This is a genomic window from Corynebacterium sp. HMSC08D02, from assembly GCF_001807505.1.
Classification (GTDB): Bacteria; Actinomycetota; Actinomycetes; order Mycobacteriales; family Mycobacteriaceae; genus Corynebacterium; species Corynebacterium pseudogenitalium.
Map to the genome: position 1 here is coordinate 117,627 of NZ_KV789238.1, position 47,483 is coordinate 165,109.

Sequence of the window (47,483 nt, forward strand, 5' to 3'; positions counted from 1 at the left end):
CCCCCCCCCCCCCCGCTTTGTCCAAGTCATTTTGTATGGAACCTCAAGGTTTCTCAGACAACAATTCACCCCATTAGCGCAGCGTAAATCGGCATCGCTCGCTGACCTTTACCTATGAAAACAACTGTCCATTACCACTAGACATTCTGACCGCCAGGTTTCTCCAAACTCTTAGAGAGTTCTTACACGCCGTGGTCACCTGTTGAGGCTTTTCGACGCCCACCTACGCAAAACCCGCATCCTAGATCGGGACAGTTCCTTCCATGGCTGCAGCCATAACTATTCCGGTCGACATGCTCCGGTCGACCAACCCTGGTCAGCGCGAAATCGGTAAAATGGCGTGAAAATGGCTAAATCGCCATGACCTGCGTTGGTCGACGGGAAGAGGTCGACGGGAACGAAAACGACACCTAGCCGACGCAAAGCCAGACGCAAATCTGTTCACAAATTCCCGACTCTGCTCGAAGCGACACATCCCACCCCGAACACAAAAATCCCGGGCCACCCCACCGCAAAAGCGGGGCGCCCGGGAAACAGCCAGCAACCGGCAACAAGCCGGAGCAAGCGTTTTACATCATGCCTGCCATGGCGTCTGGGTCCATGCCTGCACCGGCGGCACCGGCTGGCTCAGGCTTGTCGGCAACGACGGCCTCGGTGGTCAGGAACAGAGCCGCGATGGAGGCTGCGTTCTGCAGTGCCGAGCGCGTGACCTTTGCCGGGTCGTTGATGCCTGCTTCCATCATGTCCACGTACTCGCCGTTGGAGGCGTTCAGGCCCTGGCCGTCAGGCAGGTTGGCCACCTTGTCGGCGACAACGCCTGGCTCCAGGCCAGCGTTCAGAGCGATCTGCTTCAGCGGTGCGGAGAGCGCCTCACGGACGATCTTCACGCCGGTGGCTTCATCGCCTTCGAACCCGAGGTCGTCGACAAGCTCGCGGGCGGCCTGCAGGAGGGCGACGCCACCGCCGGCGACGATGCCTTCCTCGACGGCTGCCTTCGCGTTGCGGACGGCGTCCTCGATGCGCAGCTTCTGTTCCTTGAGCTCAACCTCGGTGGCTGCACCAACCTTGATCACTGCGACGCCGCCGGCCAGCTTGGCCAGGCGCTCCTGCAGCTTCTCGCGGTCGTAGTCGGAGTCGGAGTGCTCGATTTCGGCGCGGATCTGCTTGACGCGGCCGTCGATCTGCGCCTGGTCGCCGGCGCCCTGGACGATGGTGGTTTCGTCCTTGGTCACGACAACCTTGCGTGCCTGGCCCAGCAGTTCAGGGGTGGCGGTCTCCAGGGAGAGGCCGACCTCTTCGGAGATGACCTGGCCGCCGGTGAGGATGGCGAGGTCCTGCAGCATGGCCTTGCGGCGGTCGCCGAAGCCCGGTGCCTTGACGGCGACGGACTTGAAGGTGCCGCGGATCTTGTTCACAACGAGGGTGGAGAGGGCTTCACCCTCGACGTCCTCGGCGATAATCAGCAGCGGCTTGCCGGACTGCATGACCTGCTCCAGCAGCGGAACGAGGTCCTTGACGTTGGAGATCTTGGAGGAGACCAGCAGGATGTATGGGTCTTCCAGGACGGCTTCGCCGCGCTCCATGTCGGTGGCGAAGTATGCGGAGATGAAGCCCTTGTCGAAGCGCATGCCTTCGGTGACTTCGAGGTCGACGCCGAAGGTGTTGGACTCCTCGACCGTGATCACGGACTCCTTGTTCACAGCACCGTTGCCCACGGCGTACATCGCCTCAGCGATCTTCTTGCCGATTTCCGGGTCGGAAGCCGAAATGCCAGCCGTGGAGGCGATCTGCTCCTGGGTCTCTACTTCCTTCGCGTTATCCAGCAGGTACTTGGAGACCTTCTCGGTCGCTGCCTGGATGCCGCGCTTGATGCCCATCGGGTTGGAGCCAGCTGCGACGTTGCGCAGGCCCTCGCGGACAAGCGCCTGTGCCAGGACGGTTGCGGTGGTGGTGCCGTCGCCGGCGACGTCGTCAGTCTTCTTGGCTACTTCCTTGACCAGCTCGGCGCCGATCTTTTCGTATGGGTCCTCGAGGTCAATCTCGCGGGCGATGGTGACACCGTCGTTGGTAATGGTTGGTGCGCCCCAGGACTTCTCCAGGACGACGTTGCGTCCCTTTGGCCCAAGGGTGACCTTGACGGCGTCGGCTAGTGTGTTCAGGCCGTTTTCTAGGCTGCGGCGTGCTTCCTCGTCGAATGCGATCATCTTAGCCATGTAAGTTTTCTCCTTGTATTCGTCGTAAAGTGCAGGCGCCCGCGACGGCACGGTTGGCGCGTGGCCAACCTCACCCGCGTTAGCACTCAATTGCCTCGAGTGCTAAGACACAGTTTTAGCACTCTCGCCCGCCGAGTGCAAGGAACCATCTTCGGCAACCGAGGTGACCTTGGAGCGCGTCTTCGAGTACACGAACCACACCAGCACAACGAACAGGGCCGTACTGAACCACGGCGTCCAGGACTGCTCCGTGAACACCTCCAGCGGGCTCTCCCCCGCCGCGCCAGCGATCAGCGCCGCGTTGAGCACGCCGAACAGGGACTCGCCCACGATCATGCCCGTGGCCACCAGGGTGCCCATCCGGCGCGCGAAGTCCGGGTGGCGCTGCACCTGCGCCCAACGGTTATAGATGTATCCGATCAGCCCGCCGATCGGCACGATGACCGTCACCGCCACCGGCAGGTACATGCCCATGCCCACAGCCAGCGGCGGCAAGCTGTACTTGCCCGTGGTGCGGGTGAGGGTCTCGTCGATAATGATGAGCGCAACGCCGATGCCCGCGCCCAGCAGAATCAAGCCCCAATCCAGCGAACTGTTGAAAATGCCGTTCGCCACCGAGGACATCAGCGCCGCCTGCGGTGCCGCGAGCGCGTCCGGGCCTGCGCCCTCCATGCCCTGGAAGCCGAAGCCTGTGAGCATCACCTGCAGGATCGGCGGGATGACCACCGAGCCGAACAGCACACCAATAATCAGCGCCACCTGCTGCTTCCACGGCGTCGCCCCCACGAGCTGGCCCGTCTTGAGGTCCTGCAGGTTATCGTTCGAAATCGTGGCGATGCCGAACACAATCGCCGCTGTAAACAGCGTGTACGCCACCAGCGAGCTCGCATTCGCGTCCGTGCCCGCCATGAACGCGCCAATCAGCAGCGCACACGAGAGGACCGCAATGATGCCGATCGAGGAAATCGGGGAGTTCGACGCCCCAATCAACCCCGCCATGTAGCCACACACCGACGCCACAATCAGGCCAATAACCAGGATAAACAGCACCGAGATCATGGTGAGCGACAGCGCGTGCTCGTGGATGTCGGTGCCGCGCACGAAGTTCCACAGCAGCATGCCAATCGGCAGCATCGACGCCACAATCACGCCCGCCACGATCGGGAACGGGATGTCACGCTCCGTCACATCGACGACCACGCCGTCATGCCTCTTTTTCGACGACGCCAACGACGACGCAATACCCGTCGCAATCGGCTTCGCGATCTTGATCAGCGTCCACAGCGCCGCCACCGCCATCGTGCCCACGCCGATAAAGCGGATCTCGTCCGCGAACGTCGTGGAGACCACCTCGGCCAGCTCCAGGCCTGCTCCCATGTTGTCCGCCGACTTCATAGGCAGCAGGATCGCAAAGGAAATGACGACGCCAACCAGCATCGCAATACCCACCGGCAGGCCCACCAAGTGGCCCACGCCCAGCAGCGCCAAGGACAGCGAACCGCCCATCATCGTGCCGCCGCCACCAACGCGGAAGAACCCGGCAACCTCGCTAGCCACCGCCTTCATCGCCGCCAACAGCGAGTAGAACGCGGACGTCAACGCGCCCAGAATGATCACGCGCAGGCCCTCGGCGTTCTCCGCATGATCACGCTCCGAACCACCATTGTCCCCGTCGCCAACGCGCAGCACCTCCGCCGCCGCGACACCCTCCGGGTACGGCAGGTCAGAGCCGGTCACCAGCGCGCGACGCAACGGAATCGAATACATCACGCCCAAAATGCCGCCAAGGGCGCAGACCAGGGCGGTCGTCCAAAAAGGGAAACCCTGCCAGTAGCCGACCATCACCAGGCCGGGCAGGACGAAAATGATCGCCGACAGCGTACCCGCAGCCGAGGCAATCGTCTGCACAATGTTGTTCTCACGCACATTGTGCCCGGCGAACTTCCGCAGCACCGCCATAGAAATCACCGCCGCCGGAATGGACGTGGCAAAAGTCAACCCGACTTTCAACCCCAAATACACATTCGCAGCAGTAAACACCAAGGTGATCAAGCCACCAATGATGATCCCGCGCAGCGTCAACTCACGCATCGTCGAGGCCATTGCAAGACCTTTCAATATATAGGCATAAAAACGAACGGAAAGGATTGTACTCCTCCGGTTGGTGGTACTTTCGACCACATGACACAAACAGCTTTTACCCCAAACCGCGACCGCATTTTCGACGACCTCTCCGCCCTCGTAGGCTTCAACTCCCCACACTCCACGCCTGAGCTTGCCGACCAGCACGAAGCTGCCTGCGCCTGGACCGTTTCCGCGCTCGAGGCCCTCGGACTGGACGTGACCCGCCACGCGACCGTCGATAATGCTGACACCATCATCGCCACCAAAGCCCCAGTCGGCGACGCCCCCACCGTCCTCCTCTACTCCCACTACGACGTCGTGCCTGCCAACAACCCCGACGCCTGGACCAGCGACCCCTTCACCCTCACCGAACGCGACGGCCGCTGGTACGGCCGCGGCGCCGCCGACTGCAAAGGCAACCTCGCCATGCACCTCGAAGCGCTGCGCCTCATCCAGGCCAACGGCGGCACCGACCTCGGCATCAAGGTCGTCGTCGAGGGCTCTGAGGAGCTCGGCGGCGACGACGGCCTCGGCAAACTTATCGACGCCCACCCCGACCTCTTCCGCGCCGACGCCATCATGATCGCCGACTCGGGCAACGCCGCCGTCGGCGTCTCAACGCTCACCACCTCCCTGCGCGGCGGCGCCCAAATCAACGTGACCGTCGAAACCCTGGAAGGCGCCGTCCACTCCGGCTCCTTCGGCGGCGCAGCCCCCGACGCCGCCCACGCCCTCATCCGCATCACCGACTCCCTCTTCGACGACACCGGCCGCACCACCATCGACGGCGTCGACTGCACCGCCACCTGGGACGGCCAACCCTACCCAGCCGACACCTTCGCCACCGACGCCGGCGTCCTCGACGGCGTCACCCTCAACGGCACCCCCGACGACAACCCCGCCGACATGGTCTGGGCCCGCCCCGCCATCACCATGATCGGGTTTACCTCCACCCCCGTCGCCGACGCCGTCAACGCCGTCAACCACCGCGCTGAAGCCCAATACAACCTCCGCGTCCCCGCAGGCACCGACGCCGCCGCCATCGCCAACGCCGTCAAGGAACACATCCACGCCCACACCCCCAACGGCGCCCACGTCACCGTGGAAATCTCCGGCGTCAACGAACCATTCGCCACCGACCCCAACCACCCGGCCATCGCCCTGTTCGGCGACTGCCTCCAAACCGCCTACGACGGCGCCGACCTCGCCCTCATCGGCTCCGGCGGCTCCATCCCGCTGACCATCACGCTGCAGAACCACTTCCCCGACGCCGCCATCGCCCTCTACGGCGTCGAGGAACCGCAGTGCGGCATCCACGGCGTCGACGAATCCGTCGACCCCACCGAAATCGAACGCATCGCCGTCGCCGAAGCGCTTTTCCTGCAGCAGTACGGGAAGTAGCCGGGTTTCGGCTGGGTTTCGGCTTGTTTTTGCTGGCTGGGGCGCTGCCGAAACCCAAATGGGAGTAAAAGGAATGTAGTAATCCCCGTTTCGCACGTTTTTTCGAGGATTACTACAATCCACCTACTACACTTTGCAGATTTGGGGGTTCTTCGTATGTATATTCCCTGGCTGATCCTCCCCCGTTTTCCGCCTCCAAGGTTAAAAGCGTGCGATTAGAAGCGTGCGATGCAGGTCCGCATTCTCGCTGGCCTGGCGTGATTTTTGGCGACCAGCGTCGCACTCCTTTAACGCCTCGACACGAACAGGAATCACGTGAAAGCCACGGCGCGCGAACCCGCCACCCCGGAAAAGTTCCCCGGCCCAGCGTGAACCCGGGACCTTTCTTTGTGGACAGCCGTCGCTACCTGCAGAAACGCAACCGTTGGTCGACCGGAACCAGTCCGAAACGCAAAATGGTTCCCGGACGCGGGAACTTTTTCAAAGAGGGCACAGGCGCGGGGCGCGGGCACAGGAGGGGCCAGCCAGCGGCGGGGCGGCCAGGGCGAAAGCCGTTCGCAAAATGTCGGAGCTGTGAGTACAGTGAGATTTTGTTGGTCGCGCCACTGATCATGACGCGCCTTGTTTCTAGTTTCGACGGTGCATGGTGGGCAGCTGCGTTGCTGTGGCGCGCCGAAGCTGAAGAAGCTAAGGAAGCTGAACAAGGAGGCCCGGGTTGTGTTGACGCTACTTGTCGCGCTGTTCGTCGCGACGTCGGCGGCGCCGTTGTTGATCCGTACGATCGGTAGATCGGCGTTTGCGCTGGTGGCGTTGGTGCCGCTGGGCGGGTTCGCGTGGATGGTGTACCTGTTCGCAAAGGGTGTCTTTGTGGATGGTGGGGAGATCGTTTCGCGGATTCCGTGGATGCCGTCGGCGGAGTTGAACCTGGATTTCAGGTTGGACGCCCTGGCGGGCTTGTTCAGTTTGATTATTTTGGGCGTCGGCTCCTTGGTGTTGTTGTACTGCTGGGGCTATTTCGATTCGAATCCGCGCAGGTTGGCCAAGTTTGGCGGGGAGCTGACCATGTTCGCCTCCGTGATGTACGGGTTGGTGATTTCGGACAGTTTCTTGCTGATGTACGTGTTTTGGGAGTTGACGTCGATACTCTCGTACATGCTGGTCAGCTATTACGGTGAGCGGGCGTCGTCGCGAAGGGCGGCGATTCAGGCGCTGATGATTACGACGTTCGGCGGGCTGGCGATGCTCGTCGGTATTAATTTGCTGGGCTACAAGACGGGGATTTGGCGCCTCAGCGAGGTGTCGCAGTTTGCGAATATTGAGAATACGCCTGCGATTTCGACGGCGATTGTGCTGATTATGTTGGGGGCGATGACGAAGTCGGCGCAGGCCCCGTGGCATATTTGGTTGCCGGGGGCGATGGCGGCGCCGACGCCGGTGTCGGCGTATTTGCACTCGGCAGCGATGGTGAAGGCTGGCATTTACCTGGTGGCGCGCCTGGCGCCGGATATGGCGGTGGTAAGCACGTGGCACCTGGTGGTGCTGTCGACGGGCGTGTTCACCATGATTCTGGGTGGTTGGTTGGCGCTGAAGCAGCGTGACCTGAAGCTGATCCTGGCGTACGGCACGGTGTCTCAGCTGGGCTTTATCACGACGGTGATCGGCATTGGGTCGCGTGAGGCGACGATGGCTGGCCTGGCAATTACGTTCGGGCACTCGATGTTCAAGGCGACGCTGTTCATGATCGTGGGCGCGATTGACCACTCGACGGGCACCCGCGACATCCACGAGCTGTCGGGGTTGGCGAAGCGGGAGCCGTTTGTGGCGTTTTTGGCGGCGGTGTCGGCGGCGTCGATGGCGGGCATTCCGCCGTTCTTCGGCTTTGTGGCGAAGGAGTCGGCGCTGGAGGCGGTCCTGAACGAGGAGATGCTGCACGGCATGCCGGGTTACATGACGCTGGTGGCGATCGTCGCGGGGTCCATCCTGACGATGGCCTACTCGCTGTACTTCTGGTGGTCCGCCTTTGCGACGAAGCCAGCACACAACAACGGCGAGTCGAAGGCGGTGCGCGAGATGCACCCGATCGGCCCGACCTTGTGGATTTCGCCGGCGGTGCTGACCACGTTGACGGTGGTGTGCGGTATCTTCCCGGTGCTGCTGTCGACGGCGTTCAACGAGTACCTGGATGTGCGCTTCCCCGGCGGCGAGCAGGAGGAGTTGGCGCTGTGGCACGGGATTACGATCCCGCTGGTGCTGACGGCCGTGATTGTGCTGGGTGGCGTCGTCATGTTCTGGCAGCGTGCGTTGCTGAAACCGCTGCAGACGGGCAAGCCTGCGCTCGGCAATGGTGACGCGTTGTGGGACGCGCTGCTCGCGCAGCTGCGGACTGCGTCGCTGCGGTTGACGGCGTCGACGCAGCGCGGTTCCCTGGTGATCAACCTGGGCGTGATTTTCGCGGTGTTGGCCGTGGTGCCGCTGGCGGCGCTGGTGCTGGGCCACTCGAACGATATTCGGATGATGTTGTGGGATTCGCCGTGGCAGGGCCTGGTGGTGTTCATCATGGTCTGCATGGCTGTCTTTGCGACGGTCCAACGCAACCGCCTATCCGCCGTGGTGATGGTGGGGCTGACCGGCTACGGCATGGCGACGATCTTCGCCCTGCACGGCGCGCCGGATCTGGCGCTGACGCAGGCGCTCGTGGAGACCATCGTGATGGTGGTGTTCATGCTGATCCTTCGCAAGATGCCGACGGAGGTCGAGCCCCGCAGCGACGACAACCGGGCCCGTGCCTGGCTGTCGATCCTGACTGGCGTGTCGGTTGTGGTGATCGCCATGTTTGCGATGAGCGCGCGCACCGCCGACCCGATCTCGGTGTTCATGCCGGAGCTGGCGCACGACATCGGCCACGGCCGCAACACGGTGAACGTGCTGCTCGTGGACCTGCGCGCCGCCGATACATTCGGCGAGATCACTGTGCTGGTGATCGTGGCGACGGGCGTGGCCAGCCTGATCTTCGGCACTGGCAAGTTTGGGCGCTCCTCGAGGCGCCCGACGCTGTCCACCACCAAGCCGCGCTGGTTGGCCAGCGGCGTGGATTCGGAGACGGCGCAGAACCGTTCGCTGATGGTGGACGTCGCTACAAGGATCTTGTTCCCGTCGATGATTCTGCTGTCCCTGTACTTCTTCTTCGGCGGCCACAATGCGCCCGGCGGCGGCTTCGCCGGCGGCCTGGTGGCGGCGCTGGCGTTCACGCTGCGCTACCTCGCGGGCGGGCGCCAGGAAATCGAGGAGGCCCTGCCTGTGGACCCGGCGAAGCTGCTGGGCACCGGCATGCTGTTCTCCTTCGCCGCGGCGGTGACCCCGATGTTCTTCGGCAACCCGCCGCTCACGTCCGGCTACACCACGGTCACGCTGCCGCTTATCGGCTCGTTTGACGTCACCTCGGCGCTCGTGTTCGACGCCGGTGTGTACCTCATCGTGGTCGGACTGACCCTGCACATCCTGACCTCCATGGGCGGCTACCTCGACCAAGAGGAAGACAACCGCAAGCAGTACGCTCGCCAGCGCGCTCGTGAGCTGCAGGAGAAGAATAAACGACGCCGCGAAGCCCAGGCGGCGAAACGGTTGGCGCGAAAGAGGCGTCGAGAAGCGGTCACTGGTGACGGTGACGCGACGGCAGGGCGGGGCCGGGCGTCGACAATTGGGGCGCCGGTGCACACCACCGCGCGTGGCCGCGAAAGGAGCGAGTAATGGAAGCGAACCTGTTCCTGCTCATCGGGTCGGGTGTGCTCGTGGCCACCGGCGTGTACCTGATGCTCGATAGGGCACTGACCCGCATGATCATGGGCGTGCTGCTGCTCGGCAACGGCGCGAACCTGCTGCTGCTGCAATCCGGCGGGCAGGCCGGCTCCCCGCCGATCATTGGGCGCATGTCCACCCTGTTCGGCGAGCGCACCGCCGACCCGCTCGCGCAGGCGATGATCCTCACCGCGATTGTCATTTCGATGGCGATGGTCGCGTTCATGCTGGCCCTGGCCTACCGCCAGTACCGCTACCGCACCGACGACATCATCGAGCGCGACGAGGAAGACCGCGCGATCGCCGCCCGTCCGAAGACCCCGGCGGCGGCCCCCGACCACGACGCCTCCGACGACCCAGAGACCGGACGCATGAGCTCCGAGGGCGACGCCTTCGGCCCACGCTCCTTTGAAGACCCCGTCAAGGAGGCCGACGATGACGAATAACCTGTTCGAGTTCGCCCACTGGGCGCTGCCCGCCATGCCGATCCTCACTGTCATGCCGCTGCTGTTGCCAGCGCTGGCAGCGGCGCTGATCCTGGTCACCGGGCGCGCCGTCACCCTGCAGCGCACCATCGCGCTGACGACTCTGTTCGCGCTGGCCGTCATCTCGGGTGCGATGATCATCATCGCAGACGTCCACGGCATCCAGACTGTCCAGATGGGCGGCTGGGAAGCACCCATCGGCATCACGTTGGTGGCGGACCGGCTGTCCACCATCATGGTGTTCGTCTCCTCCATCGTGTTGTTCGCCGTCATGTGGTACGGCATCTCCCAAGGGCTTCGCGACGGCGACGAGGACGACCCAGTCGCCGTCTTCCTCCCCGTCTACATGCTGCTGTGCATGGGCGTGAACCTGTCCTTCCTCGCCGGCGACCTGTTCAACCTGTACGTCGGCTTCGAGGTCTTCCTCGTGGCCTCGTACGTGCTGCTCACTCTCGGCGCCTCGCCGGGGCGCGTGCGCGCCGGCATCGGCTACGTGATGGTCTCCATGGCGTCCTCGATGGTGTTCCTGTTCGCGCTCGCGCTGATCTACTCCTCCACCGGCACGGTGAGCATGGCGCAGGTCGGCCAGCGCATGGCCGAGGTCCCGGACGGCACGCGCGCCGCGATCTTCGCCACGCTGCTCGTCGCATTCGGCATCAAAGCGGCCGTCTTCCCGCTCGACGCCTGGCTCCCCGACTCCTACCCCACCGCCGCCTCCCTGGTCACCGCGGTGTTCGCCGGGTTGCTCACCAAGGTGGGCGTCTACGCCATCATTCGCGTCCGCACCACCATATTTATCGACGGCTCCCTCGACACCCTCCTGATGTGGGTCGCACTACTGACCATGGTCATCGGAGTGATGGGAGCACTCGCGCAGAACGACATCAAGCGTCTCCTCTCCTTCACTCTGGTCAGCCACATCGGCTACATGATCTTCGGCATCGCACTCGGCACCGTCGCCGGCCTGTCCGGCGCGATCTTCTACGCCGTCCACCACATCCTGGTGCAGACCTCGCTCTTCCTGGTCGTCGGCCTCATCGAGCGCCAGGCCGGGTCTGCGCAGCTGCGCCGCCTCGGCTCCCTGCTCTACACCGCGCCACTCATCGCGCTGCTCTACTTCATCCCGGCGCTCAACCTGGGCGGCATCCCGCCGTTCTCCGGGTTCCTCGGCAAGATCATGCTCATCCAGGCCGGTGCCGCCGAAGGCTCCTGGCTCGCCTGGGTGCTCATCGCAGGGGCCGTCGTCACCTCCTTATTGACGCTCTACGCCATGATCCTCGTCTGGTCCAAGGGCTTCCTCCGCGACCGCGCCGACGCCCCCGAATCCGTCGCCATGGCGCGGCCCTCATCGCTTACCGAGCGCCACGACACCATCGCCGTCGACGACCGCGCCGACGTCGGCCGCATCCCCGTCGGTATGCTGCTGTCCACCGCGCTCCTCGTAGCGACCTCCGTGGCCATCACGTTCCTCGCCGGCCCGATCTCCGCCATTACCGACCGCGCCGCCGAATCCGCCAGCGACCAACGCATCTACCAACACGCCGTCCTCTCCGGCGACCCCACCAACCCGACCCGGGACCTCGACGCCTTCCGCCAACCCACCGACTCCGGCGGCGGCAAAGACGCGCTCGCCCGCAAGTCAGCGCGCTCCGCTGACGGAGAGGACGTCGTCACGACAGAACGAGTCCCCCTCCCCGCCAGCGCAACCGCCGAACCGACAGGAGCAGACCGATGAACCACCTCCTTCCCGGCATCCGAAACCGCTTCCGCGGCGCCTTCGTCCTCTGGCTCGCATTCATGTGGGTCCTCATGCAAGGCGACCTGACCTGGGGCAACGTCGCCGCCGGGCTGGCGCTCGGCGTCCTGATCGTGCTCGTGCTGCCGCTGCCGAATATCCCCCGCAGCGGCAACAAAATCCACTGGGGCAAACTGCTGCTGTTCGTGCTGCAGTGGTTCGCCGACCTCATCGTCGCCTCCGCGAAAGTCTCTTGGCTCGCGCTGCGGCCCGCCGCCCCACCCAAGAATGCCATCCTCCGCGTGCCCATGCGCGTCTCCGACGACCTGGTCCTCTACCTCGCCACCTGCGCCTACAACCTGCAACCCGGCGGCAGCGTCACCGACATCGACATCGCCAACCGCGAATGGACCATCCACGTCCTCCACGCCGACAACCAAACCGACATCGACCGCGAAATCGCCAACGTAGCCAAACTCGAGCGCCAAATGATCGACATCTTCGAAAGCAGGCGATAGCCCATGAACCCCCAGGTATACAACGCATTCCTCATCGTCGCCGGCATCTTCCTCGCCATCGGCTTCCTCGTGCTGGCCTGGCGAGTCATCGTCGGCCCCGACTCCATGGACCGCGTCCTCGGCAACGACGCCATCACCGCATCACTCCAATGCATGCTGGCCCTCTACATCTGCTGGACGCTCGACACCACCGTCGTCAACGTCATGATGGTGATCGCGCTCCTCGGCTTCATCGCCTCCCTGTCCGTCGCCCGCTTCCGCAAACGCGACAACTCTTAGGAAGGACCCACCAATGACACTCGCATTCTTCCTCGACACCGCCTCCCTCGTCTTCATCCTCCCCGGCGCATTCATGGTGTTCTCCGCCGCCATCGGCACCGCCCGCTTCCAATCCACCATGGCGCGCATCCATGCCATCACGAAGCCCCAAACCACGGGGCTAGTCCTCATGATCATCGGCACGATTATTCGACTCTCGAATGGGCAGGCCGGAGGGGCCGCCGGCACCGGCGAGGCTGTCGGCGCCCACGAACTTCACGACATCGGCGTCATCCTCATCCTGCTCATCTTCGCCCTGATGACCAACCCCGTCACCGCGCAGCGCCTCGGCCGCGTCGCCCGCCGCGAAGGCCTCTACGGCAACCCCGACACCCTAAGCCGCAACGACCGCCCCGCCGCCTACCACCCCAAGCGCGTCGACCCCACCAAGAAGTAGGGCCTGCGCACCACATTCCTGGATTTCAGGAGGCCGCCTGGGCGTTTCCGCAGGTCGCACATTCGCCGCAATGGAATTTGGTGCGCTGTCTGGCCTGCCAGTGCCAAAGGACGCAACGCGCTTTTCACGACCTGGGCTTTTGCCTCCTCCCGCAACAAGAAGTGCGTCCTTTGGCACTGCTACATGAGGACAAGCACCAAATTCCTGTATTCAGGTTGGGCGCGCACACAAAAGCCCAGTTCGCGCGCACCCCACGTGGGAATTTGGTGCGCAGCAGCTAGGTAGGGCCTACCCCCAGGTCATCTCCTGCATCTCCGCGCAGGTCGCGGCGACAACGTCATGCCAAGAGCCGGTCATCTCGTAGATGCGGCGTTGCCGCTGGTAGCCGGCGCCGCGCTGCATGATCTCCAGCACCAGGTTCAGCTCGCGCGTGCACCCAAGCTGCGCAGCCACAGGCTGCAGGGTGTCCACCAAGGTAACGAGTTCGTCGCGAAGCCAGCGTTCGTCGGTGTCGCGGCTGGTGATTACTAGGGCGTCGAGGCCGTAGCGGGCCCCGCGCCACTTGTTTTCGGCGACATGCCAGGGCTGGAGCGTGGGGAGGGCTTCGCCGGCGTCGAGAAGCTGGTCGTAGTAGACGACCAAGCAGTGCGTGAGCGCGACGACTGCGGCGAGTTCGCGCAGGTTGGAGGTGGCGTCGCTGATGCGGACTTCGATGGTGCCCCACTTGGCCGCGGGGCGGACGTCGAAGTGCATGGAGCCGGTGTGGTTGATCACGCCGGAGGTGCGCTGGTCGTCCATGAATTGGACCCATTCGGCCCAGCTTTGGAACTGGTACGGCATCCCGGCGGTGGGAAGCTGCTGGTAGAGCATGGTGCGGTTGGAGGCGTACCCGGTGTCCAGCCCGTCCCAGCCGGGGCTGGATGCGGAGATGGCGAGCAGGTGCGGGTAGTGCGTCATCACCGCGTTGATGATTGGCCAGACGCGGTCTTCGTGACTGATGCCGACGTGGCAGTGAATACCCCACAGCAGCATTTGCTGACCCCAGTACTGAGTACGGTTGATCATTTCCTTGTAGGAAATTTTGGGGCTGAGGGCTTGCTCGCGGAAGTCGGAAAATGGGTGGCCGCCGCTGGCCCACAGGTCGAGGTCGCGGGCGTCAGCTTCGGCGCGCACGACGGCCAAGCTCTCCGCCAGCTTATCGACGGCCTCTTTCGTATTCTTACATACCGGCGTCACCAGCTCGACCGTGTTTTGGAGGAACTCCCGCTCGAGGTGCACGTTGGGGTTCGTGGCGGAGATGGCGTCGATAATTTCGGGGGCGCGGGGTACCAGGTCCCGCGTCTCCTTATCAACGACACAGATCTCCCACTCCACTCCCAGTGTCGGCTCGGGGGAACGGGCGAACTCGCGGTATGGATCCATAGCAAGCCAGTCTAAACGCTGCGCTGGGCCCGCGCGGGGGTTTTATTCTCCCGCAAGGACGACAGTGATCGCCTCCGGCTTCTCGACGGCCTCTCGCGGCAAACTCGTATTCGCCGGCACATCCGTCGTCGCCCGAGGCGTACCCCCGATCCGCTGCGCGAGCTCCGCCGCAACCGCGTCCGCGCCCGGCGTGTTCGGGTTAAAGAACACGAAGGTCTGCGGGAACGCGCCGTAGGTCTGCTCCGGCATGTTCATCGCGGCGGCGTCATTGGAGCGGTTCGCCACGTTGTACTGGGCAGCAAGGTCACCGGCGGTGCGGTTCGCCAGATCCGGGATGCCAGAGTTGTTGTAGACGTACACCTGCGCCTGCTCGCGAGCCAGACCGGCGGGGGCTGGCGCCGGCTGTTCCTGCTCGGCTGGCTTTTCGGTGGGCTTGGCTTCTTCGGCCGGTTTTTCCTGCTCGGTGGCCTTCTCGCTTGGTTGCGCCTGCTCCGACGGGTTCGCCGGCGCCGAGATCGCGGTCGTTGCCTGGGTGGCTTGGGTGGCTTGGGCGGTCGTGGCTTCGGTGGTGCCCGGCGCGGCCGCATCCTGACCGTCGCCCTTGTTCATGGCGTAAATGCCCCACAGCAGCAGAAGTGCCGCGACGGCCAGCAGGATCATCGCGACGCCCCGCTTCGGGAACGCCGCCGCCGGCGCCGCTGCCTCCTCGTAGCCGTGATCGTAGTCGTCCTCGTCGGCGCGGCGGTGGGCGCCCTGGTACTCATTCTCAGGATTCACATTAGTCACATGCGCCACTCTAAACGTTTTTGCACACGTTTACACCTTCCCACGCGCACCACATTCCCGGTTTCGCCAACCGTCAGTACATTCCGGTCGAGATGTTAAAGGAGTGCGATGCTGGTCGCCGAGAATCGACCGGGCTGGATGAAAATGCGCGACCTGCATCGCACGCTTCTAAGCGCACGCTACGAGCAGATTTGAGGCGCGTGCCTGGCCAGGAGCCGGGTCATACCGGCCGCTACCACGCCGCCTACTGAAAAGTTCCCGCGATCGGCGTGATCGCCGGAACTTTTTTCATAGACAGCAGTCGCGACCTGGAGAAACGAAAGCGTTGGTCGACCGGAGCCGGTCCCAAACGCAAAATGGTTCCCGGGCGCGGGAACTTTTTCAAAGCACGAGGGGCCAGAGCGAGCGGAAAACGCTCACCGGTCGCGGAGGCGCTGCAGGCGGCGCACGAGTTGGGGGAATTCGGAGAGGGCGGAGGGGTCGTCGAGAAGGAGGTTGAGTTTTTGATAGTAGCGAACCGGTGTAAGCCCGAGCTGCGTGGTGATGGCTTCTTCTTTGGCGCCGATGGCGCGCGGGGCGTGGGCCTCGAAGGTGAGGATGGCGCGGTCCGAATCTGAAAGCTGCTCAGGCATGCCTATTATGGTAGCCATGACCATTCGACCGATCGTTATTTATGGCGACCCTGTCCTGCACAACCCGACGAAGCCGGTGGAGCAACCAGTCGAGGAGCTGCAGGAACTCATTGCGGACATGCACGAAACGATGGACGCCGCCAACGGCGTGGGCCTGGCCGCGAACCAGATTGGTGTGCCGCTGCGCCTGTTCGTGTACCACTGCCCTGACGGCGACACGATGCGCCGCGGCACCGTGATCAACCCGGTGCTGGAGACGAGCGAGATCCCGAAAACCATGCCTCGCGACGACGGCGAGGACGACGAAGGCTGCCTGTCCGTCCCGGGCGAAGGCTTCCCTACCGGCCGCGCGGACTGGGCCAAGGTCACGGGCCTGGATGAGAACGGCAACGAGATTGAGGTCGAGGGCACTGGGTTCTTCGCGCGGTGTCTGCAGCATGAGGTCGGCCATCTGGACGGCTTTGTGTACACGGACGTGCTGACCGGCCGCTACAAGCGGGAGGCGAAGCGCGCGATTAAGGCGAACGGGTGGACGGAGCCGGGCAACACGTGGCTGCCGGGCACTGACAAAGACCCGTTCGGGCACTAATTGTTCCGCCAGGAAGCGCCCACTGTCGGGGGCCGGGTGACGGTCCGCTACCGCACGGAGGCCGGGGTCAATGAGGCGCTCGGGGAGGTCGTTGGGGTGGACCCGCTGCGGGTGCGCCGCCGCGATGGGCGCGAGGTGACCATCACGGAGCCGGTGGCGGTGCGTTCGTTGGCGCCGAGGACGGTTCGGAATTCGGAGATTCGTCGAAAAGAGGTGGAGCTCACGGAGGCGAACCCGGCGCCGGTGCAGGAGTGGGTCGAGGGGTGGCTGGCCCGCGCGGGCGCCGCGAACCCGCAGGATAATACGGCGGTGCCGTTGGGCCCGTCGGCGGCACTCGCACCGCTGCCACTCACCGAGCTCAAGGAGTTTTACGACGCCCATTCCCTCCCCGTGCGTCTGTTGGTGCCGGAGCGCATCGGCAAGGCGGCGGAGAAGCACGCGGCGCGGCACCCGGAGCTGTGGGAGGTCGGCCCGGAGGAGATCGTGGACGATGACCACCATCGGCGGCGTGTCCTGCGTCTGCGCTAGGGTATTGGCATGCGCATCGCCACTTGGAACGTGAACTCTGTACGTACGCGGGCGGAGAGGATCGCCGCTTTCCTCGACCGCAACGACGTCGACGTGTTGGCCATGCAGGAAACGAAGACGAAGGACGCCACGTTCCCCTACTCCACGTTCGAAGCGGCGGGCTACGAGGTCGCGCACGTGGGCTACAACCAGTGGAATGGCGTGGCCATCGCGTCGCGGGTGGGGCTGGAGAACGTGCGGACGCACTTTGAGCGCCAGCCGGCGTTCGCGAAGAAGGACGATCCGGTTGTGGAGGCCCGGGCGGTTGGGGCGAGCTGTGGGGGCGTCGATATCTGGAGCTTGTACGTGCCGAACGGGCGCGAGATCGGCGACCCACACTACGACTACAAACTCGAGTTCCTCTACTCCCTGCGCGAGACCGTGGACCCGCAGGCGTTGCAGCTGTTCACCGGCGATTTCAACATTGCGCCGCGCGACGAGAACGTGTGGGACATCGCCTGGTTCGAGGGCAAGACGCACGTTACGGAGCCGGAGCGCGCCGCGTTCCAGATGCTGCTGGAGTCCGGCTTGGAGGAGATCCGCCACGCGGACCCGTACTCGTTCTGGGACTACAAGTCCATGCGCTTCCCCAAGAACGAAGGCATGCTCATCGACTTCCACTTAGCGACGCCCTCTCTCGCCCGCCGCCTGCAACAGGCTTGGGTGGACGTGGCGGAGCGCGACGGCAAGGGCGCATCGGATCACGCGCCCGTCATCGCTGATTACGACACCGCCGACATCGCACTCGACCAGGTGCGGTAGCCATGCTGTCCCTGTTCAGTGGCCTCTCCCTGTGGCAGCTCATCGCCATGGGCATCGACTACGCCATCAAGTTCGTCATGATTGGCGTGGTGCCGTCGAACCGCAAGCCGTCAAGCGCGAACGCCTGGCTGCTGCTCATTCTGCTGCTCCCGTTCGTGGGCCTGCCGCTGTACCTGCTGATGGGGTCCAAGTACGTCTCGCAGCGGCGCCACCGCATCCAGAAGGAAGCGAACGCCGTCCTCAACGACGTCTACTCCGACATCCCCGACATCCCCGCCGGGGAGCAGGCGAACCCGGAAGTGACCTCGATGATTACGCTGAACCGCACACTCACCGGGTTCCCGGCAGTGCACGGCAGCGCGGTCGCCATGTGGGCGGACTACGAGAAAACGCTGGTGCGGATTGCGGAGCTCGTCGATAAGGCGGAGTCCTACGTTGACATCGAGATTTACGCCGTGGCCTGGGACAACACCACCGCCGTCGTCTTCGAAGCCCTCGAGCGAGCCGTGGACCGCGGCGTCCACGTCCGCCTCCTGTTCGACCACATCGGCTCCATGAAATACCCCGGGTTCCGCGCGCTGAAACGCCGCCTGACGAAGGCCGGCATCCACTGGCACCTCATGCTCCCGCTGAGCCTGCTCAAGGGCCGCTTCCGCCGCCCCGACCTGCGCAACCACCGCAAACTCATCATTATCGACGGCCACACCGCCATGATGGGCTCCATGAACCTCATCGACCGCTCCTACCTCACCCGCCAACACCGCGCCGCCGGACGCCAATGGGTCGACGCCTTCGTGGAACTCCAAGGGCCCATCGTCACCTCCATCGAGGCGCTGTTCGCCGTGGACTGGTACTCCGAATCCGGCGAACCCATCGAGCTCACCGCCCCCTTGGACCTCGGCGCCCCCGCAGACGCGAACCTGGTCCAGCTCATCCCCTCGGGACCCGGCTACCAGGCCGAACCAAACCTGCGGATGTTTAACACCCTCATCCACCACGCCAAAGAACACCTCGTGCTCTGCTCCCCCTATTTCGTGCCCGAGGACTCACTGCTGGAGGCCATCACCACCGCCTGCTACCGCGGCGTGCGCGTGGACCTGCTCGTTGGCCAGAAGGCGGACCAGTTCATGGTGCAGCACGCCCAGTCCTCCTACTACCAACAGCTTCTCGAGGCCGGGGTGCGCATCTGGGAGTTCCCCGCCCCCTACGTCCTGCACACCAAGTTCCTGCTCGTCGACCCCGCCTCGAAGGAGCCCGGCGCCGCCGTCGGCGTGCTTGGCTCCTCCAACATGGACATTCGTAGTTTCTCACTCAACTACGAAAGCTCACTCTTAATTTGCGACGGCCCCCTCCTCCGCAACCTCAACCACCTCGCAGACACGTACCTGTCCGTGACGCAGGAGCTCACGCTGGAGCGCTGGAACACGCGGCCGTGGTACCGCCGCTACATCGACAACGTGATGAAGCTGACCTCGGCGCTGCAGTAGCCGCACACTGGCAGTGCCAAAGGACGCAACCACATCCGAAAAACCCGGCAAAAGCCCAGGTCACGGAAAACTGGTTGCGTCCTTTGGCACTGAGGCCTCTGTGCACGCACCAAATTCCCTCACAACCGACCAGCGACCTGGGAAAACGCCGGGACCCTAGCCAAAACCAAGGAATTTGGTGCGTCGGGCGAATAAGCGACCTACTTGTTCGCCATCACGGCGGCGGCCGCGCCGCCCAGGCCCAGGATGCCGAGCAGCACGCCGACAACGATCAGGATCGTGTTGCGGGTCTTCTCGTCGACGCCGCCCTTGTCGTCGGTGGCTTTGGCGTCCTGCGTGGTTGGGTCAGCTGGCGCCGCGGTGCTCGGGGCCGCTGAAGGCGACGGCTTTGCCGACGTGGTTGGTGGCGTCGATGGTCGCTTAGGTTGCTTCAGTTCCTTGGTGTCCGCGAGGTTGCGGCGGTTGGTGTCCTGGAAGTCGCCGAGTTTACCTTGGGAGAGCAGTGCGGATGCCCGCTGGCCCAGCACGGAGTCGCCGAGTTGGGTGCTGACTTGGCGCAGCTCGTCCTCGGTGTAGTCGAGGAGGCTGATGTCGAAAAGCTCGCTGAAGACGATTTCGCCGGACTCGTTTTCGATCTGGATGTAGACCGGCACGTAGGAGCCGTACAGGCGCTGCGTGTCCGGGATTGGGATCTGGATTTCCTTGCGGGACTGCGGCCCGGCTTCCTTGGCGTCGCCGATGCCCTTGACCTTGATGGTCTGGACTGGGGCGATGCGGGAAAGTTCCTTGCCGTAGAATGCGCGCACGGTGAACTCATGGTCGTGGTAGCCACGGTTGCCGATGGTGCCCACAACCTTGTTGTCGGCGCGCACGGTGGCGATGCTGTTTTCGTCGGCCATGTAGAAGTCGGCCTTGCCGTCGTTCTTGAGGGCAGCGGCGGCGTCGAGTTCGCGGGCGTCGCGTTCGATGCCGCGGCGCTTCTCGGCGTCCTTGTCCGACTCGGAGTCGGACTCGGCGGGCTTGACGGAGACGTCACCGATGCCGCCGGCCTTGACGTTGAGGTTCTTCCACTCGGACGGGACTGACCATTCGCCGACGTAGCAGTCGGGGGCGCCGGCGCAGCCTGGGTGCGGGGCCTCCTGGTTGCCGCTCTTGTCTTCCTCCTGGTAGTCGAAGGTGACGAACTGGTAGGCGTAGTTCATGGCGGATGGGCGGTCGCTGAGCCAGTCTCCGTACTTGGTCCATTCGTAGACGGATTGGCGCTTGCCGTCGACCCACAGCATGCCGTTGTGGTTCAGACCCAGGTTGTGGCCGAGCTCGTGCATGATGGTGTTGCGTACTTTGTCCTCGGCGCCCATGCGGGCGTTCTTGGACACGTAGAAGCTCGTGCCGCCGATCAGTGCGCGGCCGGTGGCGTAGTTGATGGAGCCGTTGGCGGAGGGGGCGTCCATAAGGTCGCCGATGACGCCGGAGCGGAAGATGCCTTCGCGCTCTTTGAGCAGGTCCACCGACGTGGTGATCAGCTCCGAGCCGGACGTTTCGGGCGAGTTGAAGTAGTGGTCCTTGTAGTCAAGGATCGGCCCGCCGCGGTATTCGTCGTCGCGGGCTTCGAAGTTCTTGGAGTAGCCCTTACCTGCGTCGATGTGCAGGTTGTAGCCGTGTGCGGCGAACTTCTTCACCAGCTGGTCCAGGATGAGCCCGGACGGGCGGTAGACGTTCGTGTTCATCTTTGAGCAGGCGTCGTAGCGGGCGAAGCCTTCGGGGTTGACGGCGAAGCGCGCCGCTTCCTGGCAGCCCTCGGTTTCCCATTCGGACTTCATCCAGTTCATCTGGAGGAAGATGTCTTTCTCATACGGGTTGGCGCCCCAGCGGTGCAACGGCATATCGACGCCATTTACATTCGCACCCTGCATTTCCCAGATGTCTAGCAGGCCGTCACCATCCGAGTCCAGCGCCCCCAGCTGCGTTTCGATCTTGACCGTCATCTCGGCCTTCATCGTCGCGCCAGGCTCGACGGTCTGGACCCAGGTGCCGCTGAGGACTTCACCACGTTCCATGTTTTTGTTGTCAGAGCCCGCGTTCCACTCTGGGAGAGTCGCCGGATCCTGAGCGGTGGCAAGTGCCGTCGCACCCGGGAAGTTCGCGTCGACTCGGTAGGCGGACTTGTCCTCCCCGCGCAGGCTGTCCCCAAACTGCGCGGCGGTCATGGTGCCCTTCATTGGCTTGGCGTGGTTGTACATGCGGATCGCCAGCTCACGGGCGGTTCCGGCGTTGTTGGTCAGCTCGGTGACCACGTTGATCTCGTCGCCTTTGACGGTAAAGGTGCGCTTCATGGTGACTTCGCGTCGCGGGTCGGTGTGCTCCAGCACCGTGACGCCGTCCTCGGGGGAGCTCTCAGTCGTACTCTTCGCGATCGGCGCCACCACTCGCCCATCGGCCCAGCCGATCACACCGACCTGGTTCTCCAACTTGCCCGCAACCGACTTCGGGTTCATGTAGGTCAGGGTTGCCTCGTGGTAGCTCTTCCGGATGTGGAGCTGGGTCTGGATGGCATCATCATCTGAATTGACGGGGGACGCCGTCGCAGGCACGGCCGACACTGCGCCCATGCCGAGCGCGAGCGTCACTGCACCTGCAATCACTGTCTTGTGAAAACGCATCCTTTTACCTCCTCAAGCCCAGGTCACGCATAAGGTGTCTGAGATTCGACTGAACAACTGGGACTTCCTGCAGCGCGAGCAAACCGGCGCCTACCAGGAACCCAAGTGCACCGAGAATTACAGTAATCCACCCCGCTGCCGAACTCCCAGTCTCGGGGGCTGGGTCCGGCTCCGGCGTTGGCGCCGGGGTACTCGGGGTCGGTGTCGGCGTGGACGTGGGTGCCTCTGTCGATGGTGTCGGCGCAGCGGTCTGGCGCGGCTCGCGCACGTACGCCGACACCTTCACGGTGCGCTGCGAGCCGTCCTGGTAGGTCACCACAACCGGCACCTCAACCTTCGACTTCGGCTTCACCGACGCGTCCGGCAGCACCTGCAACCTGCCCGAATACTTATCGACGTGCACCTGCCACCCCTTGGCGGCGAAGCTGGCGTCGATACCAAAGGTGGTCTCAGGCGGGACGCGCTGGCCCTGCGGCGTGGAAGCCAAGTCGCCGGCGTTGACGTAGATGTCGCTCCAGCGCGGGCGCTCTTCGTCGGCGATAGCCTTCTTGCGCAGCTCGGCGTCGATAAACTCCTCGGAGCCATCGGGGTACTTCACACGCACGCGCACGTTGTACTTGGCGCCGCCCGGCGCGTCTTTCGGTAGCACGGCGGTGATGCGGCCCGTCTTCGTATCGACGCTCACATCCAACCCAGCGTTCTCCTCAATCGAGAACGTGGTGTTTTCCGGCACCGGGGTCAACATCTCGTAGGACGTGCGGGTGCCGCCGGTCAGCGTTTCCGGCGCGTACCTCGGCGTAAATGCCTCCGCGTCCGGTTTGCTGTGCTTCACCCCGACGTGGAATGGCACATCGGTGGAACTGCCGTCCGGGTAGGACACCGTCACCACCGCGTCCAGCGGCCGGGCACCATTTTCCGGCGCACGCACGACCAGGTTGCCGGTGTCACGGTTCACGGACACCTTCCACCCATTGAGGTTCTTGTTGCCCTCGGCGTCCTCGAAGAACACGAAGTCGGTGCCCTCCGGCACGTTGCGAACATCCGTCCTATGCAGGACGATCGGCGTCCCCGGCAGCACCTCGCGGCCCGTTTCATAGGCGTGGTTGTAGCTGCCCGCGATCTGGCGCGGCAGGATGTTGAAGTAGACGGGGACGTGCTGGGTGGAGCCGTCGCTAAAGCTGGCCTTTACCATCACTTGCACGACGTCACCGGCCTCCAGGTCGTCGCCTGTGGCCTTGAACGTGACCATGCCTGGCTGCTCGCCGTCCTCGGCGGTGCCCTCCCGCTCAACGACGCTCGCGTCAGTTTCGCCCTCGATCGAGTAGGAGACCTGTGCCTCTTCCGGGATCGGCTGGTTGAAGAACACCTCGGCGCCCTGCGTCAGGGTCGCCAGCGGCGCGTGGCTGCGGGTCTCTTCGCCCAGGCGGACGAACACGTCCGGGTACTGCAACTTGTACTCTTCGGCGTACGGGGTTGGGTCGAGCACGTTGACCTTAATCACCCGCTGCTCGCCGGTGGAAAGCCGTACCCAGTACCTGCGCTCACCCTTCGATCCGCCCTCGGAGCGCGGCGGCTTCAAGAACACCTCGCCGTCCCTACCGATGGAGACCCAATCCGGCACCCCACCGGCTTTCAGCTCATCCTTCGTCGAGACGATCTCCATGCCGCTCGCGATTTCATCCGGTCTCATCACGTTCGTCTCAAGCGTCGTCCCCGCCTTCACGTTGATCGGCGTCCAATCCTCCGAGAAATCAGACTCGACGTGAAGCGTCGCCAGCTCTTCGTACAGCGGGTCCCACACCTTGAAGGAGAACTTGTGATTCCACTTGTCACTGCTGCCGACAACACGCACGTTGCCATCCGGCGTCAGCGACACCTGGTAGCCCTCCGCACCCAGGAACTTGGTATTCGGGTCCAACTTCGCCGACGGCACGAACTCGTACACCTCGCCAGGCTTTACGCTCTTCGAGGTAATCGCGAACTTCGGCTTCTCATGAGGAGTGCTGTCCGGCGAGAAGGGGTTCGTCCCCAAGCTCACTTCGTCCTCGTTGCTCACGCCATCGCCGTCGAAGTCCGCGGCTGGGATGGAGAACACACGCTCGTCCTCGCCAACAAACCCGATCAAGAAATCCTTCGCATCAGACGAGTTATCCGGGTAGTCCACCTCCACGCGCGCATGCGTGATGAACGTGTTCATGAACCACTTCGAAACCCGCTCAAACTCCGGCTTCGAGTTCCCAAACTCCTGCTCGTAGGCCTCCGCGAACGCCTCCAGGCCTTTCGCCTTCACAACGAAACGGTTGCCGTCGGAGGCGTCGACAAGCGCGTGGTCCAGCGCCGGCGACTTCCTGCCGTTCTGCTCGCCCTTATACCGAATCGAGCGCACCTTCACCTCAGCATTGCCGAACGGCGTCCCGCTTCGGAACTCCTGGCCCGGCTTCAGCCGCACCAACAGCTCGCCCGGGTACGGGTCGTACTGCTCAGCCATGTATGGCTTCCGCGTCGTCGTAGTCGGCTTCACACTTGTCGACGTCGGCTTCGCACTCGAAGGCTTCGTCTGCTGCGCGCTGCTCGGCTGCGGCTGCGGCTGCGGTTGTGGCTGCGAGGTGCTGCTCGACGGCGACGGCTTTGGCTGCGGTTTTGCGCTCATCGTAGTTGAAGTAGGCGTCGGCGTTGTCGTCTCCGGAAGCTTCGGCAACGGATTCTTCGCGACACCCCTATCCCTGGCGTCGAACGGGTTCGCGCCTTTCTTGGCCTCCTCGCCATTCGACACACCATCGCCATCAAAATCCCCATCCAGATCGTTGGCGAGGCGGCCGTCGAGACCCAAGAGACGCAGCGGCAACACCGCGCGCTCCTGCACCGAGCCATCCGTGAACTTAATGTCGAAGTCCAGCTCGTTGATCTTCGACTGGTCATCCAAAAACTTCTGAGGATTCCACTTATAAATGGAGTCCTTCCCCGACAGCACCTCTCTGTCATAAACCCCGGCGATTACCCCAGTCTCCGGGGCCCACACGCTCACCTGGTAGCGACGCGGAGCATCAGCGCCGCTGGTGGGCGAAGGCCTCCACGCCACTCCTGAAAAATCAATCTTTTTATAAAGCTTCTCCACCCTGGATATCGTCGCCAGGTCTCCCGACTCCAGCTCACTGCGGCCCAGCTTCCCGGGCCTGACCTCCAACAGCTTGTATTTGATTGGATTCGTCTCGGCCAGCGCCGGGCCCTGCGCCTGCGCATTTGCCTGCACCTGCAGCTCTGTTGGCCCTGCAACCTGCACCAACGGCGTCACGATCAACGCCGCCGCCGCAACAACCACACCCCTCCGCAACCGGGTCCGCACACGCGAACCCGCCCGGCGAGCTTCATCTGCTGCCCGGCCGCAATTATTCGCCACAACGAATCCTTTCTGCAGCAAAAGCCAATGACACTCCCAGGGTAGTCCCCCTTATTCGTTTTGCCTAAACCTCCGCAACTTTTTAAATGTTTTCTCATGTGGCGGGTGTGGTTTGTGGGTCAAGAAAGTTCCCCACCAAATCTGCCCAGTGCCAAGAGACGCAATTCCCAAAACAGACACCGCAATAACACCTGGTCACAAAAGTGCTAGAGCTTATTGGTTGCGTCCTTTGGCACTGTAAACAGAAATTGTGGAAGAACAAGGAAACCAGGCGCCCATCAAATGCGTCTAAACAAATATGAATTACAGACAAACACCGCAACCGCAGGCACTACAGATGATCCTCGACTACGCACAACAATGGCCGACCCACATCGCCAGCGGCTACTCAGCTCTCACCCTTTACAGGTTGCCCTACCTTACAGACGCAGCCCCCGTCACATTCATCGGCCCGACCAGTAAGACCCGCTCCCCTACCCCAACAACGCCCGGACTCAAACGCCGGGGAGCCGACGGTATCGCACTCACAACAGTGCACCACTTCGGACACACGATCTACGCAGCGGCCCCCGCGTACGCCACGATTCAGGCGATCCAGATGCTAAAAAGCGGAGAGCACTCTCCTGCCGTCATCACGCCCGAGGGGCTCGACCCCCTCCAAGTACGGGCAGTGCAGCTGGTGGATTGCGTTCGCAGGCACCTCAACGTTTCAACATCTTCGCTGCGCCAAGCAGCGGACTGGCGCGTGGAGAAGCGATGGCTCAACAAGGTACTCAAGCTTTCCAGCAAGCTCGCCGACTCGCCGCGCGAAACCGAGCTGCGCCTGATACTTCACGCCGTAACAAAGCAGCGCCGACTGAAACTAAGTGAGCAAGTCCCGGTATATAGAGGCCGCCGCCTCGTAACGACGTTCGACTTCGCCATCGAACCGCTCAAAATCGGGATCATGTATGACGGCCAGCACCATTGGGAGTATGACCAGCGTCAGAAGGATGCCCGAATCAACTTGGATCTGGCGTTGGAGGGCTGGACCGTGGTCAGGTTCGCCGCCGCCACGTTCCATGAGGTGGTCCCCCGGATGGAAGAATTACTTGACCGAATGTGAACAGTGCCAAAAGACGCAAGCCTATAAATATAGCCCTTTTATAACCAGCGGTTTTAATGGGGTACTCTTAGGAGATTGCGTCTTCTGGCACTGCTATCAAGCTACGCGTCCCGCGCCTCAGTCAACAGCACGCCGATCACCCACAACGCCACGGCCCACACGGCGAAAATGCCGAGGGAGGCGCCGAGCTCCCAGTGTTGGGTGGGTTGGTTCATCATGAAGGCGATGAGGTTGTTGAAGGGGAGGAACTTGGCAACGTCTTGGCCGTATTTGGGGATGAACCCGACGATGGTCTCCAGGAGGAGCATCATGGACAGGCCGATCACGATGGCGGCGGACGTGTTGCGGACGATCCAGCCGACACCCTGGGTGAACAGGGTGAGCAGCGCCATGCCGAGGGGTACTGCCCACAGGGCGCGCTGGGTGGCGCTATTTGTGGTCCAGCCTGCGGGGACGGCGGTGGTGAGGTCGGCAAGGATGAACGCCACGACCACGGCTAGCAGCGTCGCAACCACAACGCCGACGACGCCCACTACGACTTTGGCCAGGGCGACTCGCCAACGCTGCGGTGTGAGGCGGAAGTTGGTGGCGGGGATGCCGAATCGATATTCGGTGGTGACGGTCATGGCGGCCTGCACGATGACGACGATCCCGATGGTCATGGAGACGGTCGAGACGACGGTCAGGGGCGTGTAGGGCATGCCGGAGGTGTTGGCCAGCCAGCCGAAGAGTGCGCCGTAGATGCCGGCGACGATGATCATGGCGGCGCTGGTCCACCAGAAGGAGCGGGTGCTGCGGAGTTTGGTCCACTCGGAAAGTATGAGGTTCATGGTTACTTGCCCTCCTGGACTGTATGTTCGGAGCGGGATGCGAACTGTTCGGTGCCTTCGGTGGATTGGATGTAGGCGTCTTCGAGGGAGGCGTGGTGTTCGCTGAGTTCGGTGAGGATGACGCCGGCTTCGAAGGCGATGCGCCCGATGGTTTCGGGGGTGGCGTTGTTAATGGTGAGGTTGGGTCGGCCGTCGGCGTCGGTGCCTGGGCTGATGGTGGCGCCCGGCGCGCCTGCCTCCACGGCCCCCTGCAAACGAGAAAGCCCATCATCAGCGGCACGCACCACAACGCGGGAGCCGGAGTGGGCCTTGATGAAGTCGTGGACGGAGGTGTCGGCGACGAGTCTGCCCTTGCCGATCACGATGAGGTGGTCGGCGGTCTGTGCCATCTCGGCGAGGAGGTGGGAGGACACCAGGATGGTGCGGCCTTCCTGGGCGAGCGCGCGCAGCAGGGAGCGGACCCAGCGGATTCCTTCGGGGTCGAGACCGTTGACGGGTTCGTCGAGGATGAGGTATTCGGGGTCGCCGAGCAGGGCCGCTGCGATGCCGAGGCGTTGCCCCATGCCGAGGGAGAACCCGCCGACCTTCTTGCCCGCCACGTCGGTCAGCCCGACGAGGGAGAGGACTTCGTCGACGCGGGAGGCGGGGATGCCGGAGGCCTGTGCCTGCCACAACAGCGACGCCCGGGCGGAGCGGTTGGGGTGTACACCTTTGGCGTCGAGGAGGGCGCCGACTTTTTGGGCGGGGCGCTTGAGGTTGCGGTAGCTGGTGCCGTCGATAAGACAGCTGCCTGACGTGGGCTTATCCAGGCCGACGATCATGCGCATGGTGGTGGATTTGCCTGCGCCGTTGGGGCCGAGGAACCCGGTGACGATGCCGGGTTTGACGCGGAAGCTCACGTCGTCGACGGCGCGGACGGGGCCGTAGACCTTTGACAGGTTTTGGACTTCAATCATGCGAAACAGTATGCCTGAGAATGTTTGGCAGCGCGGCACGCAGCCCCGGGTGTAGGGCGAGTTCTTCGAGTTTTTTCAGGGGAACCCAACGCAGCTCAACGCTTTCTTCGTTGGCGGTGGTCTCGAGTGGCTCGCCGGAGCGCACGCGCGCGAGCACGGTGGTGTAGGTCCAGCCACTGGGTGCGGGGCCGGACGTCACTAATTCCTTTTCGACGTCCACTTCGCCCCCATCGATACCGCATTCTTCTTCCGTCTCCCTGAGGGCGGCTTGGGAGGCCGTTTCGTGTGAGTCGCGGGCGCCGCCGGGGATGCCCCACGTGTCGCCTTGGGCGGTCCAAGGGGCGCGGTGTTGCATGAGCACGACGGGCTCGCCGCCGTGCGTGGCCTGCAGGAAGAGCCCCGCGGCGCCGTGTTTGCCCCACATTTTCTGTCCGTTGGGTCCTTCGACCCATCCGTTGCCGTCTCCTTGCATGTGTTCCACTGTAGGTCGTTTCCTAGAAATAGGTCGGGCGCGGTGGTTATGGTTGAGGAATGACTGTCACGACGCCACCTCCCAGCGACGCCTGGTTGGATGATCTTGCGCTGCATCCGCAGCAGCGCGCGTCGAGTGGGCCGATTCGCGCGGCGCGGCGCCTGGCGGACTTCGTGATCACCACGCCGGGCAAGATGCTGGCGATGATGCTGGTGCTCACGGTGGCGGTGGGCGCGATTGGGTTCGCGCAGAGCCAGTCGATGAGTAAGCGCCAGCACGCGCTCGACGTCTTGGTGCAGACCACGGAGCCGATGAACCACTCCGCGCACGTGCTGCTCACCTCACTGTCGCAGGCGGACACGGTGGCCACGACGGGCTTCGTGCAGGCAGGGTTGATGACGCCGGATGAGGTGAAGGCGTATTTGGCGTCGATAGATCAGGCGGTGATCGCGGCGAGCGACATCTACGAGGGCGCCTCGGAGCTGACGCGGCCGGAGGACCAGGAGCGAATCCAGAACCTGGTGCGCTCCATCCAACGCGACCTGCCGCTGTACGTGGCGTTCATGGAGCGCGCGAAGGTGAACCAGCGCCTGGGCAACCCGGTGGGCGTGTCGTATATGTCGGAGGCGTCCAGCATGATGCGTGAGCGGATGATCACCTCGGCGAACACGCTGTTTGCGCTGACGCAGCGCCAGGTGGCGGTGGAGATGGTGCGCCTCAACGCGCCGCAGTGGGTGCCACTTTCGGGCCTGGTGGCGGCGCTGTTGCTGCTGGCGGGGGCGCAGTGGTGGCTGTGGCGCACGTTCCGCCGCCGCTGGAATAAGGGCTTCGTGGCGGCGACGGCGGCGATGGTGGTGGCGCTGGCGTGGGTCGCGGGCTCGAACTTCATTTCGTGGCGCTCGGGCGTCATCGGGTTCGAGCAGGCCGCGGCACCGCTGCGCCAGCTTACCGACGCCCGCCTCCGCGCCCAGGAGACCCGCACCGACGAGACGATGGCGCTGCTGCGCCGCCAGTCCGTTGCGGAGTCGGCGGAGTCCTTCGAGTCCACGTACCAGGGGGTGAGCGCGGCGTTGGATACGGCGTCGGATGCGCCGGAGGTGGCGTCGGCAAGAAGGGCGCTGGAGCAGTGGTCGCAGGCGCACGGCGAACTCGTCTCGACGCTGGACGCCGGCCGGTTTGAGCGCGCCGTCGACGTGCTGATGGTCGATAGCGCGGACCACCCGAGCGCGTCCACCGCGTACACGGAGCTGGACGCGAACATGGTGACGTTGATTGAGTCGGCGCGCGCCGAGATGCGCAACTACATCCACACCTCCCTGGACGCGACAAGGCTGGTGTCGACGGTGGTCGCACTGCTGTCGCTGCTGGCGGTCATCAGCATGTGGTTCGGTGTGCAGCGGCGATTCAGGGAGTACGTATGATGCGCAGGGCTGGCTCGTTGTTGGTGGCGCTCGCGGTGGCAGCGGGCGCAGTGGGGTGTGCGCCGCAGTCCTCGCTGGAAGAGCTGCCGACGGGGGCGGCGTCCACGGCGCACGAGGCAATCCCGTTGCCGCCCGGCGCGCTGCTGGACGGCGCGGGCAAGCAGCCGTCGATGGAGTTTGTGCCGCACGGCCTGGACTGGGAGGGCTCGCTGCGCCCGCGCGCAGCCACTCCGGAAGATGACCCCGCCCTAGAGCAGATCCGGGAGCGCGGCCGGCTCATCGTGGGCGTGGAGCAGTCCCAGTACCTGCTGTCCTACCGCGATATGGTGCGCGGGCAGCTTCGCGGGTTCGAGGTGGAGCTGGCCCGGGAGATCGCCCGCGACCTTTTCGACGACCCCGAGGCGGTGGACTTCCGCTTCGTGGACTCGGCCTCGCGTGCGGAGCTGCTCCGGGAGGGGCGCGTGGACATTGTGATCAGGACGATGTCCATTACCCCGGAGCGCGCCTCCAAGGTGGCGTTCTCCACCCCCTACCTGAAGTCCCAGGTCAGGGTGCTGGCCCCGATTGATCGCGGCATCGCGAGCATGGACGACCTGCCAGAGCGCACCGTGTGCGTCGTCGACCGCACGACGCTGCTCAACATCGTGCGCACCCTCGCTCCGCACTCCCCGGTGCTGCGCACCCGCTCCTGGTCCGACTGCCTCATGGCCACCCAGCAGTTCCAGGCCGACGCCATCATCGCCGACGACGCCATCCTCGCCGGCATGCTCGCCCAGGACCCGCACACCGACATCCTGCCCGACGCGCTGGCCACCCAGTACTACGCCGTCGGCATCCCGCTTGAGCACGACTCAGTAGTGCGGCAAGTCAACGCGACCATCGAGCGCGTCCGCACCGACGGCACCTGGCACCGCATGTTCCAGGAGTGGCTGGCGGATTCCACCACAGACCCCTACCCCCCACCGCTGATGTACCGGGAGGAACCCAATGAGCACGAATGACCCAGGCACCGAAGCCGTCGCCTTCGACCCCTTCGCCGACGACGACGATGACGACGACCTCTTCGAGTACGACGACTCCATGTCCGCCCTCCTCGAGGACCTCGAGGCGCTGCGTCAGGAGAAGCGGCAGGAGGATACCTCGCAACGCTCGCGGCGCCGCGCACTCGACCGGTTCCGCGAACTGCGCGGCACGAAGCGCGAGACCCGCACGGTTGCCGACGGCATGGTCGAACTGCCCTGGGTCCACCCCATCAACCCCAACGACGCCCTTCGGGACCCATCCACCTTTGAAGGCGTCCCCGCCCCGGCGCTGAAGCCCGGCGACCTGGTCGCCGAACAGTACGAGGTGCTCGGCACCATCGCACACGGCGGCATGGGCTGGATCTATTTAGCCACCGACCACTTCGTCTCCGGGCGAAACGTGGTGCTCAAAGGCTTGCACTCGGCCCGCAACAAGGACGAGGAGGCCGCCGCCGTCGCCGAGCGCGAGTTCCTCGCCGACATCACCCACCCCGGCATCGTAAAGATTTTCAACTTCATCGACGACCCGCGCGTGCCCGGCGGGTTCATCGTGATGGAGTACGTAGGTGGGCCGTCGATAAGCAGGTGCGAGGTGGACATCGCGATCGCCTACATCCTCGAAGTGCTGCCCGCGCTGGACTACCTGCACTCGCGCGGCGTCGTGTACAACGACCTGAAGCCCGACAACATCATCGTCACCGAAGACCAGGTCAAACTCATCGACCTCGGCGCGGTCTCAGGCATCGGCTCCTACGGCTTCATCTACGGCACCAAGGGCTACCAAGCACCCGAAGTAGCTATCGACGGCCCCTCCGTCCAATCCGACATCTACACCATCGGCCGCACCCTCGCCGCCCTCATCATCGACCTCCCACACGACGCCGACATCCCCACCCCCACCACCGAACCCCTCTTCCGCCGCTACATCTCCCTCTACCGACTCATCGCCCGCTGCTGCGCCCCCAACCGCGACGACCGCTTCGACTCCGTTACCCAACTCGAAGCCCAACTTCTCGGCGTCCTGCGCGAAGTGCTCGCCATCCGCGACGGCCGCACCTTCCCCGCCCAACACTCACTCTTCTCCCCGCAGCGCCGCACGTTCGGCACCAAGCACGTCGTCTTCCGCACCGACCAACTTATCGACGGCATCACCCGCACCGTCACCATCACCCCCCAGGAAGTCAACATCGCCCTGCCCGTCCCACTTGTCGACGCCACCGACCCCGGCGCCGCCACCCTGCAGAGCACCACCTACTCCGAACCCTCCGAAACGCTTGCCGCCCTGCGCCAAGCGCTCGCCGAGGACCGCCACCCGGACTCCATCGAAATCCCCTTCGCCGTCGCCCGCACCCTCCTCGACCTCGGCTTCACCACCCAAGCGCGCACCTGGCTCGACTCACTTGACGAGGGCCTGCGGAAGAACTGGCGCTACCACTGGTACACCGGCATCACCAACCTACTGACCAGCAAGTACACCGACGCCCAGGTCGCCTTCTCCCGCGTCCTGCAAATCCTGCCCGGCGAATCCGCCTCCAAACTGGCGCTTGCCGCCGTCGCCGAGCTCCTCCTCCAATCCGCCGACCTCCACGACACCGCGCTGTTGGAACCCCGCGTCGCCCGCGGCGCCGCCGGCATGAACCGCCACCTCGACGAACTCCCCAACACCGTCTTCGAGCACCTCCACGAAACCGGCTCCCTCGACCCCGACTGGTCCATGGTCACCACCAACCCCGCCATGCTGCGCTTCCACGCCATCCGCCTCTACGCCCTGGTCTGGAGCACCAACCCCACCACCGTCTCCTCCGCATTCGGCCTGGCCCGCCAACTCATGCACGAAAACCAACCCGAGCTTGCCGCCGCAGCCCTGGACCGCGTCCCCGTCGCTTCCCGACACAACCGCCTCGCCCAACTCACCTCCATCCTCAGCCTGGTCACCGACCCCACCGAGCCCCGCATCCGCGAGGCCGCCCTTCGCCTCCAACGCATCCCCAACACCGAACCCCGCTACCTCCAAATCAAAGTCTTCATCCTCCGCGCCGCCCTCACCTACACCCTCGACGGCCACCAACCCGACCCCTCCCCCATCCTGGACACGAGGTTCACCGCCCACGAGCTCCAAAACGAACTCGCCAGGACCCTGCGCGCCCTGGCCAGAGTGGCGCCCTACCTCCAACACCGCTTCGACCTCGTCGACATGGCCAACAAGATCCGCCCCGTGACGTGGTTCTAGGGTTTGCTTGGGTTTTGGAGGGGAATTTGGTGCCTCTGTTTGAGGCGCCAGTGCCAAAGGACGCATTCGAGTTTGCCTAGCCCTTTTACTACCAGCGCGTTTGAACATCTGGTCCAATTCGAGTTGCGTCTTTTGGCACTGGCCCCTAGCCAGGCGCACCACATTCCGGGATTTCGGCGGGCAGGTTTTTGCGTTTCCCAGGTCGCCGGTTTCCCGGGAGGGAATTTCGTGCGCACTCCACTAGGGGCGTCGAGCATACACCCCTCTTACCCGAGAATTTCCCATTATCCATCTACCCGCATCAGGACTTATCCAGCTGGTCACATTCTCAATTGCGCGCAATGCCCGATCAACATTTTCACACTCCACATTGCGATCCGCCTTGACCAACGGCTCGTGATGGGCACAACGGTTCCTCAGTCGGTAAACAATCTGTATCTCGACTGCAAAGTCTTCAATAGAATGACGATGTTTAATGGCTGAGATAAGCTTTGGGTGGATAGTCGCACTATGCCGCTTATCAAATATGTGAACCCAAAAATCGAGCGTCAACTCTGCAATCACACGCCCCGGAGGCGGATCCGCTTCTCCCACGCGCCTTTTAGCCTTCGCTATGCCCCGCTTGTCAATGCTATTAAAGTTCAGCCCAGCGGGATTCGACGGGGAGTTTATATTGTCATACCACCTCTCCCCCCAAGCTTTAGCAACGCATCGATCAATCCAATTGCGCAGCAGTACTTCAAAATGCTCAATGTCTTCAAGGAATGCTTTGGCCAGTCGTGCATTCCAAAGGTATAAGTCCACAGGGTTTTTCTGGTTCGAAAAGGTCTCCATACGCGGAACCGAGAACCAACACTCTAGGTCAGTGAATGAAGCTGAGACTTCTGGGTTCTGACGGACGGGCTGATTCTCACGTGCAGGCATAGCACGAAGTGTATACACCAAACGAAACGGTCGCGATATCGCCAATACATTGACTTACCCCTTCGAATCCGATAGCCTCGAGCAGCGAAGGCCCCAGGACGATCCCTGCATTAAGTTGCAAATCGCTGGGGTCACTGCTTTCCCACGTCCACCTGGCACCACATTCCGGGATTTTGACGGGCAAGCTTTGCGTTTCTCCAGGTCGTTGGTTTCTCGGGAGGGAATTTGGTGCGCCGCTTGAGATGCCAGTGCCAAAAGACGCATTCGCTTTTATCTAGCCCTTTTACTACCAGTACGTTTGAACATCTGGTCCAATTCGAGTTGCGCCTCTTGGCACTGCCCCCTAGCTAGGCGCACCACATTCCGGGGTTTCGGCGGACGGGTTTTACATTTCCCCAGTTCGTGGGCTCCGCAGGAAGGAATGTGGTGTGCACGCTCGTGGCCCCAGCTCCCAAAAGAAATTCCCCCAGCTCGCGGGCTGAAGCCCTAGGACCTGGGGGAATTTGGTACAAACCCAATCAGCGAGCTTAGAAGCCGCCTAGGCCGACGGCTGCGGCCACAATACCGAGCAGCGCCAGCAGGCCGACAACGATGCCGGCGATGGCACCGCCGGACAGGCCACCCGTTTCCCCACCCTTGCCTGGGTTCTGCTGCTGCGCAGTCGAAGGCGCAGGGTGGGCGGTTGGGCGAGTGGTCGGCTTGGCAGGGCGCGCGGGAGCCGGGGCGTCGTAGGTTCCGCTCGGCGCGGCGTTCAGTGAGGTCACTGGTGCTTGGCCGGCGCGGGTCGGGATGACGGCGTTGGCCTGGGTTGCCAGCGGCTTGGTTGGGCGTGGCCCGGCACCGCCTTTCGCCTTGCCCACGGTCTGCTCTGCCCGCTTGAGCAGGTCGGACTTCTTCTTGCGAAGTTCCCGTATGAGCTTCGCGGTGTCTTCGCCGTTGTAGTTGAGGGCGGAGAACTCGATGGTTTCGTCGGCGACAATATCGTTGTCCTGGTTAAACACCCGGAATGTGATCGGCATGGTGGAGCCGGTGTAGCCGGCGGTGTTGGTGATCGGGACGCTGATGGGCAGTTTGGACTCGTCACTGAGGGCGCCTTCGATGGTGTATTCCTGCTCGTAGCGGCCTCCTGGGTAGGTGGCCTGGAGGCGGAACTTGTGGATGTCGATGCCCAGGTTGGACAGCTCCAAGGCGATCTTGGAGTCGGTGCGGTTGGCGATGATGATGTTGCCAGCGCGCTCCTCGTTGCGCACGCGCAGGCCGGCCTTGCCGTTGTTGAATTCGGCGGAGTAGACCTCGAGTTCGCGGACGGTTGGTTCGTCGTCGGCGTGTTCGTGGTCGTCGTGGCCGGGGGTGCCGGTGGTGCCGTTGGCGCGGCCGATTTGGCCGCCGATGAAGGCGAGGTTTGGCCAGTCGGGGTCGATGTCGTAGTCGCCGGTGTAGCACTGGACGGTCTGGCATGCCTTCGGCAGCTTGCCCGTCGGACGAGAGTGCTCGTTGGAGTAGCGGAAGTCAGTGAACTGGTAGAGGTAGTTCATGACTGAGAGGTAGCCGGGCACGTAGTCAGAGATTGGGCGGCTGGTGTCGGCGAGTGGCCCGGAGTGGGTCAGGCCGAGGTTGTGGCCGAACTCGTGCAGGATGGTGTTTCGCAGCTGGTCCTGCGAGGTCATCATGCGGTTCTTTGCGACGTAGAAAGCGCCGTCCCCGATCAGTGCGTTGCCTGAGGAGAAGTTGGTGCGGGTTTGTTGGTCGCCGATGACGCCGACGCGGAACACGGTTTGGCGTCCGTTGAGGAGGCGGTCGCGGTCCTCGAGCATCTTGATACCGGGGACTTTGCCTTCGAAGTAGTACGGGGTGAAGTCTTCGGTCGGGCCGCCTTGTGGGTGCTCGAGGCGCATTGGGTTGTAGTAGTCGCCGGCGTCGATGTGCAGGTTGATGTTCTGCTGCGCGAAGGCGTCAACGAGGTCGTTGAGGGTTTGGCGCGACGGGCGGTACACGTTGGTGTTGGCTTCGGAGCAGTCGAGGAACTTGCGGAAGTCTTCCTCGGTTGGCGCGTATTTGCGCTGCTCGGAGCACTTCTTGGTTTCCCATTCGGACTTCATCCAGTTGAGTTGGAGGAAGAGGTCGACCTTCTTGGGGTCCGCGCCCCACTTCTGGAGCGGGAAGACATTGCCGTTATCGTCGGTGAAGCCGTTTTCTTCCCATTCGTCGGGGAAGCCGTCGCCGTCGGTGTCGATGGTGCCTTGGGCGACGTCGAGGGTCATGGCGGTGGTGGCGCGCAGCGTGCCGTCGGCGGGTACGTCTTGTTCCCAGACGCCGGCGACGAAGTGGGCGTCGTCACCTGTGCCGCGGTTGATGGCGTCGTGGCGCTGTTCGCCTTTGCCCTTGCTGGTGGCGCCCATGAAGTCGATGTTGATTTTGTAGGCGTTGCTGACGTCGACGTGGTAGCCGTCGCCGCGGGGGACGCCGGTGACTTGGAAGTCGCGGTCGATGATGCCGCTAGCCATCTCGACGCGCATGTTGGCGGCCTGGCCGGTGGTGTTGCGCAGGTCAACGGTGACTTGGATGGAGTCGTCGCCAACGACGAAGGTGCGGGTCATTTCGACGCCGGAGTTGGGGTCGGTATGGCGCAGCACGACGCGGTCGGTGTTCCCGACGGGCTTAGCTTCGACGACTTCGGTGGCGTTGCCGACGTAGCTCATGGGTGAGCCGTTGACGGCGCCGTCGATGTAGAAGGCGTTCTGCAGCAGGCGCGTGGTGCTTTCTGGGTGGTTGAAGTACATCCAGGACACGCGCGCTTTGTTCACGTCGACGCGGAAGTTGCCGACGTTGGAGTCGCGGTTGACGCCGATGGCGAAGCTGCCTGGGGTAATGGCCGCATCCGCGTGTGGAGCCACGACGATGCCTGCGGCGACGCTAACGCTTGCGAGTATCGCTGCGATGCGTTGTTTGTTGGTTTTGCCGGTCACTGTCGTTGTCCTCTCAGCGCTGCGGGTTGATTGGGAATGCTAGGAATGTGCGGAAGAAGTCGCGGTGTTCGTACAGGGAGTATCCGAGCCCGCCCAGGAAGGCGAGCAGGCCGAGCACGAAGCCCGCGATTTTGACCCCTGGCGGAATCTCACTGCTTGTCGACGACCCCTTCTCCACCTCCTGCGGCCCCTTCACCACCTGCACTCGGAGGAGCTTGGTGGCCTGGGAGCCGTCTGCGAAGCTGACCACGACCGGGACTGGCACGATGCCAGGTGCCGTGCCAGCAGGTGGCGTGATGGTGAGTTCGCCAGTGGTGGCGTCAATGCCGATCTTCCAGTCGGCGAGCGCCTTCGGCAGCTGGCCGAGGGCAAACGCCTCCTTGGCGGCCCCGGCCGGCTTCGGCACTACGTAGGTGGTCGCCTTGCCCGGGTAGGCCTTGATGGTGTCGTTGAACTCTGGGGTGGCCTCGGCCAGGGACGGCTTGCCGTCGGTGGTCAACACGGAGATGCGTGCGTTCGCGATGGTCGTGGAGCCGTCCGGGAAGTTGATGCGCACCGGGACTTCGCGTACGCCCGGAACTGCGTTCGGGCGGGCGCCGACGGTGAGGGCGCCGGTGGTGGCGTCGATACGAGTGTCGAGGCCGCCGACTGGGTTGAGCAGCGAGTAGTGCGCGCCCTTCAGCGTCGGGGTGAGCGTGACGGTTTCGCCTGCGCGGACCTGGGTTGGGTCGTACGCGTTGGAGACTGCCCCGCCCATCGCTTTGACGGCGGTGGCTTGCACCTCGACGAGCTTCTGGGAGCCGTCCTCGAAGGTGACCACGATCGGGATCATGGTGCGGTCCCCGACGTGCGCCGATGCGGGGGCGGCGACGGTGAGCGCGCCGGTGGTCGCGTTGACGGCGGCCTTCCAGCCGTCCGCGGCGAAGTCTGCGGAGATGGCGTAGGTGGCTCCCTTCGGTGCGACCTTCGGGTCGTGCGTGACGGGGTTCGCGCCGACAGGGACACCCAGTGGGATCCAGGACGGCTGCTCGCGGTGGGCCTGCGAGTCGCGGGCGACGTTGAGCTGCACTACCTTCGAGCCGCCGTCGGGGAAGTTGATGCGCACGCCCAGGTCGTAGCCCTGGCCGGGCTTGGCGTCCTTCGGCAGGGTGACCTTGATCTGGCCGGTCTTCTCGTCGACGTCCACGCGCAGACCAGCAACGCCGCCGAGCGCAGCTGCGCCTTCCGGTTCGAATTTCACGCCGGTCGGGATGTCGCCCTTCGGGGTGATGGTGACGGTGCCGTCGTCGCCGACGACGGCGTCCTCAAAGTCCAGGTTGGACGTGTAGGCCTGCGGCTTCGCGTCCCGCACGCCGATCACGGCCACGACCGTCTTGTGGGAACCGTCCGCGTACCGCGCAACGACTTCCACGTTCAGCGGTTTCGCGTCCTGCGCTGGGGCGGTGGCGGTGATGGTGCCGGTGGTGGCGTCGATAAACAGGTCCCAGCCCTGGTACTTGGAGGCCTTCGTCAGGATGGCGAACTCGGGGTCGGAGGCGGGGTCGAAAGGTTCGGTGAGGTTGACCTTGATGGTTTCGCCTTCGAAGGCCTCGCGGCGCTCGTACTCAAACTTCTGTGTTTGCGCGAACTGCGGCGCGAGCACCTGGAAGTGCGCGATGATCTCCTTCGTGCTGCCGTCCGGGTAGGTGACAGTGACGGGCACCTCGATAGTGCTGCCCTCCTCCGCGGTCAGGTCCGCCGAAAGCGTGATCTGGCCCGTGTGCTGGTTCAGCTTCACGCCTTCGGACTTCGTGCTAAACGACGCCTCCTTCGGCAGCGGCTGGCGCTCAAAGACCATGCCGTTGTAGCCCAGGCGGGCGTACGGCGCAGGTGAGGTGGCGGTGCCGCCGGCGCGGACGTAGGTGTCCGAATAGGAGGACTCGTAGCGCTCGGAGTCCTTGACGGCTGCCGTGACCTCGACGGTGATGGTGTCCTGTTCGCCCTTCTCGGTGCGGACCTTCATGGTGTAGGTGCCCGGCTTCGCGTCACGCGACGGGGCGGCGTACACGGCGCCGTTGGCGAAGACGGTGAACCAATCCGGGTTCCCGGGCTCCGCGAGCACGCGCACGCCCTGCGTGGAGCGAGCAGGGGTCACGCCGGTTTCCTCGCCGGCGCGAACCTTGATGGGGTTCCACTCGAACTGGTCAGGGGCGGCGGGACCCTCGGGGTCCGAAGGGTCCGAAGGGTCGGACGGGTCGGTCGGCTCACTTGGCTCCGGTGCGCTCTCGTCCACCGTCAGCTCGAAGGAATCACGCTTGTGCGTGCCGTCCTCCGTGACCTTGTCCACAACGACCTCGGAGGTGCCCTCCTTCGTCGGTGTGCCGACGATCGCGTGCTGCTCGCCGTCGTACTCCAGGCCCTCCGGCAAGCCCTCAACCTCCACGGAGGAGGCATCCTCGACGTCGAGCGGGATGTGCACGTCGGTGCCGGGACGCACTGGCGGGACCTCGGAAGGTGCGATGTCGGCGTCCTCCGGCTCGCCGAGCTCAGCCGAGTCGGCGACGGTGATGGTGAACGTTTCCTCGAGCGTCTCGCCTGCACCGGTGACACGCGCGGTGACGTTGAACGTGCCGGTCTGCGCCGGGCGGCCGTTGATGAAGAAGTACGAACCAGAGCCGAGGCGCGCCTGCGCCGACGTGCTCAGGCCCGCGGGCAGGCCCTCGACTTCGAGGACCGCGGTAGCCGGGACGTTCCACGCCATCACGCGGCGCGGCTGGATCAGGCGACCCTCCCAGTACTTCTGGTCCTTGACCGGCTCGATGGTTGGGCCATCCGCACGGGTGACGTTGGCTTCGACGTCCTTGGTGGAGTCGTCAGCAAAGGTGATGGTCACTGGCACCTTGAACGTAGTGGTTTCGATGCCTTCGCCGGCGGTGGCGTTGAGGGTGCCGTCGTCGGAAAACGTGAGGTGCCAGCCGGTGGGCGTCGAAAAGCCTTCCTTAAGCTCCCACTTCACGGGGGTGCCGATCTTGTTCCAGACGGCAGTCCAGAAGTTGCGCTTCAGCTGTGGCTTCGACGATTCAGTCTTGCCGGGCGCGACGACGAGGTCCGGGAACGTGACGTCCGTACGGGCCGCCTCAGTGCGTGGCGTTTTCCATGACGTGGACTCAGCAGTGGGCTCCTGCGCCGTGGCTGTACCTGCCACCGCCGGGGCACCCGTGATTATCAACGATGCCCCAAGTGCGCATGCCGCTACCGACACCCCACCTCGCCGCTTCGCCCCGTTGCGACCGCTCACGTTGCCCATCATCGTTCCTTCTTAAAACTTTCCGTAAATTGCTAAACGCTACTCAGTGTACTCACTATGCAGACATTTGCCTTTACAGCTGTTGACATGCCGTTTTAAATTCTAACGAATAACGGCCATACAACAAAGGTGTTGAACAATGACAGGCAGGCGCACGGGAGGCTACGCGCGGCGCGCGAGCGCCGCCGCCTTCTGCGCGATGGCGAGCTCCTCATTCGTCGGCACGACAAGTACTTTCACGCGAGAGTCGTCGGCGGAGATGATGCGCGGGCCGTCGTTCGGCAGGGAGTTGCGCTCGGGGTCGATCTTGATACCGAAGGCCTCCATATTGTCCAGGGCGTCCGCGCGCACGAACTTGTCGTTCTCGCCGACGCCCGCGGTGAACGTGATCGCGTCCACTCGGCCCAGCGCCACCATGTAACTGCCGATGAAGCTGCGCAGCCGGTTGATGTAGACGTTGTAGGCGAGCCAGGCGTCGCCGTCCTCGTTTTCGATCATGGCGCGCAGCTCGCGGAAGTCGTTCACACCGGCCAGGCCTTTCACCCCGGAGCGCTTGTTCAGCAGCTCGTCGATCTCGTCGATGCTCATGCCGCCGTGGCGCGCCAGGTGGAAGATGATGCCCGGGTCGATGTCGCCGGAGCGCGTACCCATGACCAGGCCCGCAAGCGGGGTGAGTCCCATCGACGTATCGATCGCGTGCCCATTCGCCACCGCCGAGCACGACGCACCGTTACCCAGGTGCAGCACAATCTGGCGGGTGTGGTTCGGGTCGGACCCGATCAGCCCCGGCACCTGGCCCGAGACGAACTCGTGGGAGGTGCCGTGGAAGCCATAGCGGCGGATCTGGTTCTGACTGGCCACGTCCGCGTTGATGGCGTAGAGCGCCGCGGCCGGCGGCAGGGAGTGGAAGAAGCCGGTGTCGAACACCGCGACGTGCGGGATGTCCGGCAGCAGTTCGCGGGCGACCTCGATGCCGTCGATGTTCGCCGGGTTGTGCAGTGGCGCCAGCGGCACCAGGTCCCGGATCATGTCGACAACCTGGTCCACGATGATTTCAGGCTGGCTGAACACCATGCCGCCGTGCACCACTCGGTGCCCCACCGCCACCACATCCAGGTCCTTCGGGCTCACGCCGCGCAGCGCCAGGCGGTGAAACGCCTCCTCCAGCCCATCTTTGTGCGTCGGGATGGATTTTTGCAACACCCAGCGGTCCTCGCCGTGCTTGATGGTAATGCGGCCTTGGGGTTCCCCGATTTGCTCGACAAGTCCGGAGACGAACGGCGCGTCCGAGGCATCCGAATTCGGGTCCACAATCTGGAACTTCACCGAAGAGGAACCAGAGTTAATCACCAGTACGTAGCTCATTTACTTCACCCCTGCCTGAATCGCGGTCACGGCCACAGTGTTCACAATGTCATCGACCGTCGCACCGCGCGAAAGGTCGTTGACCGGCTTGTTCAAACCCTGCAGAATCGGGCCGACGGCCAGCGCGCCGCCAGTGCGCTGCGCGATCTTGTACCCGGCGTTGCCCGCCTCAAGGTCGGGGAAGATGAACACGTTCGCCTGCCCCGCCACGGGCGAGTCGGGTGCTTTCTGCTTCGCGACGCCCCCATCGCACGCAGCGTCGAATTGAAGGGGGCCGTCGATAATTAAGTCGGAATTAATAGCACGGGCGGTGGCGACGGCCTTCACCGCGCGCTCCACGTCGGGGCCCGCGCCGGAGCTGCCCGTGGCGTACGAAAGCACCGCAACCTTCGGCTCGATACCGAATTGAGCGGCGGTCAACGCAGAGCTCACTGCGATTTCTCCGAGCTGCTGCGCGGACGGGTTCGGGTTCACGGCGCAGTCGCCGAACGCCCACAGGCGGCCCTGCATCACCATCAGGAAGATCGACGAGACCACCGACGCCTCCGGGCGCGTCTTGATGATCTGGAACGCCGGCTTAATCGTCTCCGCCGTGGTGTGCACCGCGCCCGAAACCATGCCATCCGCGCGCCCGGTGTGCACCAACATGGTGGCGAAGTAGGAGACGTCCTGCATCGTCTCGCGTGCTTGCTCCAGAGTCACACCTTTGGACTTGCGCAGTTCAGCGAAGGTCTGCGCGAACTCCTCAGCCAGGTCGGAGGTGCGGTGGTCCAGCAGCGTCGCCGCCGAAACGTCCAGCTCAAGCTCCCGCGCCTTCGCGGTGATCGCGTCCACGTCCCCCAGCAGCGTCAGCTTCGCGACGCCCCCCTCCAACAACCTGTGCGCCGCCTCGAGCACGCGGGCATCCTCGCCCTCCGGCAGGACAATGTGCGCGCCGACCTCGCGAGCCTGACCCAGCAGGCGCGACCCGAACACCAGCGGAGACATCACCGGCGCGACTTCCGGGATAGTGAGGCCAGCGGCCTCCTCAACGTCCGTGACCGTGGCGAGCAGCGTTGCTCCGTGGCGTTCCACTATCCGTTGCGCGAGGGGTGCGCGCTGCGGGGCGTCGATAAGCACGATGACCGCAGCCCCGAGCGCTGCGGCGAGCTCCGCATCAAAGGAGCACTCCCCCTGGCCCACGAACAAGGTGCCCTGTTCTTGGTCGGCGCAGGTGGCGTACGCCTCGGCGAGCGTCTCCCCCGTGACGTGGATGGTTTGGAGGCCGTGCTGTGCCGCGAGCGCGTCAGCATCAGCACTGCCGAGGTTCGTGTTAGTGCAGGTAAGCAGTAGATGTTGAGCCATAACCCAGCCTTTAGAATCGTGGCGGACATAAATGCGTATCATTCTACAGACCCATCACGACACGCGGGCAGACAAATGGGGCCTAGTTCACATTTCTTTGATTTCTGGCGCTGGGTCTCAGTTGTGGCGGTGGCCGGGTCGCCGGCTCGCCGGGTCGCTGGCTCGCCTTTCAAAAAAGTTCCCGCGCCCGGGAACCATTTTCGGTTTTGGGCCGGGTTCGGTCGACCAACGCTTATGTTTCCCCAGGTCGGGACGCCTGTCTACGAAGATTGTTCCCCGTTCACAGCTGAGCAAGGGAACTTTTCGGGTTGGCAGGGTGGCGCTCCATGGCTTTCATTCGTGTCGAGGTGTTCAAGGAGTGCGACGCTGGTCGCCGAAAATCGCCCCTGGCCGGTGAGAATGTGCGACCTGCATCGCACGCTTCTAATCGCACGCTTTGAGCAGTTTTAGGGGTTTTAGGGGTCGGCCACGCGTCCGGAAGCTACTACGCTGACTAGTGAAACTATCGCACAGTCGCCAGGAAGCATTTTCAATTCGAAGCTAACCGCCTCAGAGGTCACTCCTTAACCATGCAAAAAGACTTTTGAGCGAAATGGCAAGGCTACCGAAGAATACTTCTTACAATCTCGGGAGTGAGCTCCCCCTGTATGAGAGCCTGTTGAGGGCTTTTGCCTTTAAGCTCATTCTCGACAGCTGTGTTCCACCATTTCAAAGCGCTCCACCTTTCCTCTTCCGTACCCTGACTTCCATTCAACAGAATCCTGTTAGCTTCAATCACTGCAGGGAAAAGGTCCCCAGCGACTCGGTTAAATTGAAAAGCGGGGTAACGGTGGGCTTTTACCCCTGGAACTGATAAAAGGGCTCCGTTCTTTCTGTAGTAGTTCAACGAGCTTCTTCCTCCCGTAAATTTGTCTTCTGACCTTGCAGGCAGGAGCGGCCCAGCATCAGCTGCATAGAGAAGCGGAGTACCCCTAAGAAGATTCGCTTGTTCAACAAGGTCAGCATCACGCTGGTAGTCAGGCTGCCAGATGGCTTGGTTCTCCCACCCCTCGGGAAACCCCATATCATAAATTCGATCTGGGTCTTTTCGAAAGAACCCCTCAATCTTAGGAACAATCGAGTCACAGAAGGTGTTTTCCGGATGTACGCGAGCTAGCAGGAAAATGATGAGGGACAACGACCCGTAAATCCTTGTTAGAGGTCGAGTGAGATCACCCTTTGCATAGCCAGTGTCAGTACTTGCTGTTAGATGCTGCAGTTCTTTGATGTTACTTGGGACGGAGAAGGGTGCAGTATGGTTTCTATTCCATAACCGAGCATGATGCGCACAGTAGTTCCGAGTCTGTCGTATATGCTCTATCCAGCTTGAGAATGCATGCGCATCACCGGATCCATCATGTTGAAGCAGATCAAATTCTACCGCTATCTGCTGACGCTCATTTTGCCTCATCCCGGAAAATAATAGGTTCAGCTGTTCAAAAGTCATTATTTCCGTTACAACCCAAATGGGAAGGGGCTTTCCGTATTTCTTGTGGAAATGCGCAATGAATGCTTCATTGGAGATTTCTTCGATTTTCTCCAGCTTCCTCACCCATTTATGATGACGGCTTTCCTCCCACATACACGTGTTCTGCCAACCATGATGCTGAGTCGTCTGGCATTCCTCTTTAAACCATTCCGGCTCAAGCTTTGACGAATCCAAATGCGAAAATGCGCCGAGCTGCCCTAGCGCGTATCCGATTCTCGCACGAATGGCTACTTCTATGATGGAGATAGCGGAAAGAATTGCCATGCGTAGATAGCTATCGAACTCGTAAATTTCTAAAACTTTTTCAAATGAGGTGCCAGGTTTAAAATTCGACGACCTAGGATCACCCTCTTTCTTTGGAGGTAACCGAAACGGATACCAATATCCCGACAATCGGTAGTACCCAATCGATTGCAGTCGCCCAAAGGCGTCCTGTTTGTCCTTAAACGACATACCACGCTCTTCGAGTAACGAAATTTGATCCTCGATTTCGAGAAACGGTTTATTGTACTTGCTTTTTGGCATAGTCGCATTATAAGGGCCAGAAAGAGAACCAGCCGCCTTTCCTTATCGGAAATGACGGCTAGTCGTGATGCTGGCCATTGTAGCATTGATCTTGCGTGCTGTCACCCCAGCGGGGTAGGCGAAGTACATGCACTGTTTGTGCGTGGCTTTCGTGCTGCTTTCATTCGTGTCGAGGTGTTAAAGGAGTGCGATGCTGGTCGCCGAAAATCGCCCCGGGGCGGTGAGAATGCGCGACCTGCATCGCACGCTTCTAATCCCACGCTTCGAGCAATTTGAGGCGCGGGCGCGCGACGAGCCGCTACCCCGCCCGTAAAAATGCAGAAAGCTGCCGCCCGCCACAAACGGCGGACAGCAGCTTTTCGCTTCTCAGAGACCGGTCAGTAATCGTTTAGCTCGGGTCACCCACGAGGGGTCACTGTGAGCTAAACGTGCCCCTTACTTCTGCTCTTCCTTGGAGGACAACTGCACGGTCTTGCCGGAAGAACCCTTCAGCTCCAGGTCCTTGACCGAGGAGGAAGGACCGCCAGGCTTGCAGTTGTCGTAAATGATCGTGCCGGCCAGGATACCAGCCGCGATCAGTGCGATACCGCCGACGACCATGCCCAGATCCGCACCAACGGTACGCAGCTGCGCATTGATCTGCTCAACCTGCTTGGCCATCTCCGGGTTGAAGATGCCAGCCTGCTGCTGGATGCGGGTGTTCGCAGCCTGCAGCTGAGCGCTTGCCTGTGCGGCGAAATCGCTCAGGCCAGGGATCTGAATCTGGGAAGCCAGACCCAGTGGCAGCAGCGCGATCAGCGGCAGACCGAAGCCCACAGCGGATGCGGCACAGCGACCAGCGTTGATCTTGCCATCGTTGCCGTCGAATGGGTTGAGGCCCTTCTTCAGCTCATCGCCGTTGTTCACGCCGTCGCCATCGAAGTCACCGTCCGCATCCAGGATGGACTTGCCGTCCTGGCCAACCAGGGTGAAGGACGCCTTCACACCAGTGTGCTCGCCGGTGCTGTTCTTCACGGTGACATCCACCGATGGGTTTGCAAGCGGTGCAAACTTCTTCGTGAAGTCGTCCCAGCCCTTAGCGTCAGCCGTCTTGAAGGCCTTCATGAGGTCCTCCGTCGACGGTGCCTGACCAGTGACATTCGCGGAAGCTTCAGTGTTGATGTCCCACTTCGCACCGTGCAGCTCGCCGCCGTTGCGCTTGGTGATCGTCGCCGTCGTGCCCTTCGGCGTATCGACGGCCTCTCCGACCTTCTCGCCGTCCTTCTTGTTCAGCTGAACCTTGGCAGTACCCGTGGCACCCGGCCTGACGTCGGTCTTCGGGTAGGACGCCACAACGTTGTCACCGAGCTTGTCACCCTCGGATGGGTCGGTTTGGTCACCGGTTCCCGGCTTGTTTTCCTCGCCACCTGGGTTCTGGGCCTTGTCGACCTCGATCTCGATCTCAGCCTTGCCACCAGGCAGGTCCGGATCCTCGACGACCAGCTTAATCGGTCCTTCGACATCCTTACCAGGTGTGACGTAGACCTTGCCGTCGTCGCCGACGCGGACCGGCACGTCCTTGCCGTTCTTGTCGGTTGCAGACTCCTTGGTGTCGCCATCCTTGTTGTTAATGATGACGCCGGTGTCCTGCTCCTTTCCGTTCGGCACGACGGGCTTCTTGCCGTCAGCGTTGACGTTGGTCTCTGCCTTGCCGTTGTCGTCGCGACCCTTCTCGTGGCCATTGACGTCAATCTCAACCTGAGACTTGCCTTCAGGAAGACGTGGGTCCTCGATTGTCACCGTAATCGGGCCATCAACGTCCTCACCAGGCGTGACGACAACGTTACCGTCCTTGTCGATTTCGACCGGGACGTCCTTGCCATCCTCGTCCTTCGCGGAGATCTTGGTGTCCTTGTCAGGATTCTGAACCTTGACACCAGTGTCCTGCTTCTCGTTGGTCGGGTCGACCGGCTTCTTGCCGGAATCATCAACCTTGAAGTCAGAGTTGTTGTCATCGCGACCCTTCTCATGACCGTTGACCTTGACCTCGATCTCAGTCTCGCCACCAGGCAGGTCAGGGTCGGTGACCGTCACCGTGATCGGACCATCAACGTCGGTGCCAGGGGTGACGTGAACGTTACCGTTCTCATCGATCTCGACCGGGATGTCCTTGCCGTCCTCATCCTTAGCAGTGACATTGGTGTCCTTGTCCTTGTTGTTGACCTTGACGCCAGTGTCCTGC

General features: G+C 63.1%; 31 protein-coding genes and 1 pseudogene. 15 read left to right on the forward strand and 17 right to left on the reverse strand.

The features are described from left to right. Positions 1-569: 569 nt before the first annotated feature. Entirely contained in the window at positions 570-2,213 is a 1,644-nt protein-coding gene (gene groL, locus HMPREF3170_RS04945; protein WP_070363432.1) for a chaperonin GroEL, read from the reverse strand. 102 nt (positions 2,214-2,315) lie between these two features. Further along, complete coding sequence (locus HMPREF3170_RS04950; protein WP_070478193.1) at positions 2,316-4,316, reverse strand: OPT family oligopeptide transporter; 2,001 nt, start codon at positions 4,314-4,316, stop codon at positions 2,316-2,318. Positions 4,317-4,394: 78 nt separating this feature from the next. Here HMPREF3170_RS04950 and HMPREF3170_RS04955 point away from each other — a divergent pair, with 78 nt between their 5' ends. The 7 genes from HMPREF3170_RS04955 (at position 4,395) to HMPREF3170_RS04985 (ending at position 12,986) form a co-directional block, all read left to right on the forward strand. Next, on the forward strand, positions 4,395-5,738 hold the full coding sequence (locus HMPREF3170_RS04955) for a dipeptidase (RefSeq protein ID WP_070478195.1): 1,344 nt from the start codon (positions 4,395-4,397) through the stop codon (positions 5,736-5,738). A gap of 717 nt (positions 5,739-6,455) precedes the next feature. Continuing rightward, positions 6,456-9,485 (forward strand): Na+/H+ antiporter subunit A, encoded by a 3,030-nt coding sequence (locus HMPREF3170_RS04960; protein ID WP_070478197.1) that lies wholly within the window; start codon positions 6,456-6,458, stop codon positions 9,483-9,485. After that, positions 9,485-9,979 carry a Na(+)/H(+) antiporter subunit C gene (locus HMPREF3170_RS04965; protein WP_070361859.1) on the forward strand — a complete coding sequence of 165 codons (495 nt, stop codon included), beginning with the start codon at positions 9,485-9,487 and terminating at the stop codon, positions 9,977-9,979. Before HMPREF3170_RS04960 ends, HMPREF3170_RS04965 begins: the two co-directional genes overlap by 1 nt. Further along, a complete protein-coding gene (locus tag HMPREF3170_RS04970) occupies positions 9,969-11,753 on the forward strand; it encodes a Na+/H+ antiporter subunit D (protein ID WP_070478199.1) in 1,785 nt (594 codons plus the stop codon). Before HMPREF3170_RS04965 ends, HMPREF3170_RS04970 begins: the two co-directional genes overlap by 11 nt. Beyond that, positions 11,750-12,271, forward strand: a complete 522-nt coding sequence (locus HMPREF3170_RS04975; RefSeq protein ID WP_070478201.1) for a Na+/H+ antiporter subunit E — start codon at positions 11,750-11,752, stop codon at positions 12,269-12,271. Before HMPREF3170_RS04970 ends, HMPREF3170_RS04975 begins: the two co-directional genes overlap by 4 nt. Before the next feature lie 3 nt (positions 12,272-12,274). Beyond that, positions 12,275-12,550, forward strand: a complete 276-nt coding sequence (locus tag HMPREF3170_RS04980; protein ID WP_070478203.1) for a monovalent cation/H+ antiporter complex subunit F — start codon at positions 12,275-12,277, stop codon at positions 12,548-12,550. 13 nt (positions 12,551-12,563) lie between these two features. Next, entirely contained in the window at positions 12,564-12,986 is a 423-nt protein-coding gene (locus tag HMPREF3170_RS04985) for a monovalent cation/H(+) antiporter subunit G (protein WP_070478204.1), read from the forward strand. A 288-nt stretch (positions 12,987-13,274) separates the two neighbouring features. Here the strand turns inward: HMPREF3170_RS04985 and HMPREF3170_RS04990 are convergent, their stop codons facing one another. The 3 genes from HMPREF3170_RS04990 to HMPREF3170_RS05000 form a co-directional block, all read right to left on the reverse strand. Beyond that, positions 13,275-14,408, reverse strand: a complete 1,134-nt coding sequence (locus HMPREF3170_RS04990) for a glutamate--cysteine ligase (protein ID WP_070478205.1) — start codon at positions 14,406-14,408, stop codon at positions 13,275-13,277. A 42-nt stretch (positions 14,409-14,450) separates the two neighbouring features. Then, entirely contained in the window at positions 14,451-15,194 is a 744-nt protein-coding gene (locus HMPREF3170_RS04995) for a LytR C-terminal domain-containing protein (RefSeq protein WP_141742205.1), read from the reverse strand. A gap of 416 nt (positions 15,195-15,610) precedes the next feature. Then, positions 15,611-15,826, reverse strand: a complete 216-nt coding sequence (locus tag HMPREF3170_RS05000) for a DUF3263 domain-containing protein (RefSeq protein ID WP_070361851.1) — start codon at positions 15,824-15,826, stop codon at positions 15,611-15,613. Between the two features lie 16 nt (positions 15,827-15,842). Here HMPREF3170_RS05000 and HMPREF3170_RS05005 point away from each other — a divergent pair, with 16 nt between their 5' ends. Genes HMPREF3170_RS05005 through cls form a run of 4 tightly spaced genes read left to right on the forward strand, consistent with a single transcriptional unit; the run spans position 15,843 to position 19,231 of the window. Next, a complete protein-coding gene (locus HMPREF3170_RS05005; RefSeq protein WP_070478245.1) occupies positions 15,843-16,415 on the forward strand; it encodes a peptide deformylase in 573 nt (190 codons plus the stop codon). 36 nt (positions 16,416-16,451) lie between these two features. Then, positions 16,452-16,943, forward strand: coding sequence for a GNAT family N-acetyltransferase, cg3035/Rv0428c family (locus HMPREF3170_RS05010; protein WP_070478207.1), 492 nt, complete (start codon positions 16,452-16,454; stop codon positions 16,941-16,943). Positions 16,944-16,952: 9 nt separating this feature from the next. Beyond that, entirely contained in the window at positions 16,953-17,744 is a 792-nt protein-coding gene (locus HMPREF3170_RS05015; RefSeq protein ID WP_070478209.1) for an exodeoxyribonuclease III, read from the forward strand. Between the two features lie 5 nt (positions 17,745-17,749). Next, on the forward strand, positions 17,750-19,231 hold the full coding sequence (gene cls, locus HMPREF3170_RS05020; RefSeq protein WP_070478247.1) for a cardiolipin synthase: 1,482 nt from the start codon (positions 17,750-17,752) through the stop codon (positions 19,229-19,231). Between the two features lie 200 nt (positions 19,232-19,431). On the opposite strand, the gene HMPREF3170_RS05025 is transcribed toward cls, so the two are convergent. Then, on the reverse strand, positions 19,432-21,891 hold the full coding sequence (locus HMPREF3170_RS05025) for a zinc metalloprotease (RefSeq protein ID WP_070478210.1): 2,460 nt from the start codon (positions 21,889-21,891) through the stop codon (positions 19,432-19,434). A gap of 4 nt (positions 21,892-21,895) precedes the next feature. After that, the gene (locus HMPREF3170_RS05030; RefSeq protein ID WP_141742206.1) at positions 21,896-25,288 is read right to left on the reverse strand and encodes a Rib/alpha-like domain-containing protein; all 3,393 of its coding nucleotides are present in this window, start codon (positions 25,286-25,288) and stop codon (positions 21,896-21,898) included. A 298-nt stretch (positions 25,289-25,586) separates the two neighbouring features. Here HMPREF3170_RS05030 and HMPREF3170_RS05035 point away from each other — a divergent pair, with 298 nt between their 5' ends. Beyond that, positions 25,587-26,393 carry an endonuclease domain-containing protein gene (locus tag HMPREF3170_RS05035; RefSeq protein WP_070478214.1) on the forward strand — a complete coding sequence of 269 codons (807 nt, stop codon included), beginning with the start codon at positions 25,587-25,589 and terminating at the stop codon, positions 26,391-26,393. A 101-nt stretch (positions 26,394-26,494) separates the two neighbouring features. On the opposite strand, the gene HMPREF3170_RS05040 is transcribed toward HMPREF3170_RS05035, so the two are convergent. Genes HMPREF3170_RS05040 through HMPREF3170_RS05050 form a run of 3 tightly spaced genes read right to left on the reverse strand, consistent with a single transcriptional unit; the run spans position 26,495 to position 28,603 of the window. Beyond that, on the reverse strand, positions 26,495-27,223 hold the full coding sequence (locus HMPREF3170_RS05040; RefSeq protein WP_070361845.1) for an ABC transporter permease: 729 nt from the start codon (positions 27,221-27,223) through the stop codon (positions 26,495-26,497). A gap of 2 nt (positions 27,224-27,225) precedes the next feature. Further along, positions 27,226-28,179, reverse strand: a complete 954-nt coding sequence (locus tag HMPREF3170_RS05045) for an ABC transporter ATP-binding protein (RefSeq protein WP_070478216.1) — start codon at positions 28,177-28,179, stop codon at positions 27,226-27,228. After that, complete coding sequence (locus tag HMPREF3170_RS05050; protein ID WP_371327489.1) at positions 28,172-28,603, reverse strand: NUDIX domain-containing protein; 432 nt, start codon at positions 28,601-28,603, stop codon at positions 28,172-28,174. Before HMPREF3170_RS05050 ends, HMPREF3170_RS05045 begins: the two co-directional genes overlap by 8 nt. Positions 28,604-28,710: 107 nt before the next feature. On the opposite strand from HMPREF3170_RS05050, the gene HMPREF3170_RS05055 reads away from it, so the two are divergent. The 3 genes from HMPREF3170_RS05055 to HMPREF3170_RS05065 are packed head-to-tail and all read left to right on the forward strand — an operon-like array spanning position 28,711 to position 33,324. Continuing rightward, entirely contained in the window at positions 28,711-30,072 is a 1,362-nt protein-coding gene (locus tag HMPREF3170_RS05055; RefSeq protein WP_070478218.1) for a hypothetical protein, read from the forward strand. Continuing rightward, positions 30,069-31,073 carry a transporter substrate-binding domain-containing protein gene (locus HMPREF3170_RS05060; protein ID WP_246814919.1) on the forward strand — a complete coding sequence of 335 codons (1,005 nt, stop codon included), beginning with the start codon at positions 30,069-30,071 and terminating at the stop codon, positions 31,071-31,073. The genes HMPREF3170_RS05055 and HMPREF3170_RS05060 overlap by 4 nt, the downstream gene beginning before the upstream one ends. Further along, complete coding sequence (locus tag HMPREF3170_RS05065) at positions 31,060-33,324, forward strand: serine/threonine protein kinase (RefSeq protein WP_070478220.1); 2,265 nt, start codon at positions 31,060-31,062, stop codon at positions 33,322-33,324. Before HMPREF3170_RS05060 ends, HMPREF3170_RS05065 begins: the two co-directional genes overlap by 14 nt. Positions 33,325-33,564: 240 nt before the next feature. Here the strand turns inward: HMPREF3170_RS05065 and HMPREF3170_RS11290 are convergent, their stop codons facing one another. The 7 genes and pseudogenes from HMPREF3170_RS11290 to HMPREF3170_RS05095 form a co-directional block, all read right to left on the reverse strand. Beyond that, positions 33,565-34,248, reverse strand: coding sequence for an Abi family protein (locus HMPREF3170_RS11290; RefSeq protein WP_083290870.1), 684 nt, complete (start codon positions 34,246-34,248; stop codon positions 33,565-33,567). 527 nt (positions 34,249-34,775) lie between these two features. Beyond that, the gene (locus HMPREF3170_RS05070) at positions 34,776-37,214 is read right to left on the reverse strand and encodes a hypothetical protein (protein WP_070478221.1); all 2,439 of its coding nucleotides are present in this window, start codon (positions 37,212-37,214) and stop codon (positions 34,776-34,778) included. A 13-nt stretch (positions 37,215-37,227) separates the two neighbouring features. After that, on the reverse strand, positions 37,228-40,503 hold the full coding sequence (locus tag HMPREF3170_RS05075; RefSeq protein ID WP_168161624.1) for a YPDG domain-containing protein: 3,276 nt from the start codon (positions 40,501-40,503) through the stop codon (positions 37,228-37,230). A 159-nt stretch (positions 40,504-40,662) separates the two neighbouring features. Further along, positions 40,663-41,865, reverse strand: coding sequence for an acetate kinase (locus tag HMPREF3170_RS05080; RefSeq protein ID WP_070478224.1), 1,203 nt, complete (start codon positions 41,863-41,865; stop codon positions 40,663-40,665). Next, positions 41,866-43,209: a phosphate acetyltransferase gene (gene pta / locus HMPREF3170_RS05085; protein WP_070478226.1), complete on the reverse strand. Its 1,344-nt coding sequence runs from the start codon at positions 43,207-43,209 to the stop codon at positions 41,866-41,868. It lies immediately after the preceding gene. Positions 43,210-43,810: 601 nt separating this feature from the next. Further along, positions 43,811-45,262 (reverse strand): Abi family protein, encoded by a 1,452-nt coding sequence (locus HMPREF3170_RS05090; RefSeq protein WP_070478228.1) that lies wholly within the window; start codon positions 45,260-45,262, stop codon positions 43,811-43,813. Between the two features lie 435 nt (positions 45,263-45,697). Beyond that, positions 45,698-47,483: pseudogene (locus HMPREF3170_RS05095) on the reverse strand (hypothetical protein); the annotation flags it as partial.

Bases quoted from the DNA above. Each gene is read 5' to 3' on its own strand.
- HMPREF3170_RS05050 (WP_371327489.1), bottom strand. From the start codon at position 28,603: ATGTGGGGCAAACACGGCGCCGCGGGGCTCTTCCTGCAGGCCACGCAC.
- HMPREF3170_RS04980 (WP_070478203.1), top strand. From the start codon at position 12,275: ATGAACCCCCAGGTATACAACGCATTCCTCATCGTCGCCGGCATCTTC.
- HMPREF3170_RS04990 (WP_070478205.1), bottom strand. From the start codon at position 14,408: ATGGATCCATACCGCGAGTTCGCCCGTTCCCCCGAGCCGACACTGGGA.
- HMPREF3170_RS05005 (WP_070478245.1), top strand. From the start codon at position 15,843: ATGACCATTCGACCGATCGTTATTTATGGCGACCCTGTCCTGCACAAC.
- HMPREF3170_RS05075 (WP_168161624.1), bottom strand. From the start codon at position 40,503: ATGATGGGCAACGTGAGCGGTCGCAACGGGGCGAAGCGGCGAGGTGGG.
- HMPREF3170_RS05040 (WP_070361845.1), bottom strand. From the start codon at position 27,223: ATGAACCTCATACTTTCCGAGTGGACCAAACTCCGCAGCACCCGCTCC.
- HMPREF3170_RS05055 (WP_070478218.1), top strand. From the start codon at position 28,711: ATGACTGTCACGACGCCACCTCCCAGCGACGCCTGGTTGGATGATCTT.
- HMPREF3170_RS05000 (WP_070361851.1), bottom strand. From the start codon at position 15,826: ATGCCTGAGCAGCTTTCAGATTCGGACCGCGCCATCCTCACCTTCGAG.
- HMPREF3170_RS05065 (WP_070478220.1), top strand. From the start codon at position 31,060: ATGAGCACGAATGACCCAGGCACCGAAGCCGTCGCCTTCGACCCCTTC.
- HMPREF3170_RS04975 (WP_070478201.1), top strand. From the start codon at position 11,750: ATGAACCACCTCCTTCCCGGCATCCGAAACCGCTTCCGCGGCGCCTTC.
- HMPREF3170_RS04985 (WP_070478204.1), top strand. From the start codon at position 12,564: ATGACACTCGCATTCTTCCTCGACACCGCCTCCCTCGTCTTCATCCTC.
- HMPREF3170_RS05015 (WP_070478209.1), top strand. From the start codon at position 16,953: ATGCGCATCGCCACTTGGAACGTGAACTCTGTACGTACGCGGGCGGAG.
- HMPREF3170_RS05045 (WP_070478216.1), bottom strand. From the start codon at position 28,179: ATGATTGAAGTCCAAAACCTGTCAAAGGTCTACGGCCCCGTCCGCGCC.
- HMPREF3170_RS11290 (WP_083290870.1), bottom strand. From the start codon at position 34,248: ATGCCTGCACGTGAGAATCAGCCCGTCCGTCAGAACCCAGAAGTCTCA.
- HMPREF3170_RS05080 (WP_070478224.1), bottom strand. From the start codon at position 41,865: ATGAGCTACGTACTGGTGATTAACTCTGGTTCCTCTTCGGTGAAGTTC.
- HMPREF3170_RS05035 (WP_070478214.1), top strand. From the start codon at position 25,587: ATGAATTACAGACAAACACCGCAACCGCAGGCACTACAGATGATCCTC.
- HMPREF3170_RS04965 (WP_070361859.1), top strand. From the start codon at position 9,485: ATGGAAGCGAACCTGTTCCTGCTCATCGGGTCGGGTGTGCTCGTGGCC.
- HMPREF3170_RS04950 (WP_070478193.1), bottom strand. From the start codon at position 4,316: ATGGCCTCGACGATGCGTGAGTTGACGCTGCGCGGGATCATCATTGGT.
- HMPREF3170_RS05025 (WP_070478210.1), bottom strand. From the start codon at position 21,891: ATGCGTTTTCACAAGACAGTGATTGCAGGTGCAGTGACGCTCGCGCTC.
- HMPREF3170_RS05060 (WP_246814919.1), top strand. From the start codon at position 30,069: ATGATGCGCAGGGCTGGCTCGTTGTTGGTGGCGCTCGCGGTGGCAGCG.
- HMPREF3170_RS05090 (WP_070478228.1), bottom strand. From the start codon at position 45,262: ATGCCAAAAAGCAAGTACAATAAACCGTTTCTCGAAATCGAGGATCAA.
- groL (WP_070363432.1), bottom strand. From the start codon at position 2,213: ATGGCTAAGATGATCGCATTCGACGAGGAAGCACGCCGCAGCCTAGAA.
- pta (WP_070478226.1), bottom strand. From the start codon at position 43,209: ATGGCTCAACATCTACTGCTTACCTGCACTAACACGAACCTCGGCAGT.
- HMPREF3170_RS04955 (WP_070478195.1), top strand. From the start codon at position 4,395: ATGACACAAACAGCTTTTACCCCAAACCGCGACCGCATTTTCGACGAC.
- HMPREF3170_RS04970 (WP_070478199.1), top strand. From the start codon at position 9,969: ATGACGAATAACCTGTTCGAGTTCGCCCACTGGGCGCTGCCCGCCATG.